We start from the raw sequence: 40,842 nt of genomic DNA on the forward strand, positions 1-40,842 counted from the left end.
TGGGTCCGGTACGAGAACGGCCGCTATCTGGACGGCTGGTACAACCGGCTCCGGGACGCGTACCTGGCCACGATGGCCGACCTCGGCGTGCACGCGGACATGGAGCCGGCGGACTTCCTGGCGGCCATGGACGGCTGCAAGGAGCGCGATGCGCAGCTGGCGATCGTCGTCTCGGCGATCAAGGCGACGGTCAAGGGCGGTCTGGGCAAGCTGCGCGAGCGCCCGCGTGGTGAGGGCTGGCGGCCGGGCGAGCCGTGGCGGGCTCTGTCCCGGCCGACGTGGCGGCCCGACATCCGCGCGGCGGTCATCTCCCGCACGCGGATCAACCTGCACCGCAAGATCGTCAGGCATGCGGCGTTCACCGGGCAGTACCCGGTGGCGATTCTGTCCGACTGCGTCGTCTACGCGGCCAACGGTGAATCGCCGCTGGACTTCCTGCCCTACCGGGACGGCAAGCCGCTGCCGGGCGGCTTCAGGCTCGGCATCAACCCGGGCCTGGTCAAGCACGAGGGCACCCAGAGTGTCCTGTGGGGCGAGGAGGTCCGCGAGCGGTTCAACGCCCCGGAGCTCAACCTCGCCCGGTACATCAAGGACGGCACCGTCACCGACGTCGACGACGGGGAGTAGGAGAGGGCGATGACCATGTTCGGGGACGGCCTGGACGCCGCGGTGCGGAAGGCGTTCACCCGCCCGGCGCCGAAAAGCGCGCCCGCGCAGATGCGGTACCTGGTCAAGCAGCTCAAGGGCACCAAACCGGTCGCCCAGATGCTGCGGATCTCCCAGCGCACCGTCGAGCGGTATGTGAAGGACCAGATCAAAAAGCCGCGCCCGGACCTCGCCGCCCGCCTGGAGGCTGAGGTGAACAAGCGGTGGCAGCCGCAGATCCGCACCAGGGCGCGCCGGAGGGCGGCGACCACCGACGGCATCGTCATCGACACCCGAGCCCGCATCGGCTACACCGCGCCGATCGGCTCCACCGACGAGGACCGGCTCCGTCACCTCACCGTGGCGCTGCCGCCCCGCTACGCCGCCCGTCTCTTCGAGGCCCAGGAGCAGGGCGCCACCGAGCAGCAGATGCGGGAGATCGCCGCGGAAGGGCTCAAGGAGATGTACTTCCAGGACAACGGCCGCCGCGCAGGCCAGCTGGAGGAGGTCCGCTTCACGGACATCGAGCACTTGGAGTTCGACCTGTAGCAGCCCGTGCCCCGAACGGCCCGCGAGCCCGGATGTGACTGAGCCCTTCACTTGGCGGGTGAGCGGTTGAGTGTCGGCGGCAGGCCGGGCTTTACTCCGGCATGCGGGCGGAGTCCTCATGCCACGAGGTGCCAAGATCGCGGCGCATGGCCACCTGTGCTTTCTCTGCCGCCGCGAGATAAGCATGCAGGTGCCGACCGAAGTCCGGGGTCTGTCTGCCTGCGCCAGTCGCGACCACGTCACGGAGGTCGCGGACCCTCCAGAATGCCTGATTGGCCGAATCCATAACCTCCCACGGGGCAATCAGGGCGATTTCGTAGCGCAGTGGGTACAAGTTACCCGATGCGAATACTTCGTGGGCTGCCGGCTGCGCCTCCTCTGCCGGACGCCCATCGCGGGCGAGCACATTCAGCCGTTGGTACACGTCCGACAGCGCCCCCATGAAGGCTGCGTATGTCTGTCGGCGCGTGTCCTCATTGAGAGCCGCACGGTCACGCCGCCAGCGAAGGCGATCAGCAAGAAGCGTTGATCCGACGCCGATTCCAGCGCCGATCAACGTGTTCACAGGGGCCAACCAGTCCATGGGCTGGGACTCTATGGTGATGGCCACTTGGTGGTGAAGGCCGCCAAGTGAAGCTCTAACTGGCCGTTCTCTATCCGTCCGTGTGGTCGGAGGGGTTCGAACAAGGACCTGGTTCGGGTGAGTCGGCCGGTGAGGGCGCATAGAAGAAGGGCCTCTTGGTAGCTCGCGGTTGTCAAGTCCAGCGAGAAGCAAGAGGCCCTGTTGTCGAAGTGTCGCGTGGTCCTGGTCGCCGAGTCCAGTTCGTCCACTCCTGGGTGTGACTGCCTCGCCCATCGGTTCGGGAACGCGGCCGACCGGCCGGGGCGCCGGCCCCGGTACGACTCGGACATGAGCGATGCGGAGTGGGCACTGGTGCGGGATCTGCTGCCGGTGCCGGGATGGCTGGCGGGCCGGGGCGGCCGGCCGGAGGGCTGCTGCCACCGGCAGATGATCGAAGCGGTGCGCTACCTCGTCGACAACGGCATCAAGTGGCGGGCGCTGCCCGCCGACTTCCCGCCCTGGCCGCGGGTGAATGCCCTCTTAGCGACCTCGACGGCAGCGAGGTGACGCTTCCCGACGCTGCCACTGGTCTTCCAGCGGCACGACGGCCGTCACATCGTCTGGGAGCACCTGGCCGACGTCCTCCTGACGGGACCGGCTGACGCCACGGCAACGCCCGACTAGGGCTGGTCAGCGTGCTGGCGTCCCACGACGGCCGCCTGCGCCCCCCGGCGTTCGGCCCCGGGTTCTCCACGGCACTCAGCGCGTGCTCCACATCGAACAGCGGCGCGCCGTGCGGCGCCTCTTCGCAGTCCGGCGTGTGCAGCACACCCCGAGCCGGGCCCCGCCCCTCACGCACCTTTGCCAGCACCCACCCCGAAGGCCGGCGCTCCCCGAGCACCTCGCGGACCGCCGACTTGGGGTAATGACCGCCACATTGAGCGTGCGAAGGCGTTGTCAAGGTGCAGCGACCGGACCGTCACCGAAGCGTGCATGGAGATCGGATGCACCTCGCTCGGCTCGTTCAGCTCACCGGGCGTGCCGGTAGGCGACCACCTTGTAGTCACTCAGGTCCGTGTCCGTGTCGTCGGCGTTGTAGAGGAAGAGGCCGTAGCCGGCGAAGTCACCGAACGGCGTCACCTCGTACCGGTCGGCCCTGACCGTTCCGGTGGCGATGTCCACGACCACCGGGGATCGTTCCTCCGAGTCGTCCACCGGGAGGGTGCTGCCGAAGGCGGTGCCGTCGTCGGTCATGCCGTCAAAGTCGACGGCCTTGGTCTGCGCGGTGTCCCCGAAGCAGCGGCCGGTGCCCTTCTCCAGGTCGAATGCGGCGTCGTCCTGGACGAGGTAGCGCTCGTTCGCGGACAGCGACGCGCTCTTGGCGGCGTCCTCGTTCCGGTGGAACGCGTCCGCCGTGCAGTTCACCTTCGCCCGCACCTTGCCGGTCGCGGGGTCCAGGACGGCGAGGGTGTCCTGCGTGGCCCCGTCGTCGTGCCATAGGGCGAACAGGGCGGTGCGGACCGGGGTCATGAAGAGCTTGTTCTCGGATTCGGTGGTCAGGGCGCCGCCCGACCAGACGCCGGGAACCCAGTAGTGGGCCTTGGGCTGCTCGTCCGTGGCGAGCAGCGGTCCACGCGAGGTCACCGCGACGGCCTTGGTCGACGCGAAGCGCAGATGGCACTCGTCGGCCGGGGGCTTCATCTTCGTCAGGTCGAAGGACTTCGTCGCCCCGGTGGCCGGATCCACCGTCGCGATGGTCTGGTCGCCGAACCGCACCAGCAGGCCGCCGCCCCCGTCGGTGACGGTGCCTTCGCCCGGCAGTTCGAGATGGTGCGCCAGCGTGACAACTCCTGAGTCCGCGTCCTTGGCGCTGAAGATGTCGAGGGTCGTGACGTCCCGGCCTTTTCTGACCGCGTCCTCGCCCGTCGTGCCGGACGACGTGGCCACGAGATAGTCCTGGCCCTGCTCGGTCGTCACGAGGGCCGACATCATGCCGACGCCTTTGACTTTCCGCGTCCACCTCGTTGCGCCGGTGGCCGCGTCCATGACGGTGAAATCGCCGTTGTTCGCGGCCGGCTGGAAGACGGCGACGGCCGCGGAGTGCGGAAGGAAGAGATGGGTCCCCATCATGTCCGATTCCCAGCCGTGGGAGGTGTCGTACACGCTGGGCACGGACAGGCGGTCATGGGGCGCGGACTGACCGTGGGGGACGGATCCGGTCTTTTCTGCGCCGACCGGGGGCTTGTGGGTCTCTCCCGCTCCGTCACCGTGCCCCGAGCCGCCGACGCAAGAGCTGAGCAGACCCGCTGTGACGACTCCCGCGAGGACGTACCTGAGCCGCTGCATGGAGATTCCCCGTTCGACACACGCCGTGACATGTTCTACGGGAGCAGGAGTGTCCCCGACGTTCCCGTGGCCGGCACGGCGCCGGACCGTGATCCCGCGATTTCCAGCCATTCCACGTCGATCAGGAAAGTGCGCCCCAGCTCCCGACTCCGTGCGGAGCAATGGAGTTCAAGCGTCCACTACCAGCTGGTCGAGCTGGAGACGAAGCAGGCAATCGTCCGTACGCCGGGCAGGCGAGAGGGATCCGGCTCGCATGACCGGCCCGGGCCGCTACCACCTGCTGCTCGCAGCCGAGCGGCCGGTGCAGCACGGCTGGTGGTGGAACGAGGACGTCGCGCGACGGTGTCGCTCCACAGCAACATCTACAACGTCGACCCGGCGCTCGTCGGGCGGAAGGTCGAGCTGATCTTCGACCCGTTCGACCTAGCGGAGATCGAGGTCCGCTTCCAGAACAGGCCGTTCGGCCTCGCGGTCCCGCACCGTATCTCCCGTCATGCCCATCCCAAGGCCAGACCCGAGATTCCCGAGGCGCCGCCCGCGCCGTCCACCGGCATCGACTACCTCCGTCTGATCGACACCGCCCGCACCTCCGAGCTCGGGCAGAAGATCGACTACACCGCCCTGATGCCCCGGCAGGACGAGCCCGGCAGGCACGCGTGACCGGCAGCCACCCGGTCCAGGAGCGCGTCTGGCAGCTGGAGGACGCCGAGCACGCCGCCCGCCGGCTGCGGGACCGGGCGCTCGACCTGGCTCTTCGCCTGACCGCGAGCCCCGGCCAGGGGCTGCCGCCCCTGGCCGGGCGGGCCGTGATGCTCGCGCTGTCCTTGCACCGCCGCGCCGAACAGGCGGCTGATGAGCTCGACGACTTCCTCAACTACTTGGAGAGAGGCTCACGTTGACAGACAAGATCCAGGGCTATTACGGGTTCACGGTCATGCCGTTCGGCAAGGACCTGGCCCCGGGGATGCTGCACCGCCACTCCTCCCACGCCCAGGCCGCGGCCCGCATCACGTGGTGCATCGGGGAACGCTGCCTCGGCGTGATCACTGGTGAGGTCGGGGCCGGCAAAACGGTCGCGGTACGCGCGGCCCTCGACGCGCTCGACCACCCGAGGCATACGGTGATTTACCTGCCCAACCCGGCTGTCGGGGGCGCGGGCATCCACCAGGCCACCGTCACCCGCTTCGGCGGCGTCCCCAAACCGCACCGCTCGACCCTGATCCCGCAGGCCGCAGACGCCCTGGCCACCGAACACGCCGAACGGGGCCGGATCCCCGTCCTGGTCATCGACGAGGCCCATCTACTCGATCACGAACAACTCGAAGCTGTGAGGCCCGCTGGCCTGCCTGCTGGTCGGGCAGCCCACCCTGCGGCGCACCATCAAACTCGGCATGCTGGCCGCCCTCGACCAGCGGATCGCGACCCGCTGCAACATGCCACCCATGACCAGCGAGGAGACCACCAGCTACCTCGCCCACCACCTCGCCCTCGCGGGCCGCTCCGACACCCTGTTCTCCGACGACGCGATCACCCACGTCCCGCGGCTATCCCCGCGCCGTCAACAACCTCGCCGTCCAGGCCCTGCTGTCCGCCTACGCCGACAACAAGTCCATCGTCGACGAGTCCTCCGCCCGCGCCGCGGTCGCCGAGGTCACCGCCGAACGACCCAGCATCCTCACCACGGCCAGGCGTCGCCTTGGACACGCGCATGCAGATGCTCGTCATGCCAGCCGTCCGAGTGCAGCAGGGCGCTTCGCATCGTCCCTTCGAGAGCGAACCCCGCCTTCTCCGCCACCCGGCAGGAGGCGGCGTTGGCGACGGAGTGGGTGATCCGGAGACGATGCAGACCCAAGTCTTCCAAGGCCCAACGACTGACGCGGACGATCGCGTCGACCATGGCTCCGCGACCACGGCCGGCGGGGAGCAACCAGTACAGGAACTCGGCACTGCCCCCGTCGAGATCGAAGTCGGCCAGACCGATCAGGCCCACCGGGCTGCCGCCGCCCGGTTCGGCGATCGCCCAAATTGCTGCCTTATCCGTCCGCCAGCGCTTCTCCCAGCGCACGATCCGGTCGCGCGCGTCATCCAAAGACAGCCGCCCCGGCCGATTCCAGTGCTGAACGTCCGCATCCTGGCATGAGTCCGCGAGGACCTTGGCGTCATCAAGGCACCAAGGGCGCAGCTCATAGCCGTTGGCCAGGTCGAACACAGGCTGGTCGGTCTGGCTCATGCAGCCTGGGAGAACAACAGCAGGTATCGGAACGATCATCCGAGCATCATGCCAAAACCTCGACGGAGAGATCGGCACCCCGAGCATCCCAGTGACACGATGAAGATCAACAAGGCCCGTCGGAAGATCCCGGCGGGCCTTCCTCAACCCCGGACATGCTCATCTTGAGTGGCAACCTCATGCTCATCTTGGGCGGCACACAACAGGCTGTTCACCTTGTCCAGGTAGGCGTTGCACGCTGCTGCCGGCTGCTCGCCGGGGACAGAGGGTACAGAGACGTAGAAGCGAGAGACATCGGTGACCGTGGTCTCGGTGAAAGGACACTCCAGCTTCAGCACGTCATCCGGCCGGTACTGGACGCCGCCGCTGTCCGCACCCTGCCGGTCTGCGCAGGACCCATCTCTCTGCCCGTCCACCGCTTCCTCCTTAGACGTCATCTCATTTGGCTGCCTGGGTAGGCTGTCGGTCGTGGTGGGAATCGTTGAGCGGCTGGTGCCGGACGAGTTGTGGGAGCTGTTCCAGCGAGTGGTGCCGGAGGCGCCGGTGCGGCCTCAGGGTGGTGGCCGTCGTCGGCATGGCGACCGGGAGGTGCTGGCCGCGATCGTGTTCGTGGCCACGTCTGGCTGCACGTGGCAGCAGTTGCCGTCGGCGTCGTTCGGGCCGTCGGGTGCGACGGCCCATCGACGCTTCGCCGAGTGGACGAAGGCCAGGGTGTGGGCCAAGCTCCATCGCCTGGTCCTGGACGAACTCGGCTCTCGCGGCGAGCTCGACTGGTCCCGCTGTGTGATCGACTCGGTGAACATGTGGGCCCTGAAAAGGGGGACCTGACGGGCCCGAATCCTGTCGACCGGGGCAAGTACGGCTCGAAGATCCACTTGATCACCGAGCGGACTGGTCTGCCCTCGTCCGTCGGGATCTCGGGGGCGAACCTGCACGACAGCCAGGCCCTGATTCCTCTGGTGAAAGGCATACCGCCGATCCGCTCTCGCCGCGGCCGACGACGGCGCAAGCCGGGTAAGCTCCACGCCGGCAAGGGATACGACTACGACCACCTGCGGCGATGGTTACGGCAGCGCGGGATCACCCACCGCATCGCCCGCAAGGGAGTCGAGTCCTCGCAGCGGCTGGGCCGCCACCGGTGGACCATCGAACGTCCGATGTCCTGGCTCGCCGGCTGCCGCCGCCTACACCGCCGCTACGAGCGCAAAGCCGAGCACTTCCTGGCCTTCACCAGCATCGCCTGCACACTCATCTGCTATCGCAGACTCACCAAATGAGATGAGGGCAGAAGCCCTCCCGTGGAGTGCTTTCTGACTGTTCCGGGAAATCGCCAGGACGCAGTGAGCGGCGGGACGGGGATCCCCGCATCCGTGACCGGCTCGGTGAGCGGCGCGAGGATCTCGGAGGAGGCTGTCTGCGGGCGGCCACGGCCCGGATGTGTGATCCGCCGGCTTCGTGTCTGCGAGGGCGTGGCAGTGACGCTCGGCCGGGAGAACCGCGCGTGCTGTCAGGTGCCGAGCCAGGCGAGGGCTGCGACGGTCAGGGCGCTGACGCCGGTGTCCAGGGTGGGTTGGGTGACGGGGGCGAAGGTGGGGCTGTGGTTGACGGGGATGTCCTGGGCGATCCTGCCGTTCTCGGCGGCCTGGGCATACAGGCCGGGGTCGATGCCACCGATGCCCCAGTAGGTGAACGGCGCGCCGAACGCTTTGGGAATCTCACTCATGTCCTCGCTGGCGGTCTGCAGGTCGATGGTGTGTGCGTCGTCGCCGAAGTGGGCGGCGAATGCCTTGGCGACGCGCCGGGTCGGGGCTTCCTCGTTGACCGTGGGCGGGAAGGAGGTGATCTTCTCGATCCGGGGTGCCTTCGGCGACCGGGAGGCCTCGCACTCGGCCTTGACGATCCGCTCGATCGCGTTCAGGACGTGGGTGCGCGAGGCGTCGTCGTAGGTGCGGACGTTGAGCTGGATGACGGCGCTGTCGGGGATGACGTTGGGGCCGGTGCCGGCATGGATGCTGCCTACGGTGACGACTGCGGGGGTGGTGGCGGCCAGTTCCCGGGAGACGATGGTCTGCAGGCGCACGACGATCATCGCGGCCATCACCACCGGGTCCACCGCGGCTTGGGGCATGGAGCCGTGTACTCCCCGGCCGTGGACGGTGATGCGCAGGCTGTCCGCGGCCGGCAGGAACGGTCCGCAGCGGGTGCCGACGTAACCGGCCGGATAGGGCAGGACGTGCTGGGCGAGGACCACGTCGGGTCGGGGCGTCTTGGACGTCAGACCATCGTTGATCATGGCGTGGGCGCCGTCGCCGTTCTCCTTCGAGGGCTGGAAGAGCGCCACGAAAGTGCCCCGCCAGGCGTCTTTGGCCTGGGCCATCAGCCGTGCACAGCCGATCAGGCAGGCCACATGCACATCATGTCCGCAGGCGTGCATCACAGGCTGCTCGGTGCCGTCCTCGCCGGTGACGGTGAGGGTGTAAGCGTAGGGCAGAGCGGTCTGCTCACGTACCGGCAGGGCATCCATGTCGGCACGGACCATGACAACCGGCCCCTCGCCGTTGGCCAGAACCCCGATCACCCCCGTCCCGCCGATGCCGCCGGTGACCTCGTAACCGAAGCCCCGCAAGGCAGCGGACGCCCTCTTGGCCGTGCGGTGCTCCCGCAGGCCGAGTTCGGGGTTTCTGCGCAGGTCCTTGTAGAGGTCCTCCAGATCGGAGCGGATGGACTGCAGGCCGGCCAGCACCGTGCGGTCGCTGTCGCTCACGGTTCCTCCTTGCGCGAGTGCGACTTACCCCCAGGGCCGGTGGCGGGACGAGCGCGGCGCCGCATCAGCGAGGCCAGTGGGGAACGGGGATGTCAGTCCAGGCCGCTGGGCAGGTTCCAGCCGACGTGCACGGCAGTGAGCCGGAAGACCAGGGCCACGGCGACGCCCAGGCCGATGCCGACCCCGGGAGTCCCGAGGTACGAGCAGAGCACCGTGACCGCGGCGACCACCAGGGCGACGGTGGCATACAGGCCATTGCCGCCGAACACGGCAGGCACCCGGCCGAGGATGACATCACGCAGGGCGCCACCGCCCACAGCGGTGAGGGTGCCCAGCATGACGGCCGGGAGCCAGCCCAGGCCGACCGCCAAGGTCTTGTTGGCACCCGCGACCGCCCAGAACCCGATCACCGCGGCATCGAGCACAGTGAAGAGCCGGGTCCAGGACTGTTCACTGACCCGGATCAGAAAAGCGACCGCGGCACCGGCGAAGGCGACCGCCAGGTAGACGTAGTCGGTCAGCGCCACCGGTGTACCGTGCTGCAGCAGCACATCCCTGATCACACCTCCGCCCAGGCCGGAGACGACGCCGACCACCAAGAACCCGAACAGGTCCAGGCCCGCCGTGCGAGCCACAGCACCACCCAGCAGCGCACACGAGCAGACACCGGCAAGGTCGAGATACCGCGTCACCACATCGATCCCGGCGGGAACCAAAGAAGCCGACATAACAGACATGGTGGGAACCAGGCGAACATAGCCGACATCACACTCTGAGCCGCAAAGGCGAACACCAAGCACGACCGATACCGACAGCACGCCCAATCGCACCGCGGCCTCGCCACGAACGAGGGCCAGCACCACCGGCCCCACCGCCGTCAGATCGACCACGCCGGCAGACGGTCACGCCCGGCAATCCGGCCCTCTCGGCGAACAATCCGCGACGAAGCGGAAGGCGCGGCGAGACCGCTTGAAACCCGTGTGATTTCGAGGTGTGCTGTGGGTGGTAGATCCGCTCTACACGAGGAAGCCGCCGTCCGCGCCGCCGGTTCTACCGCATCACTCACGACGGTGCAGAGCAGGCACGCGAGGCTCTCGCGCGGGTCTACCGGTCGCGCAAACAGCCCCTGCCGGGCTGGGCCATCGCCCGGCCCGGCAGCTAATGGGCGAGCGGCGCCAGTGAACGGTGGCTTGGACATTGCCTACTGGCGACTGTCGTCCCCCAGCGAGTGTGGCGCCTCGAACGTTGACCGCCCTCGCGGGAGAAACGCCGGGCCAGCTGGAGTGGGCATAGCCCCGCTGCAATGCACTACTGCCCCCAGGATCTCGCGCCGGGTTTCGGCGGTGGACGGACGCGTCTTTTGCCAGGACAGGGCCGGCCAGCGTGTCGTCTGGCTATGTGACGTTGACGCCGTGGGCGCGGGCGAGTGCGTCGAGGCCGTCGGCCCAGCCTTGGCCGATGGCGCGGAGTTTCCAGACGGGTTGACCGTTGGTGGTGTGCCGGTACAGCTCGGCGATGACCATGGCGCGGATGTCGGGGTCGGCGGGGGGCTGGAAGGTCCAGGCGGCTCCGGTGGCGCAGTCCATGTACAGGGCTGCGTGGGTCAGGGCGCCGCAGGTCAGGCCGGTGTCGACGTCCATGTTGATGGCGATCGTGACGCGCTGGATGTGGGCGGGCAGGGCGGCGAGGTGGAGGGCTGCGCGTTCGACGGTGTGCGGGCCATCGGTCTGCTTGCCCAGCAGGCGGGCCGCGCCGTGGGCGGCGGAGGGCTGGTTGTAGAAGACGAAGTCCTCGTCGCAGGTGACCTGGCCGCCCGTGTCGGTCAGGAAGAGGGTGAGGTCGGCGTCGGCGCCCGCGAAGCTGAAGGCGATGCGCAGCTCTTGCCAGGTATCCTCGGGCAGCACCAGGTTCTGTCCCGGGGTGAGCGCGGTCGCAGGGGCGTGGCTCGGCAGCGCAGGAGTGTGTGCCGGCGCCGCGGAAGCGGGCGGCGGCGTCAGAGGAGCGGTCTGGCTCTTCCACTCGGCGAAGGGGCGGATCCGGTAGGGATCCGGCAGGGGAGCGGAGGGGGCGGCAGGGATGTTGGCGCGCAGGTCTCCGTCGATGCCGGCCAGGGTCCCATCGCCGGATCCGGTGTCGTCCTGGGCGTGGTCGAGGATGCTTTGCAGGCCGGGCAGCCGGCTGGTGTCCAGGGGCTTGATGGCGCTGGAGAGGTTCCCGGAAGCGGTGGTGGTGACCGAGCAGGCGACGTCCTGGCCGATGTCGAGGAACCGCAGTGCGTCGGTCGTCTCCCGCCACGGGCCCGCTTCGATGGCCTGGCGCGTCCAGCGGCCGTAGGCCACGAACCCCAGACGCTGGGTGTCCGGCAGGCGCGTGAGCACGGCAAGGTCGATGGCGATGATCCCGGGCGCCACGGCGAATGCCTCTTTGAGCGTGGCAACGACGTTCGACCCCATGGACGTGAGCCACCACAAGGTGCGGTCCCGCTTGCTCAGGGCCTTGAGAGTGGGGCGCCCGCTGGGGGTGACTCCGGGTGTCTGGTCGGGCAGCGAGTCGATGTCCTGCTGCCGCATCACCACGGACAGCACTTCCCCGTCGACTCCCACCGCGCAGCCCGCGGCGGGGTTGTCGGAGAAGGCGTAATTCACCGCCTCGCACACAGCCTCCTCGTCGTTGGCGAGCAGCGCCTGCCACCACTGACCGGCATCGGCGGCCAACTCGCTGTGGACGGCCTGCAGACGGGCCTGCTCGGCGGCCAGGTAGGCCGGGGCGTCCTCCTCGGCCCTCCGCTTGGCCGCCGCCCGCTCGGCTCGGGCGAACAGGCCCAGCCCCGCCAGGTGGTGGGCCTGGGCCTCAGCCAGGGCCCAGGCCAGGCCCAGCTCCGGAGGCCCCGGTACCACCGGCGGCCGGGCCGGAGTGAAGGACTGCAGGTGGACACTGGTCGTCTGCCGCCGCAACTCCTTCAACTCGGCGATCGCCGCATCGCGTTCCGCCTCCTGCTGGGCCCGCGCAGCCTGTCGGCGAGCACGCTCCAGCTGCGCTGCTGAGGGGGCAACGGCCCGCGATCGGGTCGTACGGCTCGTGCTGGTACGGCGGCGTCCTCCGCCCAGGGAACTGGAGGCGTAAAACGGGCCCACCCCGGAAGAGATCCGCGTGCCGCCGCTGCCCATGCTGATGCGCGCCGCGCGGGGTCCCACAGAGGTGCGCACGCCCCGGGTCGAGACCCGCACGCTCATCCCCGGCACACCCACACGAAAGCCGAAAGCCATGGTTCCTCTCCGTTCTCCATCTACACGCAGGCCCGCTGTTTTCGACGACGACCGCTCCGCTGCCACATCGCACGCCGGCCGCCCAACACCTGGCCGCGCTCCGGCGGGAACCACCCGTGAGACTGGCGAGCCGACGCGTCTGCCCCGGCGCTGCCCCATTTCCCCCGACCGCAGCCGCAGCGCCGCAGCTCAGCAGCCGCGCTGCGGCGCCTGCTACCTGTAGAAGACGGCGACACCGCCGTGATGGGAGCAGGCTCCCTGGTGATGAGCGGCGTAGCTGTAGGTGCCGTCATTGCACAAGGCGGTGGCCCCAGCCGCGTCAGACGTACCGCCGGAGCTCGACGAGCCGCCCGACGACGAACCACCGCCGCTGCTCCCCGAGGAACTGGAACTTGACTCGTACGTGGCCGCCGACGCGGGCTTGGCCGTCTTGGTAACGGTGACCGTCGGGGCGGGCGCTGCTGCCTTCGTCATGGTGACCGTCGGGGCCGGCGCCGCCGTCTTCGTGGCGGTCGCGGTGACGGTGACCGTAGGGCGCGGGGCGGGACTGGCCGCGCTGGAATTACTACCACCGCCGAACGCGGCACCGACCGCGAGGAGCGCAAAGCCGCCGACCCACACGCGCTTGCGCTTGTGCAATGGGCGGATATCAGGCATGCGGACAGGCTCAGGCGGACGAACAGCCCACGGCCCGGGCTGGTACTGGCTCACGCGACGACCCCCCTGCAACGGACACCCGGGCACACGCCACGGGGCAGTTGAGCACTTTACAAACCCTCCCCAGAAACCGCGCAACCCCCGTACGTGCGCGGGATGCTGGCGGTACCCTTCGACCCGTAGCTGCTCCGGCGGGGGACTTTTGCGACCCGCTTGGATCTGCAGATCGCAGACCGGTTCCGGGCTGGTTGGTGTCGTCCATCCGTACCTGACGCCTCACCCGCCCGCTCTTGCCAGTAGGCGAGGCTTTGGCGCACTACACAGATGTAGAGGTGGTCGGGGTCCAGTACTCGCACCATGTCGCCGACAGGCCGGTTGAAGGCGTCTGCGGCACCCGCCGCATCTTGCCTTCCTTGGGCCAGTGAGCGAGGGTCTGGCGGGTGGCGAGCGTGTCAGGTGGTCGTGCGGAGACCGGCGCGTGCTGCTGGCCAACGCACCCGCACGGCGGGCCAGCGCCGTTTTCCGCCGCGTACTGTCAGCGGCTCATTCGGCTTGCTCCGACGACTGCTCGTCGTTCGCCGGTGTGGCTGTCTGCTCGGCCGAGTCGGGGGCGGTGTAGAAGACGGAGGCGCCCTGCTTGGTGCGCTTGGCCTGGTTCTTGGCCACGAGTCCTTCGAGGGTGGTGCGCACGACGGTGGTCTTGATACCGCGCTCGGGATGCGCCTGGCCGAGTGCGGTGGCGACTTCGGCCACGGAGCGCGGTTCACTCTGGGGTCTGTCAAACGAGCGGTGTAACTGAGGTAGTTGAGGCTACTGGCGGGCTGCCGACAGGCGGCCGTCGAAGGTGATGTCGAAGGCGTTCGGCGCGGTCTTCCAGCGCATGGTCCAGCGGGCCTGGCCCTTGCCCGTGGGATCGAGGGACATGATGGCCATGTAGACGCATTTCAGGGCGGCTTGCTCGTTGGGGAAGTGTCCGCGGGCCTTGACCGCCCGGCGGATGCGAGCGTTCACCGACTCGATCGCGTTCGTCGTGCAGACGATCCTGCGGATCTCGGTGTCGAACCGCAGGAACGGGGTGAACTCCTCCCAGGCGTTCTCCCACAGCTTCACGATCGCCGGATACTTCCGGCCCCAGGAGTCGGCGAACTCGGCGAACCGCTCCAGAGCGGCCTCCTCGGTCGGCGCCGTATAGACCGGCTTCAGAAGCTTGGCGATCTTGTCCCAGTCCTGGCGGGCGGCATAGCGGAAGGAGTTCCGCAGCAGGTGGACCACGCAGGTCTGCACGGTGGTGCGGGGCCAGACCGTCTCCACCGCCTCAGGCAGGCCTTTGAGACCGTCGCAGACGAGCATGAGCACGTCGCTCACGCCGCGGTTCTTGATTTCGGTGAGGATGTGCAGCCAGTGCTTGGCGCCCTCGCCACCGTCACCGGCCCACAGCCCGAGGATCTCGCGCCGGCCCTCGGTCGTGACGGCCAGGGCCACGTAGAGGGGTCGGTTGGCGACCGAGCCGTCGCGGATCTTCACGTGGATGGCGCCGACGAAGACCACCGGATAGACGGCGTCGAGGGGTCGGCTCTGCCGTTCGGCTACCCTCGAGGACCTTGTCGGTGATGGTGGAGATGGTCTGGCGGGGACGTCGGCGCCGTAGACCTCTGCAAGATGGGCCTGGACCTCGCCGGTGGTCAGGCCCTTCGGCGGCCAGCGAGATCACCATTTCATCGACGCCGGTCAGGCGCTTTGCCGCTTCTTGACGATCTTCGGCTCGAACGAGCCGTCCCGGTCGCCGGGCACGGCTATCTCCACCGGCCCCACGTCAGTCAGGACGGTCTTGCAGCGTTTGCCGTTGCGGGAGTTGCCGCCGTCTTTGCCCGCCGGATCACGCTTGTCATAGCCGAGGTGGTCGGTGATCTCGCCCTCCAGGGCGGACTCCAGGAGCCGCTTGGTCAGCTGCTGAAGCAGTCCGCCCTCTGGGGAAAGTCTCGGAGGAGGTCGCTTCTACCGCACTAGCTCAAGGGTGGACGGGCGCGCCGACAGCCCCATTCGACTCAATGCGAGACCTGAAGGCGTATCACATCGGGGATCACGTGTGGTGCACAGCAACAGTCCGGTGGCTGCTCAGCGGCATCGCGGTCCTTCACAACCACTCGGAACCTGTTGGTGCTGTCTGGTGCGCATGGCAGACCCGCTTCTCTGAACTATCGGTAGCGGGTGCGGATTACGTCTCGTCGGGGCCGATTGCGGCGTTCAGCGCGTGCAGGGCGTCATCGTATTGGCGACGGTCGAACTGGAACGGACCGAATGCCGTGTACTCGCGGGTCTTGCGATGGGGTTGCTCGAAGGAGTTCCAGATCACGAGGTTGGCCGTCGCGGTGATGCGGGCCATGAGGGGCCAGCATCCCCATTCGCCGCATTCACAACCGAGAACGGGTGTCTTCGGCCCCATCACGTTGGTGGACCGTCCGAGAAAGTGATCCTGCATCCGGCCGAACCGGAAGAACTCCGGGATCAGACCGCCGTAGGCGCCGCCTGCGGGCTGCATCCCGGCCGCGATCTCGAACCCGTCGATCAGCTCGGTGAGTGGTGCTCCGTCGATGCGGGGGACGATCACGAGCGGGCCGCCGTCGCCACGGTGCCGGCACTCGAACCGGATGTCATTGCTGGTCATCCAGTGATTGTGCCAGCGAAGCCGTTCCCTCCACCTGGGTAAATTGAGCTGGGGCTATGCGTGGCATGCCGAGGTTGATCGCCGTACCGCCGGAAGTTTGTCGATCCATGTGAACGAGCTTGTCTTCGGCGCCAGCCAGGCTGACCCGTCAACGAGTTCCCCATAGCGACGTTCAACCGATGCCGCACCAGCCCTGCCAACGCGACCCGCCGGCCCTGACCGCCCATAGAACTCGCTTGTGACGACGTCGTCGACGCGGTGACGCCCGTAATCGACCGGATGCCGCAGGCGCCACCCGCATCCGAGGCCGCGACGGCACAACGGCAGACGTGGCCCAGACCATCATGGTCTGGGCCACGTCAGGTGTCCGCGCTGACGTCCGGCACTCAAGGATTCGCCCGCTCACGCACCGAACCGGGCCAACCGGTGGCCTCGCCGACCCGCGACGAGGCCAGGCATCAGTCGATGCCGCCGCGCTCGCCGACGTTTCAGCGGCGCACGCACTCCTCGATCTTCGCCTCGGCCATGTAGATCCTGATGACCCGCCGTCCTCCCAGGTAGCGGGTTTGGCCGTCGCAGAAGTCGCTGGACGTCCCGTCGCTGAAGTAGACGTACCCCGACCAACCGCCGGCCTGGATGCTGTAGCCGGAAGAGTTGAGGGAGTAGCTGCCGCTGCAGTTCTTGGACCAGTCAGCGATCGTGCCACTGGACGTGTAGTACTTGTAGTGCAACGTCGCCGCGGGAAGCTGGCAGATCTGAGTCGCGCCCTGCTGGGCGGCTGACGCCGCCCCCGGCACTACGCCGGCGAGCGCGACCACTCCAGCGCCCACAGCGATGATCTTCCCCCATGCGCTCTTCATCACGTACGTCTCCTTTGCTGGTGCGGCATGCGCGGTGTCCGGCCTCTTGCCGGGCGCAGTAAGGACGGGGACGAACGCCTTGGAGGCATCAAGCCCCGAGTGGTGACGCCACCGCCGTGCGGGCCGGGCAGTACCGGATCTGGCGCGGCAGCGGATGTTCAACGGGATCCACGAGGACGCCGTCAGACGACCGGAGTACTGAAAGGTGACGCGCGTAGCTCGAGCGCGGCGTCATTTCCAGTAGCAGGTCGAGATCTTCTTGTAGCCCACGTACAGCGTTCCTTGAGCGTTGATGCTGACCGTCTGACCGGTGTCCCACGAGGCGCCGACCGTGTTGCTCGCCCACAACCCCCGGCCATTGCTGTTGTAGACGACGAAGTTTCCGTCGCTCTGGTAAGCGGCCTTGTATCCGCTGGGGTTCGTGCCGGCCGCCCAGCAGACGTGCCCGTTCGTCGCCTTCAGAACGAGGTTTCCGTCCGGCTGCATGATCAGCTCTACGGCCCAGCCGCCCATGTCCCTGTGCAGATAGTCGCCCTTGTACATCGTCGTGCCCCGGGAGATTGCGTAGCCGCGGTTGGCTGCGTTGGCCGAGGGTGCGACTGCCGCCAGCGACGACGCGGCGACCACCGCGACGAGAATCAACCGAAGAGCGCTCTTCATGAGGCCTTTCTCCCTATCTGTCATTTCTGGATGGTTTTTACTTGTGGGTTGCTCTGCTTGCTTGGGGCTGCGCTCCTCTCAACCGGCCCTGCGGACAGAGGGCCATCCTGTTGGTCATGCCGGCCGGCCGCGCGGCGGCAGACCACCGACGCCCGCCCCCGACGCAGCGTCACCCTGCGCATGGCGGGCTGTTCGCCGGCTTGTCCCGGGCGGTCGCTGTCCGTTGCCTACGCCGCCCGACCGCAATCCGGCTCTCTGCCGGCTGCTCCTCGTCACCGTGCGGCGCCGGCTACCGGCAGGTGGGGTCGGAGAGCGCCGAGACGGTGTAGGGCGGATGCCCCGGCGGCTGATCGAGCTGACTGTTGACGACGTAGAGGCGGCAGCCGTGACGAGCGAGGGTGGTCGGCAGGTCGAACCGGTCACCGGTGACCTGAAACTTCACCGTCCCGGTGCGGAGATCTTCACTCAGCTGGGCGATGTACACCCCCGCCGGTGCACCGTAATTGAGCACCGCATACAGATGGCGGCCGTGCAGCAGCATGCCGTCCGCCCCGAACGACGACCCGCCGAGCTGCACCTCCTCAACGGCCTTCGTGTCGGCGTCCACCCGCCACACCGCCTCCGTGCCGTTGGACGCCACGAGCAGCGTCCTGCCGGTGCGGTCAGCCGTGATGCCGTTGAGCAGCCAGTACTGCGCCGGGAATTGGGGAGCAGCGCTGCGGATGTCGACCCAGGGTCGCAGCGGGCCCAGGCGACCGGCGCGCAGTACGGCTCGGTGGATCACGGGATTGGCCCAGTCGGTGACGTACACGGCGTCTTTTGTGATGACGAGATCGTTGAGGTTCGCGGCGCCGAGGGGACCGTCCTCGGCCATGCGGCGGGCGACCAGCCGCCCGGCTCGGTCGTGCACCGTGAGAACCGAGCCGCCGACGGAGAAGACGCGGTGGCGGGCATCAGTGTGCACCCCGAGCGCGCTCGGACGATCGGCGATGCCCTGAGCGGCGAAAGGCCGCAGCTCGGCGTCACCGATGCGTCCCCTGAACAACAGGCCGGTGCCTTTGGAGGTCACGTACACGGTGCCGTCCTGCTCCACCGCTACTCCCTCCGGCAGAATGCCGGGATCGTGCGAGACGACGTAGACCCCGGGAAGGTCCCGAGCACCCGCGGGAACGGCCTGGCCGGTCGCTGCAAGCAGCACCGAAGCCCCCAGACAGAGCAGACGTGTCATGACGCGCATCCATCCACCTCCCCGACGATGACCTGCAGGGTCTGCTGCACCAATCGCCCCCTGGCTCGCCTGAACGTCGGTTCCATCGGCGATCAAGCGGCCGGCCACCAGGCTGCGCCAATCCGGCATGCCGCCGCGACGTTCCGTGCCATGATTCGAGCAGGTTCGAAGGGACGGGGCGCACAGCCAACAGGACTGGACGGTCGGGAGGTTCGTTGATCGAGCTCACCGTGGACGCCGCAGGGCTCGCCCGTTCCCGCTTCGCCATCTCACCGTTGCACGAGGTCGTCGCGACCCTGCTGCCCTGGGGCATGCGCCCGGCCCCCGGCGCCGCCCCGTGGGCCGCCCGCGCCAGACGCGTGCTGCGCCGGGCCCAGCTGCCCTTGCTGTCCGAACTGGCCCTGGACGCAGGCGGGTACGTGCCCGACTTCCTCAGCCCGCATCCCGTTCAGCCCTCCCCCAGCGTCGAGGAGGAGCTTCAGCGGGTCCGCTGCACCCCGCCCGAGCGTGTCCTGGGCGAACTGCGAGCGCTGCGCGACGGGCGGCCGTGCAGCGGCCTCGCCGGCTCCGAGCTGCCGCCAGGAGTGCGGCGGGCCATGGCACGGGGCGGTGCACACGTGGCCAGACAGGTCGCGGATGAGATGCGGCGCTACTGGGAGTTGGCCTTCGCCCCGCACTGGGACGCCGCCAAGAACGCCCTCGACGCAGAAGTCGACCGATGCGCCGGCGTGCTGGCCCGACACGGCGCGGCCGCACTCTTCAACTCCCTGCACCCCGACATCCGTTGGGCCGACGGCACCCTGCACGTCGAAAGCCGATACCAGATCGCACTGTCCGTGCCCCAGGTGATCGTCGTACCGTCCCTCGTCGCACCCCAACCAGCCGTAGCCGTGGACCCCACACATGATGGCACCAGACCCCCGATGCTCATCCACCCCGTGCGCGACAAGACCATCACCGACACCATCACCCCCACAGCACCCACCACCCAAACAGCCCAACTCCTCGGCCCCACCCGCGCAACGCTCCTCGCCGCCCTCACACAACCAGCCACCACCCAACAACTCGCAGCACGCCACTACCTCAGCCCCGCCACCGTCTCCTACCACCTCGGCGTACTCCACCGAGCAGGCCTCATCACCCGCACCCGAACCGGCCGAACAGTCCTCTACCGCCAAACACCCCACGCAACCCGATTAACACAAAGCCCATGACGCAAAGACGTGCCCCCGCGCGGACACAAGGCGTCTGCTTGGCTCGCCGCAGAACACGTGAAATCCGCGGAGCACCGCGTGGCTGTGACGGATCGTGCGGACAGCGGACTGGTCTCCCGGATGCTGCTTGCGCGTGATCGGCTTGATCGTGCCGGCGGTGGCGGTCTTCTTCTTCCTGGGGGCGTGGCGCGGTTTAGAGGTGCACCGGTGACCTGCGAGCTCTTCAGAGCCGGAGTGACCTGCGCGCCAGGGTCGTTCCCGGCCGCCGCCCTTACAAAGCAGATGTCGGCGGTTCGGAAAATCCGTCTGTGCCCACCAGCCCCACGTCACGACGAAGGGCCAGGTCTTCCGGCGGAAGTCCGGAACCTGGGCCTTGCGAAGAAGGACAGCGGACGGGCGAGCGGGCACGGTACGCCCGACCCGCGCCGGGCCCGCTCGGCCCGCACCGGCGGCACACTCCACCAGGTTGCCGAGGAGAGCGGCGAGGAGTGACGGGCCGGGGCAATCTTCCTCCCTCATGAGGCGCCACCGCCCGAGGTCGACTGCGGATGAGTGGGTTCCGGCCCCAACAGACCCTGTCTAGCCTTATGTTCACGGCGGTATCGGCTCTCGTTCCTGCAGGAGGTCCCGCATGCGCCACGCTCTCCGTACCGCCATAACAGGGGTGGTGACCGCTGCCACCGTCCTGGTCTGCGGCACCGCCCAGGCCACGCCTCCGGGACCGGGGGTCACCGCCCGCGTGATCCGTCAGACCACCGTGAACGGCACCGACTACACCCTGCGGGAGATCACCGTCCCGCCCGGGCAGAGCACAGGCTGGCACTACCACGACGGCCCGCTGTACGGCATCGTCAAGCAGGGCACCCTCAGCCACTTCGATTCCACCTGCGCCTCCGACGGCGTGTACCCCAAAGGCAGCGCCATTCAGGAACCGGCCGGAGCCGGCTACGTCCACATCGGCCGCAACATGGATGACACGCCCCTCGTCTTGGACGTGCTCTACGTCCTGCCGCACGGCGCCCCGTTCTCGGAGGATGCGCCGAACCCCGGCTGCCCCTTCCAGTGATCACTGCCGCAGCGGCTGCTGGGGGCACCCGCGGCGGGTTTGCGGGACGAGACTGGCTACCGCAAGGCGCGAACGCTCTAACCAGCCGAATCTCGCAACATGCAAGGGGCCTCCGGGGCCGTTACCCAGTTTGAACTCGTGGAGTCCGATGGTCTGATCGCGTTGTCATTCATGGTCAGGCCGGTGGAGGAGGCAGCCGTCGATCAGGCGACGCCGGTACTGGATCTTATTCAGCTGCCGCTTGACAACCCGGGTCAGGGGCGCGAGGCCGGCGGCCGCGAAGTCGGCCAACTGCCGCTTGAGTGTCTGACGTCGCTTGGCTCCTGCTCAACAGGTCGGGTGCCGTGTCGCCAGTCGCTGGCGCGTCCAGGCGATAAAGTTGTCACCGGGGCCCGCTGCCTGCACGTCCGCCAACAGGGACTCGATCTCCTCGCTTGGAGCTTCGTCGACTCGAAGTACGCGAGGCCGTCGTCGCCGAGATCCGCGTATCGGCGGGCCCGCTCGGCTGTGCCGTCGCCGGGAGGGACCTCGCCGCCCTGCCACCCGGCGCGGTTGCCGAGTCGCTGGCGGCGACCGCCCAGGAAGGCGACGGCGACCTCTGACTCCGACCTGTGCGGCGATCTTCTCGGCGGTTCCAGGGCCGCCTTGCCGGTGCTGCCTGGGATGCACCCGACCGTGGTCGGTCGACACCGAAGCGGCGGCTGGCAGTGTAGGCCCCGGCTGATCGGTGGACGTCACAACCCCGCCCAGCCGATCAGCAGTGCCCCCATGGCACCTGGGGCAGACCTGGCTTGCTTGGCGCCGTGCTCGTGCTCCTGGCGCTCGCGGTCGTGCGGCCCCGCGGGCGCGTGGGTGGCGCGGACGCAGCCGGGGACGCGGGCGCCGTCACCGGAGTTGCGCGTCAGCGGGGCCGGCGCGCCTGGCCGCCGGCAGGGCGGCGTCCGATGCGCGGCGCGGCCGGACAAGGGGGCGCGTTCGAGGCGTCTGTGGTGCCGCCGGGTGGGGCGGTTGTCGTGTTCCTGGAAGGCGCTGCGGTTGGGGATCTGATGGCGGCGGACTGGTCTTGTGCGACGGGCGCCTGCTGGGGGTGCGGCCTTCGGGACCGCGCCGGTTCACAGCCATCCACGGCGTGCCGCCTGCCAGGCAAGTTGCATTCGGGTCGTCGCGCCAGCGTCCTCCATCATGCCCTGGATGCGGCGTTGAACGGTCCGTCGACTCAGCCCCATCTGCGAGGCGATCGCCTTGTCGGCGACTCCCGCCACCAGCAGGGACAGCAGCTTGTGGTTGGTGGGGGAGAGGGCGTTGGGTCCCCCGGCGCCGTCGGTGCCCGAGACCGCGCCGGCGTCGTCGACGTTCAGGGGGACGGCTACCTCCCAGTAGCGCTCGAACAGGGCGATCAGAGCGGCGAGCAGATTGCTGTCCCTGACCAGCGCGGTGGTGGGCTCCTCGGGGCTGCCGTGGGGTCCGCCGGCCACGAGAGGGAAGACGGCGACGGAACGGTCCGCGATCGCCAGGCGCAACGGCAGGTTCGGTACGGCGCGGGCGGCCTCGCCGGCCCGTACTCGCGCGACGACGTTGTCCACGGCGCCTTCGTCGTCGAAGAACGCCTTCTCGTAGAGCACCCGGTAACGGACGCCCCGGCTCAGTGCCTGGAACTCCTCGGCGTTGCTGCCCGACGGCATGGCCACGTACTGGGCCTTGCAGAACCAGAGCATCTCGTCCTGTGCGCCGCTCTGGATCTGCCTGAGGTGCTGACGCAGGGCTTCGGCCCCGGTGATGACCTCCAGCAACTGGCCGGCGTCGTGCCTGCGCATGGTGTCCCGGTAGGACTCGACCAGCCGGGTGGCCTCGACCCGGGCCAGGTCCAGTGCGTCGGCGCTGCGCTTCAGCCTGGGCAGCAGCGCCACGTCCGGGGGAACCGCCCGGAACATCCGGGGGGTCGCGTCCGTATGGGTGGCGAGGCCCTTGGACGTCAGTGACGTCAGGATCCGTTCGGTCTCCGGCTCCGTCAGACGGGCCCGCTGGACGAGGTCCGCCGTCGTAGCGCGGCCGGACGTCACGAGCAGCCCATAGACGGACTCCTCCTCGGGAGAGACTCCCACGGCCTCGAATACCACGAATGCCCCTCCTCGACCCCCGGGATTCAATAATTGAACTCGATGATTGAATACCGTACTACATCACAGGGAGGAGCGGAGGGCGCTACCGGTGCAGGGCGTAGGCGCGCTGAACGGTCTGCTCGACCGAGTTGCCGGCGGCGTCGCGCGCCGTGATGCGGAGGATCACCCAGGAACCGGGAGCGATCCGCAACGGCCCCTCGATCCGGCCCGGAAGGCGTTGTGACCGCGGTCGGTCACCTTCGCCCGGCGCCAGCTTTGCCCGTCGTCGTAGAAGACCTCGACACGGACCGTCGCCAGGTGTGGAACGGACAGCCCGGCCCGCGGCGGACCGGCCGGGCGCCGATGGTGTGTGTACGCCCGGGCGGGTACCGCGTTGCAAGCGTTGACCGACACATCGTGTGACGGCGTCGGCGTCGACCGCCGACAGGGTGGCTCCTCGGCCGCCGAGCATGCCGCCGGGCCGGGCCGCCGACCGCGGCCCCGCCCGGTTCGTGCTCCGTCGGTGACGTCAGCGCAGGCCGAACGCCCGGGTGATCGTCTGGGACACGGCGTTGCCGGCGTCGTCCCGGGCGGTCACCCCGAGGGTGGCGAAGCCCGCCGACTTCGGTGCGCGCAGGCTCGTCCGCCAGCCGTCGCCGGTGCGGGTCAGGTCGCACCGCTTCCAGGGCGCGTCGTCGTAGGAGATCTCGAGGGACGGCTTGCCGATGGCGGCGGTGGCGCCAGGCAGGTGCGAGGCGGTCACCGTCAGGTCGGCATGCCGATCGGCCCGGCCGGTTTCGTCGGTGTCGATGCCGTAGTCGAGTTGGATCAGCGGGAGGGACTCCGTCGACTCGGTCCCGGTGGCCGCAGACGTGAAGTTCCACTCGGTCAGCGTCTGCCTCGAGTACGGGTCGGCCCAGGCCCCCGGTCGTTGTCGACCACCAGCCGGTACGGCAGCCGCTCCGCGGCGAGCGCCGGAACCTGCAGCCACTCGGCATTGCCCCAGTCGAGCTGCTGGGCGCCCTGGTCGAGCGACATCCAGTCCTTGACGTCGAAGTTGGCGCAGGCCTCACCGACGTGACCGGCTCCGGAGTCGCCCCAGCCGGGTGCGGTGATGTACATGGTGTCGGTGTAGCGGGTCGGCGCGGCACAGACGTCGCCCTTCGTCGTGAGGACCTCCCCGTGAGCGGTGGCTGGACATGCCGACCGCGCGCGGCAACGGACGAGGTCGGGCACCTGGTCCGCGCCGAGGACCGAGAGAATGACGACGTGCCGCACCCCGCCCTGCTGGGCGGCGGTCACGGTGTTGTCCATCGAGGTACGGAGGAACGTCCACACCGCGGCGGGTGCGAGGGACCGCATGGCCCTCGCACCCGCCGCGGTTCGGTCGGGATCATCCGCGTCAGCGTTGCCGACGGCTCACTCGGTGCCGCGGTGCAGGTACGCGCGGTTCACGGTCTGCTGGACGCTGTTGCCGGCGGAGTCCGTCGCGGTCACCCGCAGCGTCACGTACGCGTCGCCGTGCACGTTCGACGGCCGCTCCACGGCGGCGGTGAACGGTCCGTCGCCGTCCTGCTGTGAGGTGCGCGTCGTGGTCCAGGTCTTCCCGTCGTCGTAGGACGCCTCGACCTTCAGCTTCACGCCGCGCGAGGCGGCCATGCCGTCCTGCATGCGGACGGTCAGGCCGAGGGTGTGCTCCCGCGCCCGTCCCACCGCGTTCTGTGCGTCGACCGGTACGCCGTAGTCGAGCTGGAGCAGCGGCAGCAGGGTCGCTTCGGCAGCGGTGCCCGAGCGGAACGTCCAGGACGTGTGCGTGTCGGTGGCGTAGCGCCAGTCGTCCGAGGCGCGGGCGGTGGTCAGGTCGAGCCGGTATTCGGCGTTGCCCGCGGGCACCTCGAAGTTGCCCCACGCGCCGTCGTCGGACGTGGCGATCTGCTCACCGTTCCGGTACAGCACCGCCTTGGACGTGTCGGCCGCGGAAGACACTCCGGGGCCGCCGCCGATTCCGCCGAAGGGGTCGGCCTCCGCGAACGACCAGTGACCGGCGCCGGAGTCGTTGAACTCCGGGACGTACACCGACAGGGTGTCGCCGTTGCGCACCGATGACAGGCCCTTGCCACGCGGGATCGACGGGCGGACCACTGCTCCGAACCACCGCTCCGTGGCGCGCTGGCCGGGCTGGTAGGTGTGCGTGAGGTCGTGCATGCCGGCCGACAGCGGGAAGTCGACATCGAGGACGATGTTGTGGTGCACGACGTGCTGCCACAGCGTGTCTCCGGCGCTCACGTACTCGACGCGTTCCTGTCCCACCGGAACGTAGCGGCTGTACTGGTTCCACGCGGTGTCCTGGAACGGCCGCCATGCGAAACGCTGTTCGCTCGCCCAGGACGAGGCACCGGTGCGGGTGTACGTGCTGCGGACCTCCGCGGTGTTGCGATCCGAGACGGTGTAGACCACCTGCTTGGGGATGGAGCCCTTCGAGACCTGCATCACGTCATACAGATACGGGCTGCGCACCGTACCGGAGAACTCCACCGTCGTGGTGCCCTGCTTGATGCGCTCCAGCAGAGCCGACCCGTTCTTCCAGGAGGTCTGCATGGTGGGCAGGGCCATCCGGCCACCGTCCGGCTGCCACCGGGTCCAGTCGGAGAAACCCTCGGGCTGGACCACCAGCAGCGCCTTGGCCCCGGCGTCCGCGGCGGCCTGCGCGAGATCCCGTCGGTCGTACCACGCGGAGTTGTCGTCCCGTACGACGGCCAGCTTGCCGCGAGCCCCGCGGAAGTCGGGCGCCGCCGCCGGGCCGGCGGCCACGGCGGTCAGCCGCGCGCCCTGGTCCCCGAAGACCGGGGAGGTCACCTGGTAGTACGGCGCGAACTGCTGCGAACTGCCCGAGACCTTGGCCCGCAGTTGCGGGGCCGTCATCTGCCAGCGCGAGGAGTACTCGAAGACACCGTCGGTGACCTGGGCGGTGGGGCTGACATAGAGCCGCTTGACGGTGTCGAAGAACAGGGCGCCCTGCATCAGGCCCTGACCGTCGATCTTGCGGTAGAACGTGGTGCTGAGGACGCCGTGCTGCTCGGCGGGGCGAGGCGTGCGGATCTTCACCTCAGTGACCTTCGAGGCGTCCAGGGTCACCGTCATGTCCTGGGTGACCTTCACCTCGGGGTCGGCGATCTGGCCGGCCTCTTCGCCGTCATCGGTCCGGTCGTAGAAGCCGGCGCTGAGGTAGTACGTGCCCTCTTCCACGACGGCGACTCCCGCGTCGCGGTCCGTGTAGCCCACGAACCCGTCGGGGCCCCAGATGTTCGGCAGCCAGCCGGGCACGACCTGGCCGTTGCGGTCGCGGTAGACCACGGTCAGCCGGTGCTGGGGCGCGTGCACCACGAGGGAGACGGTGGTGTGGGCGAGCAGGGTGCCGTCGGCGGACTTGGCGATGACGTATCCGTAGAACTTGCCGCGGACCGCGTGTGTCGAGTCGGTGCGCAGCGGCACGTCGGCGGTGGCACCGGGGGCCACTTGCACGGTGCTGGAGTCGGGGCTGACCACTCCGTCGGGCATGACCCGCCCGTTCTCGGTGGCCAGGTTCACGGCCAGGGAGAGGGTGAGCGGGTGATCGCCGGTGTTGGTGTAGTGGAGGGTGGCCGCCTCTTGCTGACCCTGCGTGCCGCCAGTTGTCAGGGGGGCGAGGGTGACAGAGCCGGTGGCCGTGATCGGGCCCATGGCCGCGGCAAGGTCGATGCGGCCGCCGCCCTGCTCGCTCACCTTGGTGCCGGGCACCGTGTGCGCGGTGCTGATCAGGGCATCCTTGAGCTGCTGGGCGCTCCAGCCCGGGTGCTGCTGGGCCAGCAGCGCGGCGGCGCCGGCGACGTGGGGGGTGGCCATGGAGGTCCCGGACAGCGCCACGTAGTTGGCGTCGACCGGGTCGCCCAGGGTGGTGCCGGCCGCGCGGGCGGCGACGATGCCCACCCCCGGGGCGGTCACGTCGGGTTTGACCGCTTCGTCGCCGAAGCGCGGGCCGCGGCTGGAGAAGGGGGCCAGGGAGTCGTCGCGGTCGACGGCACCCACGGTCAGCGCGGAGTCGGCCGCGCCCGGCGTGCCAACGGTGTACGGATCCGGACCCGAGTTGCCGGCTGCGACGACGAAGAGCGTGCCGGTGGAGGCGGTCAGGTTGTCGACGGCCTGGCTGAGCGGGTCGGTGCCGTCGGTCTGCTCGGGCGCCCCGAGGCTCATGTTGACGACCTTGGCGTGCTCGGCGGTCGCCCACTCCATGCCGGAGATGATGCCTGACTCGTTGCCGTAGCCGTTGTCGTCCAGGACCTTGCCGATCAGCAGGTCGGCCTTGGGCGCGACACCGCGCCGGGTGCCGTCCGAGGCGGCGCCGGTGCCGCCGACGATGGAGGCGACGTGGGTGCCGTGGCCGAAGTGGTCACCGGTGTTCCCGCTGCCGGAGAAGTCCTCGGCCTCCGCGATGCGGTCGGCCAGGTCGGGGTGGTCGGCGTCGACACCGGTGTCGAGCACGGCCACCTTGACGCCCTGGCCCTCGTAGCCGGCCTTCCAGGCGGTGGGGGCGTTGATCTGCGCCGTGCTGCGGTCCAGCATGGCCTTGACCTTGCCGTCCAGCGAGATCCGCGGGGTGACCGCGGCCCGGGCGGCGTCCGACTTCTCACCGGGGTTCAGCGTCTTCCAGAATGTCCCCAGGTCCTTGCCGGAGACCCGCACGGACCGCGCGTTGATGCTCGCCAGGGTGCGGGAGTGCGTCGACTTGAGCGCCACCAGCCGGTCGGCAAGGTCCGCGGCGGCCTTCGAGGCCCGTGCGCCGGCCCTGGCTCCCTGCCGGGACGGCGCGGAGGAGACGATCAGCGGAAGCGCGGACGTGTGAGCTTCGTCGTAGCCCTGGGAGATCAGGGCGGTCACGTTGAAGAGCCGACGGTCCAGCGTCCCGGCGGACACCAGCCCCTGGGCGTCGAACGGCATCACGGTCAGCGACTTGTCGTCGCCCTCGAACGTCTCGAAGGGCACGTGCTCGCGCCCGGGGCCGGGCTGCACCGACGCGGTTCGCCGTCCGCCGGGCAGCGACGTCACGGTCACCTGGTCGCCGGTCACCAGCCGTACGGTCGCGGAGCGGGCCTTCTGCCCGGAGACGGAACGAGTGACAAGGTCGCTGGCCGGCGCCCGTGCTGCGGCGACGGCCGGCGCGACACCGGCCACCACCAGCAATCCAGTCGATATCGCCGCCGTGAGGCGGATTCTTGCCATCAGGGGAACACCTTTCGTACAGCTGCACGCCACAACTTGGCCGAAATCATTCGTTGGTGCAGCCGGGCCTGTCACTGGTCACAGCTGTCACATGTGCGACGTGACCTAAAAGCGACACGCGGCGCCTGAAGGTCGCGGCCTCGCTCGTCAGTGCCGCGATGTAGGGATGTCAGTCCGGGCCTGCTGGCGAAGTGCGCGCGGCGCACGGGGCGTTGGATGAGGCGTTGGACAGACTCTGGCTAGGCGATAGCAACCAAAATTTCCGGTGCATCGCACTAACTTGATCTTTAACCTCGGGTCTCGAACGGCTCGTCGTACTTGATCACTCGCGTTGGTAACTCCCGTACGTGCAGACGGCCTTCGGCTGATCATGTGCTCCGACCAAGGAATACACGTAATCAGCACGAAGGCCGCGGGGATGAGTCTGTTGCACCATGCCGTCCGGCAGGAGCCGTTTGCCGAACTGTCACGCTTCCGGGGCGAGTTCTACTCCTGCCTGACCAGACGTGCGGATGCATCGTTCGAGCTGTCCGATGCTGTGCGGCTGCTGCGAAGGCGTCGTGCGATGGCGAGATGAGCGGCTCGTGCGAGGCACGCGTTCGGCGATGGGTCGGTTCGCGCTGGAGCGGCTGAGCGGATGGAGCACCGCAGAAAAGGAAGGGGCGCACGGCACGGCAACGGTCTTCCGTGGCCCTCCCAGGCTCTGTAGCGAGCGTTCCATTCAGAGGTGCAGGTGTCTACGACCGATGGAGAAAATGACCGGATGGGAACACTGCACCAGCCACCTCCACAAGCGACGCGAGCAGACGAACTGCCCCCTCCCTCCGGTCGCCAGAGGACGTTCATGCCCACCCAGCCCGAACCAAGAATCACGTTCGGAAGCGGATGGCGTCTTAACCGTCGCGCATCACCAAATCAGCGACAGATCCGGCCAGATGTCCCGTGCGGTCACCGGCTACGTGACATCGTCCGTCGCGGTGGGCAGACTAAATCTTCTGCTGTCGCGCCTCGAAGCGGGCGCCTTGGCGTATGGGGGAGCCTGATGGCGGCACGGGCGTTACTAATCGGAGCTTCCGGCAGCAACCTGACCGGAGTTGGCACTGATCTGGACGCGATGTCCGAGTTGCTCACCGGCCGCGGCTTTGTTGTCGACCGCATTCAGGATGCCGCTGCGACGCGCACAGCCGTACTCGCGGCGTACCAGCGCCTGATCGAGGCGACCGACGCAAGCGACTCATCGCTCTTCTACTACGCCGGGCACGGTGGCCGCGTCCTGCACAACCCGTCGAACGGCACGCTGCCTGACCGAGCTACTCCCACCGCCTACCAGTTCATCTGCCCGACTGACATCGAGGAGTCGAGGCCGGGGGACTTTCGCGGCATCACGGCGCTGGAGCTCTCCGCACTGCAGACCCAACTCACCGATCGCGCCGAGAATGTAACCACCATCCTGGACTGCTGCCACTCCGCGCGGATGTCGCGAGATCCAGACCTGGTGCCGCGGGCACGCGTGCACGACATGTACGCCGACGTGACGGCCCACCATGCGTCCCTCGACCCTGGCGTCCTCGAGCGGGCAGCCCACGATCCCGCCGGGAACCAGCGTGCCGTGCGGCTCGTGGCGTGCGCGGCCGAGGAATCGGCGATGGAATACACCGACGACAATGGCCGACGACGAGGGCTGTTCACCCACGCGCTGGTCGAGGTCCTGGCGGCTGCCACCGACCTGCCGCTCACCTGGGCGGCCCTGTTGGAGTCCGTCCGGCAGCGGGTCCGCGCCAGGACCGTGTGGCAGCGGCCCGAGGCCGAAGGGCCGAGTCGACGGATCGCCTTCAGCACCGACGTGGCTCCCGCGGGCGTACTGCCCGTGACACGCTTGGCCGACGGTCGGGTCTCACTGCCCGGTGGCCGACTCGCCGGCATCGAGATTGGCGACCGCTTTGCGCTGCTGCGAGCGGGTTCCATCCACGTGAGTGACGTCGACCGGGTCGGCGAGGCAACGGTGACCTCCTCAGGGGGGACCCACGCGACGGCACGGGTCGACCTGGCCGAGAGCGAGGCCGACCTACCCGAGTCCGCCGTTGCCCTGCCGGTCACGCGGACGTTGCCGCGACTGCCGGTCGAGGTGACGGGCACGGGTGCATGCGCGACCGCCATCAGGGAGGCGATCGGTGGCTCCCACTTCGTCCGGATGGCCGATCCGAGTGACGGCGTGTCTGCCCTCACTGTCACGGTCGAAGGCGATCTCGTGGCGCTGTCCGATCGCACGGGACCGCTGTTACAACCGCGGACCATCTCGTTCAGCGCCGGTATCGCCGAGCTGACCGCTGACCTGGACCGACTCGCCAGGGCGGCAGCGCTGCGTTCCCTCGCGGGTGCACCGACGCCCTCGCTGGACCTGACGTTCGAGGTCGACGTGGGTGTGGTCGAGGACGGACGGCCCCTGAAGCTGGCCCAGGGCGGTGCCGTCTTCGTAGGCCAGCGCCTCTACGCCCGCCTGTGCAACCGCGGCACCCGGCCACTGTGGTTCCACTTGTTCGACATCGGCACGGCGGGCCGCATCACCCTCGTGACGAACTCCGACCCGAGCGGAATCCGGCTCGAGAAGGACCGGGAGCGCTGGGTCGGGCGGCTGGAGAACGGCGACCTGGTAGGGCTCGAGCTGGGTTGGCCCGACGTACCTTCCGACGGGCCCCGGCAGGAGACGCTGATCGTCGTGGTCAGCACCGAGCCGCAGGACCTCACGGTGCTCGAGCAGGAAGGCCTGCAGGGTGACGCCAGGGGCGGGACTGCGCTCCAGCAGTGGTTCGCCCAGCTCGACGGCGGTGGTCGCCGGGACCTCGCGACCGAGTCGACGCTCGCGAGTGGACCGGAGTGGAGCATTCGACCGGTCGACCTGTTGCTGCACCCGCGCGCGGAGCAACGCACCGCTTTTTCCGGGGGCTCGGGCTTCCTCGTCGACGAGCGCCCCGATCCATCGTTGCGGCTGGCTACGTCGCGCGGCGCCACGTCCGCCACATGCGCGATCAGGATCCGTGAGCTCGTGGTGCACCGCAACCGCGCCTTGCGTAACGCCGACATCCGGCTGGACACCCTGATCGTCACCGGGCCATCGGCCGGGGCAGACAACACCGCCCTTTCAACGGTGCCAGTCTTCCAGGCCCGAACGGAGACGTTCCCGCGAGTGCGAGACGGTGAGCGGCTCTCGCTGGACCGGATGCTCATCTACCACGGCGAGGTCCGTGACTATTTGGACATCGCGATCTGGATCTCACGCGATCGCGCCGGTGCCCTGCAGCTCTCGGACCTCCTGGCCCAGAGCCTGAACGCCGCTGGGACGAAGGAAGCCCTGGGCGCCGTCGCCGGCCTGGCCATCGCTGCGCCCCAGGCCGCCGCCGCAGTAGCCGCCGCGGCTGCCACGGCGAAGCTCGTCGACGTCGCCTACCGGATCCTCTCGGTGGCCGTCGGCGACAGCATCGGCCTCTACCGCACCACGCTGTTGCCCATGGAGAACTTCGGCATCGGACGGCATCCGAGTGACGGGCTGCTGCGGGCCCAGGACTTTTCCTTCGGCTACGAGGTCGTCGACCCCAACTAGCACTCGGGGATGTGGGACACATGCAGATCGTGGTTCAGTCCGGTCATCACATCAACGTCACCGACGTAGCCTTCGCCCCTGACGGTCATCAGCTCGCGACCTGCAGCGCCGACGAGTCGGTCCGGTTGTGGGACCTGTCGCTAGGATGCGAGGCCGGAGTCTTGCGGGGTCACCGTGGTCCCGTCTACTGCGTCGCCTGGGGTGGTGGATCGCGGTTTCTGGCCAGCGGGAGCTGGGATCGGGACGTTCGCGTCTGGGACGTCGCAGCACGCTCATGCCGGCACGTGCTGACGGGCGTGGGATCTCCCGTATACAGCATCGCGTTCTCCGCCGATGGCCGTCGGGTGGCGGCGGCCCCAGATGGGTTGAGGGGCAGGGACAAGCTGCGCGTGCACGTCTGGGACGTGTCGGGCGACGAGGCGATCGTGGTGGCGGAGGTGGCCCAGGCGAGGGGCACCGTGGTGCTCAGCCCGGACGGTTCGTTGCTGGCCATCAGCGAGGACGGCAACGTCGACCTGTGCGTGCTCGAGACTGGAGAGCGCCGACGGATCCACTCCGGGGACACCGGCGTCAACCCTGGCAACCTCACGTTCACAGCCGACGGGAACACCCTGGTCTTCGCGGCTGGCCGGCTGATCTCGTACGACGTCCGCAGTGACGTCACGACCACCCGGGACCTGCCTCCCGTCGTGGATCGCCCGGAGAACTACTCCCCGGACCTCAAAGATCACCGCGCGGTCACCCTGCTGGCCGACGGCACGCCGGTAGTGCGGGACTACACCCGGACCCACTTCCTCGGCAACGAGCTGGTCACCGTGCCGTGCGGGTGCAACGCGATCTCACCCGACGGCCGGCTGCTGGCCCGAGTCGAGGGCTGGAACGTCGCCCTCGTGGACTCCGCGACCACAGCCTCGGTGCGACGCCTGGGTGGGCGGCTTCAGATCGAGAGCTACGCGGGGAACCAGTCGCGGCAGTTCGTGCTCGCAGTCAGTCCCACCGAACCGCTCGTTGCCACCGCTGCTCCGGACGGCCTGGTCCGGCTCTGGGACCTGGCGGCGGGTCCGCGACCCACTGTCTTCCGCGCCCACGAGGGCCTGATCAACAGCCTAGCCTTCAGCCCCGACGGCACCAGGCTCGCATCCTGCGCAGCCGACGGCGTTCGGATCTGGTCCCGCTCCGGCGGCCCGCCGATCACGGAGACCGGGGTCGAGGGCGGCGCCCGCTTCGTGGCCTTCTCGGCCGACGGTTCGTCGGTACTGGTCGCGCGGTGGTCATCAGGCGTCATCGCGCTGGACGCAGACGATGCGTCGGTCCTGGGAGAGACCGAAGGCGGCGGGGGATTCGAGTCGCTGGCCGTGTCGCGTATGAACGAGGTCGCCGCAGGCAATGTCAACGCCGTGTCGATATGGGCGCCTTTCCTGGCTGAGCCGCCGACCACGTTCAGTCTCGGGACCTGGTGCGCCTCCATGGACTTCTCCACCGATGGACGGCTCGCTCTCGCCTTGGGGCACTCGAAGTGGTTGGGCCTGCAGGGTGACGAGGGCCGAGGCGTGGGGATCATCCTGGTCCCGGGGGAGGATCAGCCCTGCAAGCTTGAGGGCTCCCGCGCCGCGCTGGTGAGCATTGCGTTCTCTCCCGACAACGCACTCGTGGCCACCGGTGCAGCCGACGGGACGGTGCGCATCTGGGACTCGCGCACGACCAAGTGCCTGCACGCGCTGGAAGCTCACACTGGGGACGTGTTTGCGCTCGGCTGGCTGCGGGACGGACGTCGGCTCGCGACCATCGGGGCCGACGCTGCCACTCGGGTATGGGACCCGGCTGACGGCGAGCTCGTCGCGACGCTGCTGTCGCTCGACGAGGAGAACTCCGTCGCGTTCACCCCCGAGGGTTACTACAGCTCCACGAAGGGCGGTCTGGCGGCGGTGGTGCTGCGCACCGAATCAGGGCTGCACCTTTTCGAGGAGTTCGACCTCGAGCTGAACAGGCCCGATCTGGTGCTCGCCCGTCTAGGCTACGCAGGCGACGAGACTCTCGCGGTCTTCGAGGATGCGCACCGACGTCGGCTGGCACGCATGAGCAGGGAGGGCGTCGTAGCGCGGCCCGCGGTACGCAGGCCGATCATCGCCACCGCGTCCCCACCCGGCCAGGTGTCGTCCGACGGCACTGCGCAGGTGTCCCTGACGCTGACACCCGGCGATCATGACCTGGAGCGGCTGCACGTGACGGTCAACGACGTCCCGATCCACGGTGCGGCCGGCACCGCGCTCGAGTCGACGCGTACGGCTGCGAGCCTCGAGGTAGTGCTCACCCCCGGCGAGAACGAGATCGAGATCTGGGTCGGAGACTCCTCCGGGGCCCTGTCGAACCGCCTCGCCTACCGGGTCTTCGACACGAGAGCCGCTGCGCAACGTACCCTCACGGTACTGGCCGTGGGCGTCTCGGAGTACCAGGACACCAGCCTGCGGTTGAAGTTCGCAGCGAAGGATGCCGTCGACCTCGCGGCCGAACTCAGCTCGGCCGCACGCAGCTTCGTCGATGTACGCACCCATGTGCTCGCCGACGCCACCCGCGAGCAGATCCTCGCGGCCCACTGCTTCCTCGCGGACACCAGGCCCGAGGACCACGTGATCGTGCTCTTCGCCGGTCATGGGGCCCTTCGGGGAACCGAGTTCACGTTCCTGCCCGCGGATGCCGCGCGCGACAACATCGCGGCCACAGGCATTTCCTACGACGACATTGAGGCCCTTCTCGACGGGATCCCCGCACGTCGCCGGCTGGTTCTGCTCGACACCTGCCACTCCGGCGAGGATGAACTCGGCACGGCCTCGGTGCAGCCCCTGTCGGAGACGGCCGCTGGTGTCGCGCAAGGACGTTCGTTCCTGGCCCGCGACCTGCCCGGTGAGACATCCCTGTCGGCCGTGGACCGCACGCCGCCGGCGATCAGCCTCGGCGAGGTCTTCGCTGATCTGCGGCAGGAATCGGGTGCGTTCGTGATTGCCGCTGCAGGCTCGGCGGAGTTCGCCTACGAACGGGACGAGCTGCGTAACGGCGTCTTCACCGCATCAGTAATCCAGGCGTTGCGCGATGCTCCCGACACGACCGTGTCTCGCCTTGCGGAGATGGTCGCGGTCCGGGTGTCTTCCCTGACCGGTGGACGCCAGCGTCCCAAGATCCGGCGGGAGAACCTCGCCGACGACTACCGCGTTTTGTGAGGAGTAGCCATGTCAGGCGCACAACCCCTCTTCCTGTCCACGTTCCTCCGGGCTGCCGACCTTACCGGTCTGCGCGTGGTGCAAGACTCCCGGCTCGGCGAAGGGCTTACCGAGCAGACCGACGACTTCGCCCGGCACGGAGGCGTCCGCTTCGGCATGCAGGTGTGGATGGGAGATGACACAGTGATCTGGCGGCTGGTCGACATCCGCTGGCTCTTCAAGGACCCGCGCGGGGCGGCCGCGTTCCACCGGGAACAGGTCCGGGTCAACTCCGAGGGTGCGCCTCCAGTGGTTGGTGCACCGATCGTGGGCAAGGCCTGCATGGTGTTCGGCGGGGCGAGCCCCACACCATTTGCGCCGGACATGATCATGACGGCGTACAACTACGTCTTCCTCGTCGGACCGGTTCTCGTCAAGTTGTTCGCCGCGCAGTCCTTCGATCTGCCTCCGAGTATCCTCACCCCGGAACACCTCGCGCCGCTGGCTGCTCGCGCCCAGGTGCTCATTGAGGGCGCGTTTCCCTAGATGATCGATTCCAAGGGTTGGCGGTCGTAGCGATTCCGGACCGGAGGGGTCGCGCGGCCCCATAGGCTGAGCCCCCGTCCGCACTGTCTGGGGGAGTAATGACCAGTAGGTTCACCGAGTTGGTTGTCGACTGCCACGATCCGGAGCGGCTCGCGGCCTTCTGGTGCGCGGTCCTGGACTTCAAGGTGATCGACCGGAGCGAGGGCAAGGTCGAGGTCGGCTCCTGGGAGCCGACCGTCGAGGAGGTCCGGGCCCGCCAGATGCCGCCCACCCTGATGTTCATCCAGGTGCCGGAGGGCAAGACCGTGAAGAACCGGCTCCACCTGGACGTCAGCCCGATCGACGGCAGTACCGACGACGAGGTGGCCAGGCTGGTTGGCCTTGGCGCCACAAAAGCGGACGTGGGCCAGGGGCCTGGCCGGAGCTGGGTGGTCATGGCAGACCCCGAGGGCAACGAGTTCGACGTCGTGCGCACCCTGGCACCGTCCAACTAGATCTTCACTCCCAAGGGTTACTGAGGTTTGAGGCGGGATGTCGTTGGGGGCTGACGGGACGTGATCGTCGCGGTATGTCGGTTATATGAGGTATCCGCAGGGTGGTGGGTTGACGCCTGAACGGCAGGTGTTGCGTGAGCGGATCCGGATGGAGGCCGCCGAGCAGTTCGACGCAGGTGCATCCAACGCGGAGGTCGCCAAGGACTTACGGGTGAGCGTCCGCGCCTACCGACCGGGCCCGGAGCCCGCCGCCGGGGCGCTGAGCCGGTCAGGGTTCTGCCGAACTTTGACATCCTGGCACTCGACGGCCTGACCCCCGCCGAGGCGCTGCTGCTCGACGCGTTCGCCACCCGGTCCACCGACCGTGTCTGGACGCTGTCCACCGCCTCCCTGCTGAAGGCCCTCCCGTCGGCTCGCCGTCCGTCAGGGCCGCACTGCGGCTGAACCTCACCGACGCCGACGGCATGCGGTTGACCTGCTTCGCCACCAACACGGCCAGCGAGGCGATCGCTGCCCTCGAACTGCGCCACCGCCAGCGGGCCCGTGTCGAGGATCGCATCCGCGCCGCCCGTGCCACCGGCCTGCGCAATCTGCCTCTCCACGACGCCGCGCAGAACCAGATCTGGCTGGAGATCGTCCAGATCGCCCTCGACCTGCTGGCCTGGATGCCCCTGCTTGCCCTGACCGGCAAGGCCCGGCTCTGGGAGCCCCGCCGCCTGCGGCTTCGGCTGTTCTCCACCGCCGCCCAGCTCGTCACCACCAGGCGTCGCCACTACCTCCGCCTGGCCAGGCACTGGCCCTGGACTGACGTGATCACCGATGCCCTGGACCGGCTCCAGGCCCTACCGAGCCCCGGCTGACCAGCACCTTCCCGACCCTGCGAGCACCACCAGCCCACCGGAGCCGTGGAACCCGGCGCACACCCGACGCGACAGCCGGGCACTCAACCTGCCCAGACTCCGAAATCCGGCACAGTAGGCAACAACACCACCGTCACCGACCCCCTCGGCAACACCACCGCCACCGCATACACAGCCGACTACCAGCCCGCCTCTGTCACGGACCCGCTGGGCAACGCCCAGAAGTACAGCTACGACAAGATGGGCAACGTCCTGCAGGCCACAGACGCCCTGAGCCGGACGACCATCAACACCTACAACGCCAACAACCAGCTCGCGACCGCCAGAGACCGCGCTGGCAACACCGTCACTTACACCTACAACGCCGCCGGCCTACTCACGGCCGAGACCTCAGCGCTCGGCAACAAAATCACCTACGCCTACGACGCCGACAGCCGTCTCACGGACACCGTCGAACCGCGCGGCAACCTCACCGGTGCTGATCCCGCCCAGTACACCTGGCACACCACCTACGACGCCGCCGGCCACGTCACCGGCCGGAAAGACCCCCTAGGCAACGTCAAGACCAGCTCCTACGACGTGGTCGGCAACATCGCCGAGACCAGCGACGCCCGTGGCAAGAAGACCACGTACGCCTACGACACCGCCGACCGCCTCACCAAGATCACCGCACCGGACGGCGGCACAACCACCCTCACCCACGACGCCGTGGGCAACACGACCTCGCGCGTCGACGCCAACCAGCACACGACCGCGTACGCCTACGACAAAGCACACCGTCTCACCAAGGTCACCGACCCGCTACAGCGGTCCACCTCCTACGCCTACGACGCCGACGGCAACCGCACCATCGTCACCAATGCCCGCGGCCAGACCGTCACGAGAGCCTTCGACGCCCGCGGCCTACCGACCAAGATCACCTTCTCCGACGGAACGCCGACCGTCACCTACACCTACGATCCGGCCGGGCGGACCGCGACGGTCGCCGACGGCACCGGCACGCGGACCCTGACATACGACGCCGAGAACCGGCCCCTGACTATCACCACGCCTGGGGCCTCCAACCCGTTCAAATACACCTATAACAACGACGGCACCGTCAAGAGCCGCACCTACCCCGACGGCTACGCCACCAGCTACACCTACGACGCCGACACACGTCTGACGGGCCAGACCACCAGCGGTAAGACCATCACCTACGGCTACGACGCGGCCGGCAACCTCACCTCCGCCAAGCTACCCACCACCACCGCTGTCACCGAAGCCCGCACCTACGACCGGTCCGGCCGGCTCGCCACCATCTCCGACGGCACCGGCGTGCGCCGCCTCACCCGCGATACCGACGGCCGCCTCATCGGCGACCAGTACCAGGACACCACCACCACAGGCCTGGCCAGCCGCTACGACTACGACGGCGCCGGCCGCCTGACCCGCGCCTGCACCGACACGACCACCGCCACCTCCTGCCTGAGCGGCACCACCGGCAGCACCTACGCCTACGACAAGGCCGGCAACCTCACCACCGCCACCACCGGCAGCAGCACCACCACCAACACCTACGACGCCGCCAACGAGCTCACCACCACCGCCACAACCGGCAAAAACACCCTCACCAACACCTACGACGCCGACGGTGACCTCACCAAAGACGCACACGGCAGCTACACCTACGACGCCCTCAGCCGCATCACAGCGGCAACCCTCGGCTCCAACACCTACGCCTTCACCTACGACGCCGACGGCAACCGCACCACCACAAAGAAGAACGGCACCCTCGACCGCACCACACGTTGGGACGTCAACAACCCGCTCCCACAGATCGCCACCGACACCAACGCCTCCGGCGCACTGATCGCCGACTACACCTACAACCCGACCGGCGCCCCCCAAACCCTCCACAACACCACCGGCACCTTCTCCCTCCTCCACGACCGCCAGGACTCCATCCGCTCCGTCCTGGACGCCACCGGAACGACAACGTCCACCACCACCTACACCCCCTGGGGCCAGGCCACCACCACTGCCACCAGCAACGGCCAGACCAGCCCCTTCGGCTACACCGGCCAGTACACCGACCCCTACCTCACCGGCCGCATCGCCCTGCGCGCCCGCAGCTACGACCCCACCACCGCCCGCTTCACCACCACCGACCCCCTCACCCCCAACCCGACAAACCCCACCTCCAGCGCCTACGCCTACGCCAACGACGACCCCGTCAACCAGTCCGACCCCTCAGGGCAGTGCCCCCTGTGCGTCAGCGCAGGCATCGGCGCCGCACTCGGCGCCGTCATCGAAGGCGGCACCTACACCTGGCAACACCGCCACGGAGGCTTCACCTGGGGCGGGCTCGCCCTCGCCGGCGGCGAAGGAGCCCTCACCGGAGCCGCCGCCGGCCTCCTCATGCCGGGCACCGGCAACGCCGTCGCCGAAACCATCGGACTCACCGGAGGCCGCGCCCTTGCCACCTCCGCAGCCGTCGGCGCAGGCTTCACCTGGACCGTCAACCAACTCCACTGCCGCCCCACCAGCCCATGGGACCTGCTGATCGGCGCTGCGGGAGGTGCCGGCAGCAGCCTCGCCGGCCCAGCCTTCAACTGGCTTAAGGGAAAGCTGACCAGCAGGGCGGCACCTCCGAGATTCGGCCCTGGAGCAGCACACGCTGATGATCCAGCTGTTGCCCCGGCCAGAGAGTCCGGTCCGCACCTGGCTCTCGGTCTCAGTGACATCCGCGGCGGTGAGCGAGGCGTCCTTCAGACGTTCGCCCAGAAGATGGGAGCGGTTCTCTACAACGATCCGATCTTCAATCTTCCTGGCGGCGGGCGACTATGACCCCGAAGATGGTGCAAGACATGATCGACCTCGTCGTCGCCAAGAACGGGAAGATTTCGTTCAACTTGCAAGGGATCCAAGGTGTCGACCAAATGCTGTCCGATGCGCCGACATACATAGGCAAGTCGGTGACAGCTCAGGAACTACGCTACGTGTGCGGAAACAAGGCAGCACGAGCCATCACCACGTTCTACAACGGCGAAGCACCCTGCTGAACTGAAAAGGCGCCGCCTGCCCGCCCGGGCCGGACAGGCGGCGCCAAGCCCTTGACTCCGCCTGGTAACGCCAAGGATCATCATGCCATGAGAAATCGTGAGGAGGAATGGAAGGTTCTGCTGGAAGAATTCAGACCTCCGCATCCACCCGGCAGTCTGGCCACTGAAGAAATGTGGAGACTGATCTCGGCAGCTTCCGAAAACCCCACATTGAGGTCGCTCTACCCCGCCACTTCGATGTGGTCGCTGACATTTTCAGACGCCGACTTGATCGAAGACATCAAGGATTCATTGCCAGCAATCTCTGCCGCTAACGGAGAATACCGGGTCCTTTCTTGGCCTCACACGGAGGATGTCTCACTGTTCCTCACAAGTGACCCGACTGAGGCGGTGACCTTTACAGCAGAATGGATAGTCAATCAGAAGACCGATCAGCCGGGCCCGAGCTGAAAACATCAGGATCACGCCCCCTCGCCCGCCGCAAGCCTCACCGGATCACTCGTGGCCCGATCCCCATTTCAGGAGAAGCGCCGTTGCCGCGGCCGCGCCCAGCGCCGACCGGCGTCATGCACGGGGATGGACCACGATGATCACCGCAGAAGGCGGCCGCCGTGCCACTCTTCGGACAGACGAGGCGTCTGCTGCGTACGTCGGGCCGTGTCTCGCACGCTGCGAACGTCCCGCTACACCCGGCCCTGGGCGTGCGGTGCGGGCCGTTGTGGAACTGAGCCGAGCGTTCGACAAGGTGCTGCAGATCCTGAACGACCGTCAAAGGCAGCGGGCCGCGGCCAGCAGTGGCAACCACTGACAGCCGCATTGTGAGTCCGCCCCTGCGAGGCGGACTCACAATAGAGCCACACATGCTCCATCCGGCCGTGCACAGCCCCTCGCGAGTGCGGCGCACCGCCGACGTGTCAGCCCCGCCCTGCGTCGGACAGGGCCGTAGGTCCTGGATGGCGTCGAGGGTCTGGTAGAGGGTGAGTCCGGTGTATCGGCTTTTGGGGCCAGACGCTGTTCGGTGAGGAATGCGTGGGCGGCG

General features: G+C 68.5%; 32 protein-coding genes and 8 pseudogenes. 21 read left to right on the plus strand and 19 right to left on the minus strand.

Annotated features, from left to right (window positions below; genetic code table 11):
* Both ABZ823_RS28225 and ABZ823_RS28230 read left to right on the plus strand, forming a co-directional pair.
* Positions 1 to 627: pseudogene (locus tag ABZ823_RS28225) on the plus strand (transcriptional regulator); the annotation flags it as partial.
* 9 nt (positions 628 to 636) lie between these two features.
* The gene (locus ABZ823_RS28230; protein ID WP_361665679.1) at positions 637 to 1,194 is read left to right on the plus strand and encodes an XRE family transcriptional regulator; all 558 of its coding nucleotides are present in this window, start codon (positions 637 to 639) and stop codon (positions 1,192 to 1,194) included.
* A 91-nt stretch (positions 1,195 to 1,285) separates the two neighbouring features.
* On the opposite strand, the gene ABZ823_RS28235 is transcribed toward ABZ823_RS28230, so the two are convergent.
* Complete coding sequence (locus ABZ823_RS28235; RefSeq protein WP_361665680.1) at positions 1,286 to 1,777, minus strand: hypothetical protein; 492 nt, start codon at positions 1,775 to 1,777, stop codon at positions 1,286 to 1,288.
* Between the two features lie 327 nt (positions 1,778 to 2,104).
* On the opposite strand from ABZ823_RS28235, the pseudogene ABZ823_RS28240 reads away from it, so the two are divergent.
* Positions 2,105 to 2,278 (plus strand): annotated as a pseudogene (locus ABZ823_RS28240) (transposase); the annotation flags it as partial.
* On the opposite strand, the gene ABZ823_RS28245 reads toward ABZ823_RS28240, so the two are convergent.
* On the minus strand, positions 2,241 to 2,657 hold the full coding sequence (locus tag ABZ823_RS28245) for a DUF6233 domain-containing protein (protein ID WP_361665681.1): 417 nt from the start codon (positions 2,655 to 2,657) through the stop codon (positions 2,241 to 2,243). The pseudogene ABZ823_RS28240 and the gene ABZ823_RS28245 sit on opposite strands and share 38 nt — an antisense overlap.
* Before the next feature lie 29 nt (positions 2,658 to 2,686).
* Here ABZ823_RS28245 and ABZ823_RS28250 point away from each other — a divergent pair.
* Positions 2,687 to 2,788: pseudogene (locus ABZ823_RS28250) on the plus strand (AraC family transcriptional regulator); the annotation flags it as partial.
* On the opposite strand, the gene ABZ823_RS28255 reads toward ABZ823_RS28250, so the two are convergent.
* Positions 2,786 to 3,928: a hypothetical protein gene (locus ABZ823_RS28255; protein ID WP_361665682.1), complete on the minus strand. Its 1,143-nt coding sequence runs from the start codon at positions 3,926 to 3,928 to the stop codon at positions 2,786 to 2,788. The pseudogene ABZ823_RS28250 and the gene ABZ823_RS28255 overlap by 3 nt on opposite strands.
* A gap of 12 nt (positions 3,929 to 3,940) precedes the next feature.
* On the opposite strand from ABZ823_RS28255, the gene ABZ823_RS28260 reads away from it, so the two are divergent.
* The 3 genes and pseudogenes from ABZ823_RS28260 to ABZ823_RS28270 form a co-directional block, all read left to right on the plus strand.
* Complete coding sequence (locus ABZ823_RS28260) at positions 3,941 to 4,762, plus strand: Mu transposase C-terminal domain-containing protein (protein ID WP_361665683.1); 822 nt, start codon at positions 3,941 to 3,943, stop codon at positions 4,760 to 4,762.
* Entirely contained in the window at positions 4,759 to 5,001 is a 243-nt protein-coding gene (locus tag ABZ823_RS28265) for a hypothetical protein (RefSeq protein ID WP_361665684.1), read from the plus strand. The genes ABZ823_RS28260 and ABZ823_RS28265 overlap by 4 nt, the downstream gene beginning before the upstream one ends.
* A 65-nt stretch (positions 5,002 to 5,066) precedes the next feature.
* A pseudogene (locus tag ABZ823_RS28270) lies at positions 5,067 to 5,375 on the plus strand (AAA family ATPase); the annotation flags it as partial.
* 402 nt (positions 5,376 to 5,777) lie between these two features.
* Here the strand turns inward: ABZ823_RS28270 and ABZ823_RS28275 are convergent.
* Both ABZ823_RS28275 and ABZ823_RS28280 read right to left on the minus strand, forming a co-directional pair.
* Positions 5,778 to 6,332 carry a GNAT family N-acetyltransferase gene (locus ABZ823_RS28275; protein ID WP_361665685.1) on the minus strand — a complete coding sequence of 185 codons (555 nt, stop codon included), beginning with the start codon at positions 6,330 to 6,332 and terminating at the stop codon, positions 5,778 to 5,780.
* Between the two features lie 143 nt (positions 6,333 to 6,475).
* The gene (locus ABZ823_RS28280) at positions 6,476 to 6,748 is read right to left on the minus strand and encodes a hypothetical protein (protein ID WP_361665686.1); all 273 of its coding nucleotides are present in this window, start codon (positions 6,746 to 6,748) and stop codon (positions 6,476 to 6,478) included.
* A gap of 61 nt (positions 6,749 to 6,809) precedes the next feature.
* Here ABZ823_RS28280 and ABZ823_RS28285 point away from each other — a divergent pair.
* Positions 6,810 to 7,609, plus strand: a protein-coding gene (locus ABZ823_RS28285) for an IS5 family transposase (protein ID WP_361665709.1) whose coding sequence is annotated in 2 segments (ribosomal slippage) — positions 6,810 to 7,145 and positions 7,148 to 7,609 — 798 coding nt in all. Because the reading frame shifts where the segments join, the coding sequence is not laid out codon by codon here.
* A gap of 230 nt (positions 7,610 to 7,839) precedes the next feature.
* Here the strand turns inward: ABZ823_RS28285 and ABZ823_RS28290 are convergent.
* The 10 genes and pseudogenes from ABZ823_RS28290 to ABZ823_RS28335 all read right to left on the minus strand — a co-directional run bounded on the left by ABZ823_RS28290 (position 7,840) and on the right by ABZ823_RS28335 (position 18,561).
* Positions 7,840 to 9,096 carry an amidohydrolase gene (locus ABZ823_RS28290; RefSeq protein ID WP_361665687.1) on the minus strand — a complete coding sequence of 419 codons (1,257 nt, stop codon included), beginning with the start codon at positions 9,094 to 9,096 and terminating at the stop codon, positions 7,840 to 7,842.
* A gap of 92 nt (positions 9,097 to 9,188) precedes the next feature.
* Positions 9,189 to 9,986 carry a TRIC cation channel family protein gene (locus ABZ823_RS28295; RefSeq protein WP_361665688.1) on the minus strand — a complete coding sequence of 266 codons (798 nt, stop codon included), beginning with the start codon at positions 9,984 to 9,986 and terminating at the stop codon, positions 9,189 to 9,191.
* A 504-nt stretch (positions 9,987 to 10,490) separates the two neighbouring features.
* Positions 10,491 to 12,362: a TerD family protein gene (locus ABZ823_RS28300; RefSeq protein ID WP_361665689.1), complete on the minus strand. Its 1,872-nt coding sequence runs from the start codon at positions 12,360 to 12,362 to the stop codon at positions 10,491 to 10,493.
* 213 nt (positions 12,363 to 12,575) lie between these two features.
* A complete protein-coding gene (locus tag ABZ823_RS28305) occupies positions 12,576 to 13,019 on the minus strand; it encodes a DUF3761 domain-containing protein (RefSeq protein WP_361665690.1) in 444 nt (147 codons plus the stop codon).
* A 543-nt stretch (positions 13,020 to 13,562) separates the two neighbouring features.
* Positions 13,563 to 13,772, minus strand: coding sequence for a hypothetical protein (locus ABZ823_RS28310; protein WP_361665691.1), 210 nt, complete (start codon positions 13,770 to 13,772; stop codon positions 13,563 to 13,565).
* Positions 13,773 to 13,829: 57 nt separating this feature from the next.
* Positions 13,830 to 14,978, minus strand: a pseudogene (locus ABZ823_RS28315) (IS256 family transposase).
* Positions 14,979 to 15,234: 256 nt separating this feature from the next.
* Positions 15,235 to 15,684, minus strand: coding sequence for a hypothetical protein (locus tag ABZ823_RS28320; RefSeq protein ID WP_361665692.1), 450 nt, complete (start codon positions 15,682 to 15,684; stop codon positions 15,235 to 15,237).
* A gap of 488 nt (positions 15,685 to 16,172) precedes the next feature.
* A complete protein-coding gene (locus ABZ823_RS28325) occupies positions 16,173 to 16,547 on the minus strand; it encodes a hypothetical protein (RefSeq protein ID WP_361665693.1) in 375 nt (124 codons plus the stop codon).
* A 228-nt stretch (positions 16,548 to 16,775) separates the two neighbouring features.
* Positions 16,776 to 17,204 (minus strand): hypothetical protein, encoded by a 429-nt coding sequence (locus ABZ823_RS28330; protein ID WP_361665694.1) that lies wholly within the window; start codon positions 17,202 to 17,204, stop codon positions 16,776 to 16,778.
* 289 nt (positions 17,205 to 17,493) lie between these two features.
* A complete protein-coding gene (locus ABZ823_RS28335; RefSeq protein WP_361665695.1) occupies positions 17,494 to 18,561 on the minus strand; it encodes a hypothetical protein in 1,068 nt (355 codons plus the stop codon).
* 86 nt (positions 18,562 to 18,647) lie between these two features.
* Here ABZ823_RS28335 and ABZ823_RS28340 point away from each other — a divergent pair, with 86 nt between their 5' ends.
* From ABZ823_RS28340 to ABZ823_RS28355, 4 genes and pseudogenes are all read left to right on the plus strand, one after another.
* A complete protein-coding gene (locus tag ABZ823_RS28340; RefSeq protein WP_361665696.1) occupies positions 18,648 to 19,646 on the plus strand; it encodes a winged helix-turn-helix domain-containing protein in 999 nt (332 codons plus the stop codon).
* Between the two features lie 402 nt (positions 19,647 to 20,048).
* Positions 20,049 to 20,138 (plus strand): annotated as a pseudogene (locus ABZ823_RS28345) (3'-phosphoesterase); the annotation flags it as partial.
* Positions 20,139 to 20,277: 139 nt separating this feature from the next.
* The gene (locus ABZ823_RS28350; RefSeq protein WP_361665697.1) at positions 20,278 to 20,712 is read left to right on the plus strand and encodes a cupin domain-containing protein; all 435 of its coding nucleotides are present in this window, start codon (positions 20,278 to 20,280) and stop codon (positions 20,710 to 20,712) included.
* Positions 20,713 to 21,146: 434 nt separating this feature from the next.
* Entirely contained in the window at positions 21,147 to 21,314 is a 168-nt protein-coding gene (locus ABZ823_RS28355) for a hypothetical protein (protein ID WP_361665698.1), read from the plus strand.
* Positions 21,315 to 21,824: 510 nt separating this feature from the next.
* Here ABZ823_RS28355 and ABZ823_RS28360 read toward each other — a convergent pair.
* The 4 genes from ABZ823_RS28360 to ABZ823_RS28375 all read right to left on the minus strand — a co-directional run bounded on the left by ABZ823_RS28360 (position 21,825) and on the right by ABZ823_RS28375 (position 28,067).
* Positions 21,825 to 22,829, minus strand: coding sequence for a helix-turn-helix domain-containing protein (locus tag ABZ823_RS28360; protein ID WP_361665699.1), 1,005 nt, complete (start codon positions 22,827 to 22,829; stop codon positions 21,825 to 21,827).
* Positions 22,830 to 23,340: 511 nt separating this feature from the next.
* Positions 23,341 to 23,574 carry a hypothetical protein gene (locus ABZ823_RS28365; protein ID WP_361665700.1) on the minus strand — a complete coding sequence of 78 codons (234 nt, stop codon included), beginning with the start codon at positions 23,572 to 23,574 and terminating at the stop codon, positions 23,341 to 23,343.
* A gap of 125 nt (positions 23,575 to 23,699) precedes the next feature.
* Positions 23,700 to 24,173 carry a hypothetical protein gene (locus tag ABZ823_RS28370; RefSeq protein WP_361665701.1) on the minus strand — a complete coding sequence of 158 codons (474 nt, stop codon included), beginning with the start codon at positions 24,171 to 24,173 and terminating at the stop codon, positions 23,700 to 23,702.
* A 57-nt stretch (positions 24,174 to 24,230) separates the two neighbouring features.
* Complete coding sequence (locus tag ABZ823_RS28375) at positions 24,231 to 28,067, minus strand: S8 family serine peptidase (protein WP_361665702.1); 3,837 nt, start codon at positions 28,065 to 28,067, stop codon at positions 24,231 to 24,233.
* Positions 28,068 to 29,109: 1,042 nt separating this feature from the next.
* On the opposite strand from ABZ823_RS28375, the gene ABZ823_RS28380 reads away from it, so the two are divergent.
* The 9 genes and pseudogenes from ABZ823_RS28380 (at position 29,110) to ABZ823_RS28420 (ending at position 40,253) form a co-directional block, all read left to right on the plus strand.
* Complete coding sequence (locus ABZ823_RS28380; protein WP_361665703.1) at positions 29,110 to 31,665, plus strand: caspase family protein; 2,556 nt, start codon at positions 29,110 to 29,112, stop codon at positions 31,663 to 31,665.
* Between the two features lie 20 nt (positions 31,666 to 31,685).
* Positions 31,686 to 31,913, plus strand: a pseudogene (locus ABZ823_RS28385) (WD40 repeat domain-containing protein); the annotation flags it as partial.
* Positions 31,914 to 31,961: 48 nt separating this feature from the next.
* Entirely contained in the window at positions 31,962 to 34,880 is a 2,919-nt protein-coding gene (locus ABZ823_RS28390; RefSeq protein WP_361665710.1) for a caspase family protein, read from the plus strand.
* Positions 34,881 to 34,889: 9 nt separating this feature from the next.
* The gene (locus ABZ823_RS28395) at positions 34,890 to 35,405 is read left to right on the plus strand and encodes a hypothetical protein (RefSeq protein WP_361665704.1); all 516 of its coding nucleotides are present in this window, start codon (positions 34,890 to 34,892) and stop codon (positions 35,403 to 35,405) included.
* A gap of 98 nt (positions 35,406 to 35,503) precedes the next feature.
* Positions 35,504 to 35,899 (plus strand): VOC family protein, encoded by a 396-nt coding sequence (locus ABZ823_RS28400; protein WP_361665705.1) that lies wholly within the window; start codon positions 35,504 to 35,506, stop codon positions 35,897 to 35,899.
* A gap of 437 nt (positions 35,900 to 36,336) precedes the next feature.
* Positions 36,337 to 36,759 (plus strand): annotated as a pseudogene (locus tag ABZ823_RS28405) (transposase); the annotation flags it as partial.
* Between the two features lie 45 nt (positions 36,760 to 36,804).
* Positions 36,805 to 39,588 (plus strand): RHS repeat-associated core domain-containing protein, encoded by a 2,784-nt coding sequence (locus ABZ823_RS28410; RefSeq protein ID WP_361665706.1) that lies wholly within the window; start codon positions 36,805 to 36,807, stop codon positions 39,586 to 39,588.
* A 20-nt stretch (positions 39,589 to 39,608) separates the two neighbouring features.
* The gene (locus ABZ823_RS28415; protein ID WP_361665707.1) at positions 39,609 to 39,803 is read left to right on the plus strand and encodes a hypothetical protein; all 195 of its coding nucleotides are present in this window, start codon (positions 39,609 to 39,611) and stop codon (positions 39,801 to 39,803) included.
* A gap of 87 nt (positions 39,804 to 39,890) precedes the next feature.
* Positions 39,891 to 40,253 (plus strand): DUF6193 family natural product biosynthesis protein, encoded by a 363-nt coding sequence (locus tag ABZ823_RS28420; protein ID WP_361665708.1) that lies wholly within the window; start codon positions 39,891 to 39,893, stop codon positions 40,251 to 40,253.
* Positions 40,254 to 40,842 lie beyond the last annotated feature (589 nt).

This window comes from Streptomyces sp. NPDC047079 (assembly GCF_040643755.1).
GTDB lineage: Bacteria > Actinomycetota > Actinomycetes > Streptomycetales > Streptomycetaceae > Streptomyces.

Coding starts and splice junctions, on each gene's coding strand:
- ABZ823_RS28230 (WP_361665679.1), top strand. CDS start 637: ATGACCATGTTCGGGGACGGCCTGGACGCCGCGGTGCGGAAGGCGTTC.
- ABZ823_RS28235 (WP_361665680.1), bottom strand. CDS start 1,777: ATGGACTGGTTGGCCCCTGTGAACACGTTGATCGGCGCTGGAATCGGC.
- ABZ823_RS28260 (WP_361665683.1), top strand. CDS start 3,941: ATGGGGCGCGGACTGACCGTGGGGGACGGATCCGGTCTTTTCTGCGCC.
- ABZ823_RS28275 (WP_361665685.1), bottom strand. CDS start 6,332: ATGAGCCAGACCGACCAGCCTGTGTTCGACCTGGCCAACGGCTATGAG.
- ABZ823_RS28300 (WP_361665689.1), bottom strand. CDS start 12,362: ATGGCTTTCGGCTTTCGTGTGGGTGTGCCGGGGATGAGCGTGCGGGTC.
- ABZ823_RS28305 (WP_361665690.1), bottom strand. CDS start 13,019: ATGCCTGATATCCGCCCATTGCACAAGCGCAAGCGCGTGTGGGTCGGC.
- ABZ823_RS28320 (WP_361665692.1), bottom strand. CDS start 15,684: ATGACCAGCAATGACATCCGGTTCGAGTGCCGGCACCGTGGCGACGGC.
- ABZ823_RS28330 (WP_361665694.1), bottom strand. CDS start 17,204: ATGAAGAGCGCTCTTCGGTTGATTCTCGTCGCGGTGGTCGCCGCGTCG.
- ABZ823_RS28335 (WP_361665695.1), bottom strand. CDS start 18,561: ATGCCGGATTGGCGCAGCCTGGTGGCCGGCCGCTTGATCGCCGATGGA.
- ABZ823_RS28350 (WP_361665697.1), top strand. CDS start 20,278: ATGCGCCACGCTCTCCGTACCGCCATAACAGGGGTGGTGACCGCTGCC.
- ABZ823_RS28370 (WP_361665701.1), bottom strand. CDS start 24,173: ATGCGGTCCCTCGCACCCGCCGCGGTGTGGACGTTCCTCCGTACCTCG.
- ABZ823_RS28375 (WP_361665702.1), bottom strand. CDS start 28,067: ATGGCAAGAATCCGCCTCACGGCGGCGATATCGACTGGATTGCTGGTG.
- ABZ823_RS28380 (WP_361665703.1), top strand. CDS start 29,110: ATGGCGGCACGGGCGTTACTAATCGGAGCTTCCGGCAGCAACCTGACC.
- ABZ823_RS28395 (WP_361665704.1), top strand. CDS start 34,890: ATGTCAGGCGCACAACCCCTCTTCCTGTCCACGTTCCTCCGGGCTGCC.
- ABZ823_RS28400 (WP_361665705.1), top strand. CDS start 35,504: ATGACCAGTAGGTTCACCGAGTTGGTTGTCGACTGCCACGATCCGGAG.
- ABZ823_RS28415 (WP_361665707.1), top strand. CDS start 39,609: ATGATCGACCTCGTCGTCGCCAAGAACGGGAAGATTTCGTTCAACTTG.
- ABZ823_RS28420 (WP_361665708.1), top strand. CDS start 39,891: ATGAGAAATCGTGAGGAGGAATGGAAGGTTCTGCTGGAAGAATTCAGA.